This is a genomic window from Neptuniibacter pectenicola (assembly GCF_001597735.1).
Lineage (GTDB): Bacteria > Pseudomonadota > Gammaproteobacteria > Pseudomonadales > Balneatricaceae > Neptuniibacter > Neptuniibacter pectenicola.
In genome coordinates, this window is record NZ_LUTS01000006.1 from 173014 (window position 1) to 230684 (window position 57671).

Annotated in this window: 49 protein-coding genes (2 of these 49 only partly in view); 31 read left to right on the forward strand and 18 right to left on the reverse strand. The window is 46.8% G+C overall.

The features are described 5' to 3' along the window. Nucleotides 1-424, forward strand: the 3' portion of a protein-coding gene (locus A3773_RS09905; protein ID WP_067985544.1) for a DUF6515 family protein. 101 nt of this gene lie to the left of the window's left edge; 424 of the gene's 525 nt are visible here — the last part of the coding sequence; its start codon lies off the left edge, out of view; its stop codon occupies nt 422-424. Nucleotides 425-615: 191 nt separating this feature from the next. Beyond that, entirely contained in the window at nt 616-858 is a 243-nt protein-coding gene (locus tag A3773_RS09910) for an EF-hand domain-containing protein (RefSeq protein ID WP_067985546.1), read from the forward strand. A gap of 203 nt (nt 859-1061) precedes the next feature. Here A3773_RS09910 and A3773_RS09915 read toward each other — a convergent pair whose 3' ends face one another. After that, nucleotides 1062-1898 carry an alpha/beta hydrolase gene (locus tag A3773_RS09915; protein ID WP_067985548.1) on the reverse strand — a complete coding sequence of 279 codons (837 nt, stop codon included), beginning with the start codon at nt 1896-1898 and terminating at the stop codon, nt 1062-1064. 77 nt (nt 1899-1975) lie between these two features. Here A3773_RS09915 and A3773_RS09920 point away from each other — a divergent pair, with 77 nt between their 5' ends. The 4 genes from A3773_RS09920 to A3773_RS09935 all read left to right on the forward strand — a co-directional run bounded on the left by A3773_RS09920 (nt 1976) and on the right by A3773_RS09935 (nt 7253). Beyond that, complete coding sequence (locus A3773_RS09920; RefSeq protein WP_082800596.1) at nt 1976-2470, forward strand: gluconate 2-dehydrogenase subunit 3 family protein; 495 nt, start codon at nt 1976-1978, stop codon at nt 2468-2470. Then, nucleotides 2470-4134, forward strand: a complete 1665-nt coding sequence (locus A3773_RS09925) for a GMC family oxidoreductase (RefSeq protein WP_067985552.1) — start codon at nt 2470-2472, stop codon at nt 4132-4134. The genes A3773_RS09920 and A3773_RS09925 overlap by 1 nt, the downstream gene beginning before the upstream one ends. A 339-nt stretch (nt 4135-4473) precedes the next feature. Next, on the forward strand, nt 4474-6111 hold the full coding sequence (locus tag A3773_RS09930) for an autotransporter family protein (protein WP_067866857.1): 1638 nt from the start codon (nt 4474-4476) through the stop codon (nt 6109-6111). Nucleotides 6112-6203: 92 nt separating this feature from the next. Further along, complete coding sequence (locus A3773_RS09935; protein WP_067866859.1) at nt 6204-7253, forward strand: SEL1-like repeat protein; 1050 nt, start codon at nt 6204-6206, stop codon at nt 7251-7253. 198 nt (nt 7254-7451) lie between these two features. Here A3773_RS09935 and A3773_RS09940 read toward each other — a convergent pair whose 3' ends face one another. Further along, nucleotides 7452-7805 carry a DUF3127 domain-containing protein gene (locus A3773_RS09940; RefSeq protein ID WP_067985554.1) on the reverse strand — a complete coding sequence of 118 codons (354 nt, stop codon included), beginning with the start codon at nt 7803-7805 and terminating at the stop codon, nt 7452-7454. Nucleotides 7806-8220: 415 nt separating this feature from the next. Between A3773_RS09940 and A3773_RS09945 the strand changes: the two genes are divergently transcribed. Continuing rightward, a complete protein-coding gene (locus A3773_RS09945) occupies nt 8221-9207 on the forward strand; it encodes a YeiH family protein (protein WP_067985656.1) in 987 nt (328 codons plus the stop codon). Nucleotides 9208-9235: 28 nt separating this feature from the next. On the opposite strand, the gene A3773_RS09950 is transcribed toward A3773_RS09945, so the two are convergent. Then, nucleotides 9236-9715, reverse strand: coding sequence for an Lrp/AsnC family transcriptional regulator (locus tag A3773_RS09950; RefSeq protein WP_067985556.1), 480 nt, complete (start codon nt 9713-9715; stop codon nt 9236-9238). A gap of 269 nt (nt 9716-9984) precedes the next feature. Between A3773_RS09950 and aceE the strand changes: the two genes are divergently transcribed. Further along, nucleotides 9985-12657, forward strand: a complete 2673-nt coding sequence (gene aceE, locus A3773_RS09955) for a pyruvate dehydrogenase (acetyl-transferring), homodimeric type (protein ID WP_067985561.1) — start codon at nt 9985-9987, stop codon at nt 12655-12657. A gap of 65 nt (nt 12658-12722) precedes the next feature. Here aceE and A3773_RS09960 read toward each other — a convergent pair whose 3' ends face one another. Then, nucleotides 12723-16082 carry a transglutaminase family protein gene (locus tag A3773_RS09960; RefSeq protein WP_067985563.1) on the reverse strand — a complete coding sequence of 1120 codons (3360 nt, stop codon included), beginning with the start codon at nt 16080-16082 and terminating at the stop codon, nt 12723-12725. Nucleotides 16083-16462: 380 nt separating this feature from the next. Continuing rightward, on the reverse strand, nt 16463-17056 hold the full coding sequence (locus tag A3773_RS09965) for a helix-turn-helix domain-containing protein (protein ID WP_067985565.1): 594 nt from the start codon (nt 17054-17056) through the stop codon (nt 16463-16465). Nucleotides 17057-17334: 278 nt separating this feature from the next. Here A3773_RS09965 and glnT point away from each other — a divergent pair, with 278 nt between their 5' ends. The 17 genes from glnT to A3773_RS10050 all read left to right on the forward strand — a co-directional run bounded on the left by glnT (nt 17335) and on the right by A3773_RS10050 (nt 33920). Then, nucleotides 17335-18666, forward strand: a complete 1332-nt coding sequence (gene glnT / locus A3773_RS09970) for a type III glutamate--ammonia ligase (RefSeq protein WP_067985567.1) — start codon at nt 17335-17337, stop codon at nt 18664-18666. Between the two features lie 39 nt (nt 18667-18705). Beyond that, nucleotides 18706-19608, forward strand: coding sequence for a class II glutamine amidotransferase (locus A3773_RS09975; RefSeq protein WP_067985570.1), 903 nt, complete (start codon nt 18706-18708; stop codon nt 19606-19608). Between the two features lie 23 nt (nt 19609-19631). Continuing rightward, nucleotides 19632-20315: a GltB/FmdC/FwdC-like GXGXG domain-containing protein gene (locus tag A3773_RS09980; RefSeq protein ID WP_067985572.1), complete on the forward strand. Its 684-nt coding sequence runs from the start codon at nt 19632-19634 to the stop codon at nt 20313-20315. Between the two features lie 25 nt (nt 20316-20340). Further along, entirely contained in the window at nt 20341-21669 is a 1329-nt protein-coding gene (locus A3773_RS09985; RefSeq protein ID WP_067985574.1) for an FMN-binding glutamate synthase family protein, read from the forward strand. Between the two features lie 118 nt (nt 21670-21787). Beyond that, on the forward strand, nt 21788-22654 hold the full coding sequence (gene purU / locus A3773_RS09990; RefSeq protein WP_067985576.1) for a formyltetrahydrofolate deformylase: 867 nt from the start codon (nt 21788-21790) through the stop codon (nt 22652-22654). Nucleotides 22655-22666: 12 nt separating this feature from the next. Further along, nucleotides 22667-23533: a bifunctional methylenetetrahydrofolate dehydrogenase/methenyltetrahydrofolate cyclohydrolase FolD gene (gene folD / locus A3773_RS09995; protein WP_197462759.1), complete on the forward strand. Its 867-nt coding sequence runs from the start codon at nt 22667-22669 to the stop codon at nt 23531-23533. A gap of 107 nt (nt 23534-23640) precedes the next feature. Then, a complete protein-coding gene (locus tag A3773_RS10000) occupies nt 23641-24888 on the forward strand; it encodes an FAD-dependent oxidoreductase (RefSeq protein WP_067985578.1) in 1248 nt (415 codons plus the stop codon). Nucleotides 24889-24902: 14 nt separating this feature from the next. Next, entirely contained in the window at nt 24903-25205 is a 303-nt protein-coding gene (locus A3773_RS10005; protein ID WP_067985579.1) for a sarcosine oxidase subunit delta, read from the forward strand. Next, nucleotides 25202-28114 carry a 2Fe-2S iron-sulfur cluster-binding protein gene (locus tag A3773_RS10010; RefSeq protein WP_231902183.1) on the forward strand — a complete coding sequence of 971 codons (2913 nt, stop codon included), beginning with the start codon at nt 25202-25204 and terminating at the stop codon, nt 28112-28114. Before A3773_RS10005 ends, A3773_RS10010 begins: the two co-directional genes overlap by 4 nt. Before the next feature lie 2 nt (nt 28115-28116). Further along, entirely contained in the window at nt 28117-28788 is a 672-nt protein-coding gene (locus A3773_RS10015; RefSeq protein WP_067985581.1) for an aminomethyltransferase family protein, read from the forward strand. A 257-nt stretch (nt 28789-29045) separates the two neighbouring features. Next, nucleotides 29046-29573, forward strand: a complete 528-nt coding sequence (locus A3773_RS10020) for a dimethylamine monooxygenase subunit DmmA family protein (protein ID WP_067985583.1) — start codon at nt 29046-29048, stop codon at nt 29571-29573. Next, nucleotides 29573-30520: a PDR/VanB family oxidoreductase gene (locus A3773_RS10025; RefSeq protein WP_067985585.1), complete on the forward strand. Its 948-nt coding sequence runs from the start codon at nt 29573-29575 to the stop codon at nt 30518-30520. Before A3773_RS10020 ends, A3773_RS10025 begins: the two co-directional genes overlap by 1 nt. Before the next feature lie 12 nt (nt 30521-30532). After that, complete coding sequence (locus tag A3773_RS10030) at nt 30533-31552, forward strand: heme-dependent oxidative N-demethylase family protein (RefSeq protein ID WP_067985587.1); 1020 nt, start codon at nt 30533-30535, stop codon at nt 31550-31552. Between the two features lie 62 nt (nt 31553-31614). After that, nucleotides 31615-32004 carry a DMT family transporter gene (locus tag A3773_RS10035; protein ID WP_331709173.1) on the forward strand — a complete coding sequence of 130 codons (390 nt, stop codon included), beginning with the start codon at nt 31615-31617 and terminating at the stop codon, nt 32002-32004. A 32-nt stretch (nt 32005-32036) separates the two neighbouring features. Then, nucleotides 32037-32519, forward strand: coding sequence for a GNAT family N-acetyltransferase (locus A3773_RS10040; RefSeq protein ID WP_067985590.1), 483 nt, complete (start codon nt 32037-32039; stop codon nt 32517-32519). Between the two features lie 161 nt (nt 32520-32680). Continuing rightward, nucleotides 32681-33571 (forward strand): dienelactone hydrolase family protein, encoded by an 891-nt coding sequence (locus A3773_RS10045; protein WP_067985592.1) that lies wholly within the window; start codon nt 32681-32683, stop codon nt 33569-33571. Nucleotides 33572-33608: 37 nt separating this feature from the next. Next, a complete protein-coding gene (locus A3773_RS10050; RefSeq protein WP_067985594.1) occupies nt 33609-33920 on the forward strand; it encodes an EthD family reductase in 312 nt (103 codons plus the stop codon). A gap of 81 nt (nt 33921-34001) precedes the next feature. Here the strand turns inward: A3773_RS10050 and A3773_RS10055 are convergent, their stop codons facing one another. From A3773_RS10055 to A3773_RS10075, 5 genes are all read right to left on the reverse strand, one after another. Next, the gene (locus tag A3773_RS10055; RefSeq protein ID WP_067985596.1) at nt 34002-34349 is read right to left on the reverse strand and encodes a cupin domain-containing protein; all 348 of its coding nucleotides are present in this window, start codon (nt 34347-34349) and stop codon (nt 34002-34004) included. Nucleotides 34350-34451: 102 nt separating this feature from the next. Then, nucleotides 34452-35816, reverse strand: a complete 1365-nt coding sequence (locus A3773_RS10060) for a trimethylamine monooxygenase (RefSeq protein ID WP_067985598.1) — start codon at nt 35814-35816, stop codon at nt 34452-34454. Between the two features lie 164 nt (nt 35817-35980). Next, nucleotides 35981-36778, reverse strand: a complete 798-nt coding sequence (locus tag A3773_RS10065; RefSeq protein ID WP_067985600.1) for a PAS domain-containing protein — start codon at nt 36776-36778, stop codon at nt 35981-35983. A gap of 3 nt (nt 36779-36781) precedes the next feature. Continuing rightward, nucleotides 36782-37465: a response regulator gene (locus tag A3773_RS10070; RefSeq protein ID WP_067985601.1), complete on the reverse strand. Its 684-nt coding sequence runs from the start codon at nt 37463-37465 to the stop codon at nt 36782-36784. Then, nucleotides 37458-38651: a sensor histidine kinase gene (locus A3773_RS10075; protein ID WP_067985604.1), complete on the reverse strand. Its 1194-nt coding sequence runs from the start codon at nt 38649-38651 to the stop codon at nt 37458-37460. Before A3773_RS10075 ends, A3773_RS10070 begins: the two co-directional genes overlap by 8 nt. A gap of 317 nt (nt 38652-38968) precedes the next feature. Between A3773_RS10075 and A3773_RS10080 the strand changes: the two genes are divergently transcribed. The 6 genes from A3773_RS10080 to eutC all read left to right on the forward strand — a co-directional run bounded on the left by A3773_RS10080 (nt 38969) and on the right by eutC (nt 45938). After that, the gene (locus A3773_RS10080) at nt 38969-41338 is read left to right on the forward strand and encodes a DUF1989 domain-containing protein (protein WP_082800597.1); all 2370 of its coding nucleotides are present in this window, start codon (nt 38969-38971) and stop codon (nt 41336-41338) included. A gap of 46 nt (nt 41339-41384) precedes the next feature. Further along, nucleotides 41385-41744, forward strand: a complete 360-nt coding sequence (locus tag A3773_RS10085; RefSeq protein WP_067985606.1) for a cupin domain-containing protein — start codon at nt 41385-41387, stop codon at nt 41742-41744. A gap of 305 nt (nt 41745-42049) precedes the next feature. Continuing rightward, entirely contained in the window at nt 42050-43408 is a 1359-nt protein-coding gene (locus A3773_RS10090; RefSeq protein WP_067985608.1) for an ammonium transporter, read from the forward strand. An 11-nt stretch (nt 43409-43419) separates the two neighbouring features. Continuing rightward, entirely contained in the window at nt 43420-43587 is a 168-nt protein-coding gene (locus A3773_RS17960; RefSeq protein ID WP_197462761.1) for a hypothetical protein, read from the forward strand. 121 nt (nt 43588-43708) lie between these two features. Then, nucleotides 43709-45094 carry an ethanolamine ammonia-lyase subunit EutB gene (locus tag A3773_RS10095; RefSeq protein WP_067985610.1) on the forward strand — a complete coding sequence of 462 codons (1386 nt, stop codon included), beginning with the start codon at nt 43709-43711 and terminating at the stop codon, nt 45092-45094. Between the two features lies 1 nt (nt 45095). After that, nucleotides 45096-45938 (forward strand): ethanolamine ammonia-lyase subunit EutC, encoded by an 843-nt coding sequence (gene eutC, locus A3773_RS10100; RefSeq protein ID WP_197462762.1) that lies wholly within the window; start codon nt 45096-45098, stop codon nt 45936-45938. Between the two features lie 40 nt (nt 45939-45978). Here eutC and A3773_RS10105 read toward each other — a convergent pair whose 3' ends face one another. The 8 genes from A3773_RS10105 to A3773_RS10140 form a co-directional block, all read right to left on the reverse strand. After that, nucleotides 45979-48291 (reverse strand): FdhF/YdeP family oxidoreductase, encoded by a 2313-nt coding sequence (locus tag A3773_RS10105; RefSeq protein ID WP_067985612.1) that lies wholly within the window; start codon nt 48289-48291, stop codon nt 45979-45981. Then, on the reverse strand, nt 48284-49075 hold the full coding sequence (locus A3773_RS10110; RefSeq protein ID WP_067985614.1) for a formate dehydrogenase accessory sulfurtransferase FdhD: 792 nt from the start codon (nt 49073-49075) through the stop codon (nt 48284-48286). The genes A3773_RS10105 and A3773_RS10110 overlap by 8 nt, the downstream gene beginning before the upstream one ends. 235 nt (nt 49076-49310) lie before the next feature. Beyond that, on the reverse strand, nt 49311-50192 hold the full coding sequence (locus A3773_RS10115) for a transglutaminase family protein (RefSeq protein ID WP_067985616.1): 882 nt from the start codon (nt 50190-50192) through the stop codon (nt 49311-49313). Further along, nucleotides 50189-52747, reverse strand: a complete 2559-nt coding sequence (locus tag A3773_RS10120) for a circularly permuted type 2 ATP-grasp protein (protein WP_231902184.1) — start codon at nt 52745-52747, stop codon at nt 50189-50191. Before A3773_RS10120 ends, A3773_RS10115 begins: the two co-directional genes overlap by 4 nt. Nucleotides 52748-52807: 60 nt before the next feature. Further along, nucleotides 52808-53812, reverse strand: coding sequence for an alpha-E domain-containing protein (locus A3773_RS10125; RefSeq protein WP_075109534.1), 1005 nt, complete (start codon nt 53810-53812; stop codon nt 52808-52810). Between the two features lie 2 nt (nt 53813-53814). Further along, nucleotides 53815-55263, reverse strand: a complete 1449-nt coding sequence (locus A3773_RS10130) for a circularly permuted type 2 ATP-grasp protein (protein ID WP_197462763.1) — start codon at nt 55261-55263, stop codon at nt 53815-53817. A 203-nt stretch (nt 55264-55466) separates the two neighbouring features. Continuing rightward, the gene (locus A3773_RS10135) at nt 55467-57188 is read right to left on the reverse strand and encodes a bifunctional protein-serine/threonine kinase/phosphatase (protein WP_067985621.1); all 1722 of its coding nucleotides are present in this window, start codon (nt 57186-57188) and stop codon (nt 55467-55469) included. A gap of 93 nt (nt 57189-57281) precedes the next feature. Continuing rightward, nucleotides 57282-57671, reverse strand: partial view of a formate/nitrite transporter family protein gene (locus A3773_RS10140; protein WP_067985625.1) — the final stretch only. The gene runs 423 nt beyond the window's last position; the window shows 390 of its 813 coding nt (coding positions 424-813); the start codon falls outside the window, past its right edge; it ends in the stop codon at nt 57282-57284.

A 57671-nucleotide genomic window follows, 5' to 3' on the forward strand; every position in this document is an offset into this window, starting at 1 on the left:
TCCTGTTGATTTCCTGCCCGCTACAGCTGCTCATTTGGTGGTGGAGGGGGTTAAGTACTGGTTATCCGATGGAGTCTATTACCGTAAGGCGGGTGAGCATTATGTGGTGGTTGATAAAGCCCCAGGTTTACGTCACCTACCCAAGGGGGCCGTGCTTGTTAAGCGAGGGGGTAAGGACTATTTCCGGCATGGCGATATTGTTTACCGTTGGGTGCCTGAGGTGCGTGAATACCAAGTGGTTGAGTTAGCGGTTTCAGGGCCAGCAATCTATCAACGGGGGAGTGTTTTAGAGAGCCTTCCTGATGGAGCCTACGCCAAAAAGGTCAACGGTGTGCAGTATTTTACGCTGAATGGTCAGTTTTTTATGCCGTCTAAGGTGAATGGTAAGGCGGTGTATGTCGTGGTTGATATTGATGCACATTAAGGCGGTATGACGTGGTCAGGAGTTTAGGTCAGCACCTAGCACAATCGAATGATTAAACGTATGTGGGTAGCCGTTTTACGCAGATACGTAGTTTGAGATCGAGTTTAAACCTGAGTGATTTATATGGGGCGGTTGCGCTGCATAGCACTCTTTAATGTTTGATTATCTAAAAAAGATAGAGAGGGTTTGTTATGAAAAAATCGGCACTTTTGTTAGCGACGGTTATTATGTCAGCGAGTATCTTACCTGCGCATGCAAAGGGCGATCGTCCGGCACCACCGTCCTTTGAGGAACTTGATATTAATGGCGATGGTGAATTAAGCAAAGATGAACTCAAGGGGCCTCTTTTAGATGGTTTTGACAAGTTCGATACGGATGGTAATGGCACATTAAGTAAGTCTGAACTGCCTGAGCCGCCACGACCTAAACGCTAGATCGTTTAGCGACATTTAACATCTAGCCAATGCCCCACTATTCCTCAACATGAAGGGCCATCTTCAGTTAAACATTGGGGCGTTGGTTAGTGTACTTTACAACCCTCTCAGAGGGATGGTAAGACTCTAAGACAGTCGCAGAAAGGGCGATTTCACCTCCAGTTATCTCTAACACAAGCACACCATCGCTCTAATAACGAGTGTTAATGTACGGTCGTTTTTACCGCTTCTAGTCGTTCTACCCACTGCTTTTCCCAGCAGCAGCTATGTGTAGCGCCATCGATGATGTAGATAGAAACCTTATGTTTTAAATGGCGAAACTTGTCGTGAAATTTTTGTAATAAAATTGGCGGCGTATTTTTATCCTTGGCACCGACAAAGTGATGTTGCTCGATCTGTGAAAGCTGATTGATGTAATGGGCTGGATTCAGAGAGTCTGCTAGCGGTGAGACATGATGGTAATGGGACCACTCTGTATGGTCGAGGTTTGCTGAAAGGGTGATGACTTTGTTGATATCATTCCTTCTGAGTGCGATCAGTGTCGCCACCGTTCCACCTCCTGAAAACCCAATGAGGTTTATGTGTTTGGCTTCAGTGTCTTGGACCGCTTTATCTATGGCTTGATTCATGGCTTGAATAACCTCTTCAGCGTACCTTGCTGAGGTCCAGTAGCGGTTATTGCAATGAGGTTGTGTTGGGATATATTGACAGGGTCTCGCTAGGTAAAGGCTATCATTTTCATGTGCGGCAAGTGCTAGCTTCAGCGCAACTGGATTTTTAGGTGTCGGATCTGATGAGGGTTTTGTTCGGGATGACCAAGCGAAACCATCACCTTCTATATAGATGGTTAACAGGTCAGATTTTACTTTGTCGGCGGGTTGATAGCTCCGAAGCGTGAATTGTGATGTTGTTATATCTACTGCCACCCAGTGTTTAGTGGCGGCTAACGTTTCTGCTGTTGGATAGGTATTGTAGGAGCAGGCTGTTAACGTCAGTGTTAGGATAAGGGTTAACTTTATTAAGGCTGAAGTGTATTGCATTGGCTAACGCGTCCTTTTTAGGGTGGCTTCCCTACATGGATGTTCCCCTTCTTAAATTAATTTTACAAGAGTGAGCTATGTATAGGCGAAGGTTCTTAGGGCTTTTGTGTGAAGCGGCAGTGATCGCACCTTTAGTGTTTCAAATTAGAACGGCTTCAGCCTCATTAGATAAAGTGGGGGTGAATAGCGAAACATTGTCTGCTTTTCTTGATGTTCTTATACCTAAAGATGAGACACCCTCTGCGAGTGAGCTAAATATCCATAAAAAAATCATATCGCATGCCTATCGAATTGAGAACTACATTGTTTTATTGGAGCAAGGGCTAGCGTGGTTGGACCGGCAGTCTGTGACCTATTTTATGAAGCCTTATGCGGCGCTTAGTACAAGGGAGCAGGAACGTGTGACCTACCTAGCGTCAACACCAGATGCGCCGAGTATTGTTCAACTATTTTTTAGTCGAATTAAAAATGATGCACTATTTATTTACTACACTCAACCGGAAAGCTGGAAGGGCATGATCGAGTCGCCTCCTCAGCCCTATGGTTATCCTGATTTTCAAGAGATCGGCTAATGGGCTTTTTACACGAAGATTATGATGTCGTCATTGTAGGGGCCGGTGCTGGCGGTGGTGCGATGGCTTGGGCGTTGGCACAGGAAAAAATAAAGGTTTTAGTTTTAGATGCTGGGCCTGCTTATACGCCTGAAGTGGATTTTAAATTAACCACTCAGAACTGGGAAGATAGCTTTCCCGCTAAATATAAAAGCCCTGCTGTTCAGTTTGCCTCCCATCAACCATTAAAAAAACAGTATAAAGGGCTGAGATCGTGGAATCATCTTCGTGGGCTGTTAAATACCAGTAATGAACGCATATCCTTTGGTTATCATCGTGTTCAAGGGATAGGGGGGAGTTCGCTGCATTATAGTGCTGAAGCCCATCGAATGAATCCACATGCCATGAAAATGCATAGCCGGTTTGGTGTGGCAGCTGATTGGCCTTTGACCTATGAGGAGCTGGAACCCTTTTATGCGCAGGCTGAAGAGATGATGGGGGTTGCCGGGAATTCTGCTCACCCACCTCGATCGCGTTGGCGCAGTACGCCATTTCCGCAAAAAGCCCACCCGCTGTGTGCACATAGCCAGATTTTGAGTCGAGGTTTTAATCAATTAGGTCTTAATCTAGAACATAATTCATTAGCGATTTTGTCGACACCAACGGATGGGCGTCCTTCATGTAATTATTGTGGTTGTTGTTTGAAAGGTTGTTCACGGATGGACAAAGGCACTGTTGACCTTACCTATATTAAACACGCTGTAGCGACCGGGTTTTGTACGGTTGTGCCCAATGTATCGGTCAAAAGAATTGAAACGGGAGATAAGGATAAAGTCACGGGTGTTCAGTTGGTACACGAAGGGAAAGAGATGCACCTCCGGTGTGATTTATTAGTGGTTGCTGGCGGTGCAATTGAGACACCACGTTTGTTACTTGCGTCAAAGAGTGCTCAATCGCCCGATGGGTTATGTAATGAGTCTGGGCAAGTCGGAAAAAACTTTATGGAGACGCTTCTTTGGACGAGTAGCTGTTTTTATCCACAAGCGCTGGGTAGCTATAAAGGGACCGCGGTTGACGCTATCTGTTGGGATTTTAATGACCCTGATGCTATCCCCGGTGTGATTGGTGGATGTCGATTTAGCACATCGGTTGCTGAGTCTGACTTGCTTGGCCCGCGCGCGTATGCAACACGCGTAGTAGACGGTTGGGGGCTTGATCATAAAAAGAAAATGAGAGCCTTATTTGGCTCTGTTTTGTCGGTGTCGGGTATTTGTGAAAGCCTCCCCCATGAGAAATCTTTTGTAGGTTTGTCTATAGATAAAGATGAGTCGGGAATGCCGTTACCAGTTATTAGTAGTTACCTAGACGAGGAAGCCATTAATCGCATCGCGTTTATGTCAGACAAATGTAGAGAGGTCCTTAGTGCAGCGGGTGGAGGTGAGATTTTTGAGGAGTTTAGTTCCTACGACATATTCAGTTCGACTCACGTTTTTGGGACATGTCGAATGGGTAATGATAGAGGACGCTCGGTGGTTAACCGTTTTTGCCAGAGTCACCGCTGGGCTAATCTTTATCTTGTTGATGCAAGTGTGTTCCCTAGCTCCGGTGGGGGAGAATCGCCGAGCCTTACTATTCAAGCATTAGCCATACGAGCGGCGAAGCATATTATAAATAGATCAGGTTAGGTTAGGTAATCGTTTTTAAGGGAAGGAAAGGGGGAGTGGCGAAGGAGTAAGCGCTCCGTTATTGGTCAATAATAAGGTTTTTTCTGTTTAGTGAGCTTTGATTTTTAAAACAAAAAAATAGTATTAAGTCTGTATGTTTTTTTATGAAGGTTGTTATAAGCTTCCAGTACCTATGGTGTGTTCAGGTGTTATTAATCTTGAATTATTGTCTATTAATTGACCTTTTTTAAACATTGTATCTTTATTTTCTGTTTATTCTCCCGTTTGAATCTAAATCCTTGCTGTTGAATCAGCAGTGGCTATACTGATGAGTATCTTTAAGTTTTTAAAAGGAACGATATGTCTCTCATTAGACGTTTTTTGACACTGGTTGTGTTGTTGGTAAGTATGCAGGCTAATGCCGGCCATCTGTTTACACAGAATGTTATTAATACGCCTATTAATCTTACCACTGGTACCGGAATAACTATTACACAGAAAACCTATGAAGGTGGCGGTGTTGATGGAACGGTCACGGTTAATTTTGGTGGGGATTGGGATGCAGGTGATGTGATGACCATCACGATCGGTACTTATACTCAAACCTTCTCATATGACGACCCGCTAGCAGGAACGACTCAAGATGTGTCGAACCTCTATGTTAATGACCCAACCTTAGATGCACTTGATCTTGGTGGAACATTTCCAGCAGATCAGGAATGGTCTTTTGCCGCTGTGCAGGGTGATTTTACCTTAGAAGGTTACCGTATTTACCTCGTAGGCCAGACCTTTAATGGAACCGGTGCTGGTTTGATTGACCAATCACAGGTTGTAGTCGTTGGACCAACGGAGGTCTTTGAGCCGGTATCAACCGATAATACAACGGGTACGGGTGAGATGCTAGACCAGCTAAATGGTAATGTGACCGGTGAAATGGCTACAATCATTGCTGATATGGCAGCTTTGTCTGATAATGATAGGCAAGCAGCAGTAAAAAAAGTGTCACCTGAAACAGGTGCGGCCTTAAGTCAGGCTGCTACCCAAACAATAACGGGTGCGCTTGATACGGTGCAGGTTAGGTTAAATTCCCTTCGTTCTCAAAGTTTTTCAACGACCGCACTAAATTATGATGCCGAAACCGGTCTGTCAGCAGGTGATGAGCACTACCGTCAATCGATGTGGTTAAAAGCGTTTGGCGCGTCGGCCCATCAAGGTGGTAACGATGGTTATGCTGGTTACGGAAGTGATATCCATGGTATTGCTGCGGGTGGTGATACCTTATTGGAAAATGATTGGGTTTTAGGGGGGGCATTTACCTATGCCAATACAGATGTGGAACTTGGCGATTACCGCGACGGTGATGGCTCAGATATAGAAACGTGGCAATTTACGGCTTATGCCTCACGTGATTTTGGTAAGTGGTACCTAGAGTCAATGTTAGCGTATGCCTATCAGGATTATGAAACACAACGGGATACCGGCGTGTCAGGCATCGCGAGTGGTGACTTTTCCGGTGATATGTACGCCTTGCGTGTGACGGCTGGTATGCCCCTTGAGTACACGTCTGGTATCACTATTACCCCTTATGCGGGTCTTGAATACTCTTACATGACCCTAGATGGTTATACCGAAACAGGGGCGGGTGTGATGTCCTTAAATGTTGAAGAGCAGGATGTAGATCGAGGCTGGGTATTATTAGGTGCTAGAATTAGCAAAGACCTAGTGTTAGACAGTGGGGCTGAAGTAACGCCTTCTGTCCAGTTTGGTTTACGTCACGCATTGAATAACAGTGGTATTAATACTGTGACATCCTTTATTGGCGGTGGTGGTAACTTTATCTCAGAGGGTCAAGATATTCATCGCAATGTTTATAGTATAGGCCTTGGACTCGATATTCAGCGCTCTGATAACTTTACGCTTTCGTTGTTACTTGATACTGCGTTTGCAGATGAGTATGAGAGTTATCAAGGTCAAGTTGTTGGTAATTGGCGGTTCTGATACCGCACACTTAAACCGTATTAAGCCCGGTTAAGTGCCGGGCTTTTTAATGGGAAATATTTTATTACTTGAATGTAGAATAGGTAATCGAGATGCGATGGGTAACACTTTTATTAACGCTGATCGTCAGTATCAACAGCGCTTTAGCGTCGCCGCTTGAAAATGGGCTCAAGAAAGCTTCTGAGGGTGACTTTAAAACGGCTGTTGAGTTATTAGAGCCGCTCGCTGAAACAGGTAATAGTGATGCTCAGTATAATTTAGGAGCGATTTATTATTCTGGAAAGTTGGGTGTTGCTAATCCCGCTAAAGCGATTAAATTGTTTAATACTGCTGCAGAGTCAGGTCATGTAGAGGCTGCTCATAATTTAGGTTATATCTTTTACATGGGGGCAGGTGCTAAACGAGACCTTACTTTGGCGTTTAAGTGGTTTTCGCAAGCTGCCAGTGCCGGACATATAGAATCCCAAGTGAGTTTAGCCACCCTGTATGTGAATGGGCAGGGCGTAACGAAAGATATTAGTAAAGCGGCCAATTGGTTCGAGCGAGCAGCTGAAAAAGATAATATGCAGGCGGCTTATAACTTGGGCATTATTTTTTCATCGGGTGAAGGTGTAGAAAAGGATTATCAAAAAGCGAAAAAGTGGCTCCTGCGTGTCGCTGAAAAGGGGCATGTTAATGCGCAGTTCTATTTAGGGAATTTATACCTGAATGGACGGGGTGAAAAAGCGAACCCCGTTGTGGCAAAGCAGTGGTATAAAAAAGCAGCGAACGCTGGACATGCTGAAGCACAATACGCGTTAGCTATGCTGGACTTTATTGGTATTGATGGACAGCCGGACTATGAGGCGGCGTTAGCTATGTTCCACAAATCGGCAAACGGTTGGGATAGGAATGCACAGTATTATTTAGGCCATCAGTATTATTATGGACTAGGGGTGAAAAAAGATGCGATGGAAGCGTATAAATGGTTTGATTTGTCAGCAGCCAATGGACATGTAGGTGCACATTATATGCGTTCGATTGTGGCACATCACTTAACAGAAAAGCAGGTTGGTACTGCGCATAAGAATGCATTGCAGTGGTTTGATGCTAACCATGATAACCCGCACAAACATTATGATTTGAAGCCTCACAGCCATTAAGTTAATTCCGTTGTATGTGATTACCTGTTTGTAACCACTAAAAAGCTTATAGAAACCAGCGTAACTGCTGGTTTTTTTGTTTATACCCCATCCCATTCATAGGGCGTCCCCCCCATAACCAAGCAGACGTGGGGGATATAGGTGTTAATAGAGAACTCGGTTTATTTAGGATGTTGATCGCTTGTATTTTGGCTGGGGTTAGAACGGAATATCATCATCGAAGGAGGTCTCTGGTGCGTAGTTATCAAATGGCGGTTGTTCTTGATTCATATGGCTATCAATAGAGGAGCCTGTTTCAACTTTCCAGGCTTGGAGGTTGTTGAAGTAACGGCCGTTATATTCCCGGCCACGAATATCAAAGGTAACGGTGACATCCTGACCCACTTGAAGGTTATCGAGTAAGCTCACCTTGTCTTGAACAAATTCAAGATTAATCTCCTGCGGGTATTTACCATCTTCAACGATGACGACCATTTCGCGCTTAGTGAAACCGCTGTTAAATGTTTGAGGATCCTGAATTAATTTAACTTTACCTGATAACTCGTAAGCCATTATTTCCTACCTTTAAGAAGACTATCGCAGCGATGAATTAAACCAGAAAAGAGGAACGATTACCTCAGATTCGATCTGTTTTTCACTGAATTATATAGTCACTGTTAGGCATATAACGTCGGAATCTCTATTTAGTTTCTCTTGGACGCTGTATCTATTTGCTAATAACGAATTGTATTAATCATAGAATTTTTTGTTATAAATTTTCTCCATCATCTTCACTTAAACCAAACACTTGTTTAAGCTTAAACAGGTTCATGTGAACGATTCTTCATTGCTTATCTGTAGTGGTAGCTTACGGCTTCTGCAAAATACTTAGCGGATGGGTAAACCTTTACGCCGTGATTTTGAAAATATGTTGGAGAATGTGATGTCCCACATCGGAAAAAAAGCGCCTTTTTTTTATGGAGGTCGAATGGCCGGGTTTCGTCAAATCCTCCCCGGCTTTTTGCTTTGCATGGTTGTGGGGATGGCTGCGAGTTTTGTGTCGGAACATTATGGTGGGCCGACGATTTTGTATGCGCTGTTGATAGGTATGTCTTTGAACTACCTCTCCTTGGAAGGCCGCTGTGTATCGGGTATTCAGTTTTCTGCTAAGTCTGTATTACGCTTTGGGATTGCTCTTCTTGGCGCAAGGATTACCTTCGATCAGTTGTTAGGGTTGGGGGTTACACCGATTGCTATTGTCTTAGTGGGGGTGCCTGCAACACTTATGTTTGGGGTGCTGTGTGGGCGGTGGCTTAAATTGAGCCCGTCACAAAGTATTTTGTCCGGTGCATCGGTTGGTATCTGCGGGGCATCTGCGGCCTTAGCGGTTTCTGCGGTACTGCCCGAGGATAAAGATGCCGAGCGGAACCTTATTTTTACGGTTATCTGTGTTACTGCGTTGAGTACGGTGACAATGATCGCTTATCCATTACTGGTGACCGAGCTTGGGTTAACAACATCAGAAAGTGGTATTTTTCTTGGTGCCACTATCCATGATGTTGCGCAAGTAGTGGGGGCCGGTTATATGATGTCTGATGATGTTGGCGATGTGGCGACCTTTACTAAACTGCTTCGGGTCGCGCTATTGGTGCCGGTAGTCATTGTCTTATCGCTTTTGTTTGCTCGCCAAGGTGTTGAGCGAAAGCGGGGGCGCTTATCGCTACCACTGCCGGGTTTTTTACTCGCCTTTATGCTGATTGTTATTATTAATAGCATGGGAGCTATACCTACCGTCGTATTAGGCGGTATGACTGAATTGTCACGTTGGTGCTTAATTATTGCGATGGTGGGGTTAGGCATGAAAGCATCCTTTAAGGAGCTTTCATTAATGGGCTGGAAACCTATTGCCCTGATGGTGGCAGAAACGATATTTTTAGCTATTTTGGTCGCTATTTGGCTGTTTTCAGTACGCTGAACAGCCTGTATCTATAGCCTTATTAAGGCTATTTACTCAAGTGGCTTAGATCAAACGCTGTTTTGTTGATAGGCTGTCGCATAATAAAGTTTGTGATAATCGAGTTTACCCCCTCTATGGCGGTGAGCTTGTCTAGCAACAGTTGTTGGTAGTGATCTAGGTCGCGGGTGACGACTTTTAGCATGTAGTCCGATTGGCTGCCAGTAATGAGGTAGCACTCCATCACTTCGGGAATAAGAGCAACACCGCTCTCAAAAATTTTCAGCTGCTCCTTGGTTTGCCTTTCGAGTGATATCTGCACCAGTACGGTCATAGGTAAACCGATCTTCTTTTGATCTAAAACGACAATATGTTTGGCGATAAAACCGCTGTTTTCTAACTGTTTCACCCGCCTGCCACAGGGTGTTTGTGAAAGACCCACGGCATCTGCTAGCTCTGCGATACTGATTCGTGCATCTTGCTGGATTTTCTCCAATATTTTCCGATCGATCTTATCTAGCTTATGCATGGTGGCATCTCTGGTGTGTGCAAATCTGTTTGTTTCTGTTGGCGGGTGAGTGCGGTGTTTTGAGCACGTCGAGCCCTTTGTTGAAATTTAGCATAGTGTTTAGCATTATAATATTTTTAAATATTGAATTTAAATGCTAACTAATGCAAATAAATTAGATTTAATCTTCAGTTTTATGTCTATTATGTAGTTTATTTGGCCATTTTCGCTAAGCGGCCTGTGCTATCCTTTTTGCTATATAAAAATGTATTTAAGCGTAGGTAGCGGTTATGAATAATATCAACACTCTGCATGATTATGATGCGGAAGAGATCGCCTTAGAGAATACCGACTGGATAGAGGCTTTAGACTATATTCGGCAGGAACAAGGTGAGAATCGTAGCCGTGAGATGTTACGTTTATTGCAAGACCACCTCCTTAAACAGGGGATCAGTTTAGCAGAGGCCACATTAAATACGTCTTATCGCAACACCATTTCACCCCATCAGCAGCCCGGCTATCCCGGTGATATTGCTATGGAGCAGCGGATTGAAAATATTATCCGTTGGAATGCGATGGCGATGGTGCTTAATGCCAATGAAAATAACACAGGGGTAGGTGGTCATATCGCTACCTATCAATCGGCAGCGACTGCACTTGAGGTGGGTTTTAATCACTGGTTCCGTAAACGCACAGCGGAGTACGGCGGTGATATTTTGATGGTGCAAGCGCACGCGGCACCGGGTATTTATGCCCGAGGTTATCTTGAAAACCGCTTAACCGAGCAGCAGGTGAATAATTTTAGGCGTGAGCTAAAAGAGGGGGGCGGGCTGCCGTCTTATCCTCACCCTCGACGATTACCCGGTTTTTGGCAATTACCTACGGCGTCAATGGGGCTGTCGACCCCTTCGGCTATCTACCAAGCTCGGTTTATGAAGTACTTAGAAAACCGAGGGTTAAAGCCCGATAACGGCGGTAAAGTGTGGTGCTTTATTGGTGATGGCGAATCGGATGAGCCGGAGGTTTTAGGCACGATTAATATGGCCACGCGAGAGGATTTAGATAATCTGGTCATGGTGGTTAATTGTAATCTTCAGCGTTTAGATGGCCCGGTACGTGGTAACGGTAAAATCATTCAGGAGTTGGAACGTAGCTACCGTGGTGCGGGCTGGAATGTGATTAAAGTGATCTGGGGGAGTGAGTGGGATGAGCTTTTCTCCCGTGACCGTGATGGCTTGCTTCAAGCGCGAATGGATCGGGCAGTTGATGGTGATTACCAGTTTTACACGGTTTCCGATGGGCCGACGGTACGGGCACATTGGACCGATGGTGATGAGCGTTTAGCCGCATTGATGAAAACCTTAAATGATGACGAGATCCGCGTTATTCGTCGAGGAGGGCATGACCGTAAAAAACTCAACGCTGCATTTGAGCGGGCGAGTGAAAGTGTCGGTAAGCCTACAGTTATTTTGATAAAGACCGTTAAAGGTGAGGGGATGGGCGCGTCCGCCGAAGGGCAAAATACGGCGCACCAAAAGAAACAGTTGAGTGCAGATGAGCGTATCGCTATTGGTAAACGGTTTGCGATTCCACTCACTGATGAGCAGATGGCAAACGCGACCCTCTATAAGCCCGAAGAGAACAGCCCAGAAGCGCTGTATCTACATCAGCATCGACAAGCATTGGGCGGTTACTTACCTGCACGGGAGGTGACTTGCCCGCCGTTGATCGCGCCGCCGCTGAGTTTATTCAGCGCCGCATTAAAAGGGAGTGAACGACAGCAATCAACCACGATGGCATTTGTGCGTATGTTGGCGACACTGCTTAAAGATAAAGAGATTGGCCGTTATATTGTTCCGATTGTGCCTGATGAGGCGCGAACGTTTGGTATGGAGTCCTTGTTTAAGCAGTTTGGTATCTACTCCAGTGAGGGGCAAAAATATAAACCGGTAGATGCCAGTTCATTGCTGCCCTATAAAGAAGCAAAGGATGGTCAGTTATTACAAGAGGGTATCTGTGAAGCCGGTGCTATGGCCTCGTTCTTAGCGGCAGGCACCGCCTATGCTAATTTTGCTGTACCCATGATACCGTTTTATATCTTCTACTCTATCTTTGGCTTTCAGCGAGTCGGTGACATGATATGGAGCTGTGCTGATGCTATGGCAAAAGGTTTTCTTATTGGCGGTACAGCCGGTCGTACAACGTTAAATGGTGAAGGGTTGCAGCATCAAGATGGGCACTCCCATGTGGTTGCGGCGACGGTCCCTAATATGCGCAGTTATGATCCAGCGTTTGCGTATGAGTTAGCGGTTATTGTGCGTGATGGCATTGAGCGTATGTACCAAAATGGCGAAAACATCTTTTATTATTTGACCTTGTATAACCAGAACTATGCTATGCCGCCGATGCCTGAAGGCGTGGAAGAGGGGATCATCAATGGGATGTACCGTTATCAGTCCAGTGACTTAGCCGGACATAAGGTGCATCTGTTAGGTAGTGGTAGTTTGATGCAGGAGGTGTTGCAGGCTGCGGATATATTGCAGGGCTTTGATTGTAGTGTCGATATTTGGAGCGTGACCAGCTATAACGAGTTGTTGCGTCAGGCTCAGCAGACGGAGCGCCAGAACATGTTGACGCCAGAGACACCGAGTCAAAATTATATTGAGCAGCTGATGGGGAATGAAAACGGTGTCGTGGTTGCGTGCAGTGACTATATGAAATCACTCCCGATGGGCATTTCGAGTTGGTTTACCCAGCCATTTATTGCGTTAGGGACGGATGGTTTTGGCCTGAGTGAGACGCGGGATGATCTGCGTAACCACTTTGAAGTCGATGCCCGTTATATCGCTTGGGCTGCGCTGACGCGGTTGTATCGCGAGGGGGCGTTAGGTTTGGATACATTGCAACGCGCACGGTTGGAACTCAATATTCCAGAATCGAAAACAAACCCCGCTTCGTTGTGAGAATGATGCCCTAACCACAGCTCAACGGAGGTGTGATTAGGGCATACTAAGCGTTACTGCCGCTGTTAGGTCGGTGAGTAACGCCCTGGATCGACACACCTTAAATCAAGGGTATATGGGTATTCTTTCGTGAAGACCTCATCCCCTATAGGTGCAGGTTTTGGTTTAGAGTGATCTGGACCAAATTCACGTACCACTTGAGCACCGGTTGTGCCTGTAATGCTACCCGGCGTATGACCAAACTCATCGTATCGGTTTACACGACGTGATTCGGCCTCATGGCTGTTAATTGGATAGGTATCATAGCTTAACCCGCCTTTGTGGCTGACATGATAGACGCAACCACCCACACTGTGGCCGTTCCATGTATCAATTAAGTCAAAGGTTAGGGGGGCATGTACACCAATTGTTGGATGTAGCGCAGAAGGTGGCTGCCACGCTCTGTATCTTACACCAGCAACATATTCACCATTGCGTCCAGTATTGTGCAGTGGCACGCGATGACCGTTGCAGGTTAGGGCATAACGACTCTCATCTAGGCCGGTTAGTTTAACCTGTAAACGTTCCACCGATGAATCTACATAACGGGATGTGCCAAAGCTACTGATCTCTTCACCGAGTACATGCCAAGGTTCAATCGCCCAGCGTAGTTCCAGTGCGACGTTATCGATCTGTACACGGCCATAATGGGGGTAACGGAACTCTTCAAACGGTGCCAGCCAATCCAGTTGGAAAGGTAGACCATGGGCTTGTAGGTCGTTCACAACATCTTTTAGATCGGACCATGCAAAGTGTGGCAGCATGAACTTATCATGTAGTCCTGTGCCCCAACGGGCGAGTGGCTTGTGGTAAGGCTCATCCCAAAAACGAGCAATTAGGCTTCGAATCAAGAGTGCCTGAACTAAAGCCATTCGTGAATGAGGGGGCATTTCAAAACCGCGGAACTCAAGAATACCTTGACGACCGCTAGCAGTGCCCGGGGCATAAAGTTTATCGATACAGAACTCTGCGCGATGGGTGTTACCCGTCATATCGACAAGGAGGTTGCGTAGGATTCTATCCACTAACCAAGGTTGATCAATAATACCTTCAGGCATCTGATTAAACGCAATCTCCAGCTCATAAAGCATCTCATCTCGTGCTTCATCAACGCGGGGTGCTTGGCTTGTCGGTCCAATGAACATACCAGAGAAAACATAAGAGAGTCCCGGGTGGTGCTGCCAGTAGGTGACAATACTACGCAGTAGATCGGGTCTGCGAAGTAGAGGACTATCGGCTGGAGTGTTACCCCCAATCGTAATATGGTTACCGCCACCTGTACCTGTATGGCGTCCATCAAGCATGAACTTTTCAGTTCCTAGACGGCATTCATGGGCGGCTTGATAAAGGCGTGTTGTATTATCGACTAGCTCTTCCCAGCTGTAAGCGGGGTGAATGTTGACCTCAATAACACCCGGATCAGGCGTTACTAATAGTTTTTTCAAGCGTTGATCTTTAGGCGGTTCATAGCCTTCAAGAACAACCGGTATACCTAGCTCCTCTGCTGTTTTCTCAATACTCGAAATAAGCAGAATATAGTGCTCAAGATAGGAGACCGGAGGCATAAAGAGATACAGTTTTCCGTTGCGAGGCTCAATACACAGTGCGGTTCTAATGACTTCCGTTTGCGATGTTTTGCTCAAATGAGTTGGGCGAGGAGGTGCCACTTGCTCAATGATGTCCGCCTGACCATCTCGGGTAGGAAGTGGACGAACTAATTCGAACGGATCAGCTTCCGGTTGTACTTTCTGTTCAGTTTCAGCTTGGTCTGGCAGTGAATCAAGCGGTAATCTAAACCCTAGAGGTGAATCACCGGGTATTAAGACAATTTGATCACGGCGCATAGGCCATAGGCTAGAGCGCCAGCCTGAATTAAAGTAATCCCATTCCAGCGGTAAAATAAAGCCCGTTGCTTTGCTTAAGCCACGTTGCATCAGTTGAGCAATACGTTTGCGTTCTAAATCGCCGTCAAAATCTCCTTTGACAGGATCTATATTATTGGGCAAGTTTTGCTCTTTCCATAGATAGTAGATTGCATCTTCATAGGCGGGTTGCATGAACTGGTCTTGCAACTTTAAATTGCTACATAGTTGTTCAAAGAAGCGTTCTGCTGTGTCTAAGTCATGCCCATAATCTTTATCTACACGTGCGAGTAAGGAAGGGTCATGCCATAAAGGTTCACCATCTTCTCGCCAGAAGCAGCCTAATGCCCAGCGAGGGATCTCTTCGCCGGGATACCATTTACCTTGCCCATAATGTAATAGTCCACCAGGAGCGTACTCCTCACGTAGACGTAACAGCAGGCTTTTAGCTAAGCTGAGTTTGTCCTCACCTAGGGCCTCAGTATTCCACTGTGGCGATTCCATATCGTCAACTGAGACAAAGGTCGGCTCGCCGCCCATGGTTAAGCGGACATCTTGTTCAGTTAGCTGTTCGTCCACTGCGTGGCCGAGCTGCATAATATCTTGCCACTGCTCATCACTGTAAGGTTTTGTGACGCGAGGGTCTTCGACAATACGGGTGACTGAGTTTTCAAATTCAAACTCCACTTCGCATTTGCTTGTCGCGCCGGTAACGGGTGCGGCAGAGACGGGATCTGGCGTACAGGCGAGTGGAATATGGCCTTCGCCTGCAAATAGACCGGAGGTTGGGTCTAAACCGATCCAACCTGCTCCGGGTATGTAAACTTCACACCATGCATGTAGGTCAGTGAAATCTTCTTCGGCACCGGCGGGGCCATCAAGGGGTTTAACATCAGGTTTAAGCTGAACAAGATAACCCGATGTAAAACGTGCGGCCAAGCCGATTTTACGTAGCACTTGTACCATTAACCAAGCGGTATCACGGCAAGAACCTTTCTTTTTCGTTAAGGTTTCTTCGCAGGTTTGAACCCCCGGTTCCATTCGGATGCCGTAATCAATCTCTTTTTCTAGGCTTTGGTTAAGGGCAACAAGGAAGTCATTAATAGGGGTCGGTTCTAAACTTATGTTAGCGACCCACTCATCTAAGAGTGGACCTTCTTCTGTGCATTCACGGTAAGGCTTCAGCTCCTTTTTAAGTTGTTTGTCGTACTTAAAAGGAAAGTCGGTCGCGTACTCTTCAACAAAGAAATCAAAAGGGTTGATCACTGTCATGTCGGCAATGACTTCAACTTCAATGCTAAATTCATCAGCTTTTTCTGGAAAGACGATACGCGCTTGGTAGTTACCAAAAGGGTCTTGTTGCCAGTTAAGAAAGTGATTCTCTGGTTCAATCTTAAGTGTATAGCCGTGAATATGTGTGCGGGAGTGCGGTGCTGGCCGCAAACGTAGAACATGAGGGAACAGCTTTACTCTGCGATCAAACTTATATTTGGTCTTATGGTTTAAGGCTACCCGAATTGCCATTCCTTAATGCTCCTAAACTAAACGTACATTACTAAGTCATTAGCTTAACGGGCTTAAATGAAGAACACGTTGCCCTGCTTTTGACTTGCTGGGTTGTATTGACGATACCGTTTACAGTGGGTGACATACTCTCTTGGTTATTAAAACGTAGTTTTATTGCAAACTTGCGGTGCCTCGAGGCTTCGTCTTTAATCAGTGATAAAGCAAAAATTAAGCCAGTTAAGTGGCTGCTATTTATAAGTCGGCTCACTGACGCATAAAGTAGCGATACTTAGGACTCGATAAAATCTACCTTAAACGCAGCGCAGGCTGCTCTAAGCATAGAACGAAACAGCGGCATTTTCCGCTGTATCGCTCTTTTTATTCATGCAAGGGCGGGGTTAGTCGTCGGCGTAATTAATGATTGAAAGAAGTTGAATCGGAACTTCCACCAGCTTTTCTGGGCCGTGAGGGATTTCAGCATCGAAGGTTAAGCTGTCTCCGGCCTCCATTTCATAGAGGTGGTTGCCGTGGCGATAGACTAATTTACCACTCACTAAGTAGATAAACTCTTCTCCAGGGTGGGAGAAGGTAGGGAATATCTCCGAAAGATCGTCCATTGTTATCATAAAAGGTTCAAAGGCGGTTTTTCCGCCCCTTTTATAGGTCAGCAGCTGGTAGGTGTGGCCTTTTTCCGTTCCGCGTCGGACCACTTCGAGGCCCGATCCCGCTTTAGTAAATTGCGCGCCGCCATCGGGTCTATCAAAGTCGTTAAACAGCTTAGAGATAGAAAGGCCGATGGCAGAGCAGAGTTTATTCAGGGTTTCTAAGCTGGTCGATACCTGTGCGTTTTCAATTTTACTGACCATGCCTTGGCTAATACCGGAAATGCGTGCGACATCGACTAATTTAAGGCCTTCATCTAAGCGCGCTTTCTTAACTTTCATACCTATATATTGGTCCAGATCGAATTGGGTGCCTCTAGGATCTGTCATAAATATTGCTCCATTCTGGTGCCTTGTGCTGCATAAGTGCGCGTTTTTGTTCGTGTTCGATTTTATTCATTTTAGTTGCTTAATATTCCCACAAAGAATTTTTTTTTACTAGATCCTTATAAATCAACAAGTTATCCCTTTGAGAAATAAATATTCTTATTGGGAAAGTCATTGGCACGCATCATGCTTTCCTGTCGGGTAAATAAATTTACTAAAAAGAATATTTTATTAGTAGATGCATCTATTTAAATGTTAGAGATTAAGCGGAGTGCTCAGTAATGTCTTTAGATATTGATAAGTTTATTAGTGAAAACAAGATCAACTATATTCTCGCCCAATTTGTTGATATTCACGGTGTAGCCAAAACAAAATCAGTGCCAGCACACTGTTTAATGGACGTTGTTAATAAAGGTGCTGGTTTCGCTGGTTTTGCTGTGTGGGGTTTGGGCATGGAGCCCCATGGCCCAGACTTTATGGCCCGCGGTGATCTCGACACGCTTTCTATTGTGCCTTGGCAACCCGGTTATGCACGTATTGTGTGTGATGGTTATGTTAATGATGAGCCTTATATCTATGACAGCCGCGTTGTACTTAAACGACAGCTACAGTTGCTGACTGATAAAGGGTGGACATTAAATACGGGCCTTGAACCTGAGTTCTCATTGTTTAAACGGGATGAGAAGGGCGGCTTACAAACAGTTGATGACACTGACGTGCTTGATAAGCCTTGTTATGACTATAAAGGCCTGTCACGTTCACGTGAGTTCCTTGAAACGTTGGTTGAGTCGTTACAAAAGGTTGATTTTGATGTTTATCAGATCGATCACGAAGATGCGAATGGCCAGTTTGAGATTAACTATACCTACGGTGACGCACTGGAATCTGCTGACCGCTTCACATTTGTGCGTATGGCGGCGGGAGAGATTGCTAACGATCTTGGAATGATCTGCTCATTTATGCCTAAACCTGCATCCGATCGTACGGGTAACGGTATGCATTTCCATCTGTCGATTACCGACGATGCCGGTAAAAACCTGTTCAACGATGATAGTGATGTAAACGGTATGGGCTTATCTAAGATGGCTTACCATTTTACTGCCGGTCTGCTTCATCATGCTAAAGCATTGTGCGCAATTTCAGCGCCGACAGTGAACTCCTATAAACGTTTAGTTGTTGGCGGTTCCGCGTCCGGTGCTACCTGGGCGCCAGCCTATATTGCATACGGTGATAATAACCGTTCAGCCATGGTGCGTATCCCTTATGGCCGCCTTGAGTTCCGTCTTCCTGACTCCGGTTGTAACCCTTACTTAGTGCATGCTGCATTGATTGCGGCGGGTTTAGATGGCATTGAACGGGAACTTGATCCAGGTGAACCGAAAAATATCAACTTATATGCATTAACGGCCGAAGAGCGCGCGGCGGAAGGTATTGAAATACTGCCTCAAAACTTGAACGAAGCCTTAGATGCTTTAGAGGCGGATACCGTATTGACCGAGCGTTTAGGTAAAGAGGTTGTCGGTGAGTTTTTGAAAATCAAGCGGGCTGAATGGATTGACTATAGTCGCCATGTGTCTGACTGGGAAACTGAGCGTTACGCTGAATTCTTCTAATAATTTTATGTGATTGGACAAGATTACGAGGGTTTATATATGTGTGGAATTGTCGGCCTTTATTTGAAAAACAAGGCATTAGAAAGCCAATTAGGCGCGCTGTTTACGCCAATGCTGATCGCGATGACGGATCGCGGTCCCGATAGCGCTGGTTTTGCAATTTATGGTGATGAAGTGGCTGATGGTTCGACCAAGCTTACGTTAAGACATCCCGATGAAAACTACGACTGGGATTGTTTAGCAAGCGCGATTAAGGATGACCTAGGCGTTACGGTTGAATGGTTTAAAAATAGCAAAGTTGCCGTGTTTAAAGTGGGTGCTGAAGTCGATGTGGTTCAGCCTTACCTTGCAGAAAACGCCGCAGATATTCTTATTTTAAGTGCGGGCCAATCTATCGAGATTCTTAAAGAGGTGGGGCTGCCAAAAAATATTGCTGAGACATTTAACTTAGCCAGCATGAAAGGTAGCCACATTATTGGGCACACCCGTATGGCGACTGAGTCAGCCGTTACGATGGAAGGCAGCCACCCGTTTTCGACGGGACAGGATTTGTGCTTAGTGCATAACGGTTCGCTTTCAAACCATAACCGGTTACGTGAAGAGCTAAAACGAGAAGGCGTTACCTTCCAAACTGAGAACGATTCAGAAGTGGCCGCGGGTTACTTGACTAACCGATTACGTAAAGGCGACACGCTCAATGAGGCGTTGACCAACGCCCTGAAAGACTTGGATGGATTTTTCACTTTTACCATCGGTACACGTGATGGTTTTGCCGTAGTACGTGACCCTATCGCTTGTAAGCCTGCGGTTATGGCTGAAACGGATGATTATGTTGCCATGGCGTCAGAGTATCAGGCGTTAACAACCTTGCCTGGTATTGAGAATGCCAAGGTGTGGGAACCTGAGCCTGAAACAATTTATGTTTGGGAACGTGATCAGTAAGTGTGGAATTAAGGAATATAACGATGAAAACAATTGATTTGCAAAAACACACAGTTCGAGACCTTAACCAAGCCTTACATGATCAGGTTGAGGAGTGCACCATTCGTGAGTGGGAAGTGCTTGAGCCTAAAGGTCAGCACAATATTGCGTGCGGACTAGACCAGAACTTATCAGTCGATATTAAAGGCCATGCTGGATACTTCTGCGCGGGTATGAATAAAAAAGCCCATGTCACTATTTTTGGTAACGCCGGCCAAGGTGTAGCAGAAAACATGATGTCCGGTACGGTGCGTGTTAAAGGTGATGCTTCGCAAGCAGCCGGTGCGACCGCTCATGGTGGGTTGTTAGTGATTGAAGGTAATGCCGGTGCCCGTTGCGGTATCTCAATGAAGGGTGTGGATATTGTCGTTAAGGGCAATGTTGGCCACATGAGCTGTTTCATGGGGCAAGCCGGTTCGTTAGTGGTGTGCGGTGATGCAGGTGATGCTTTAGGTGACTCACTTTATGAAACACATATCTACGTTAAAGGTAGCGTTAAATCGTTAGGTGCAGACTGCATTGAGAAAGAGATGCGTGCAGAGCATATAGACGAGTTAACGGATCTGCTTAATCGTGCCGGTGTAGAAGAAGACCCTAAAGCATTCAAACGCTACGGCTCCGCTCGCCAACTATATAACTTTAAAGTCGATAACGCGTCTGCGTACTAATAGCTGAATCATCGAGGACAGAATTATGAGTGAAGATATTAATGTAAAAGATGGCCTACGAGAGTCAGCTACCTTCGATCGTACAACAATGACTGAGATCCGTCGTGCGGCAGAAACCGGTATATATGACATTCGCGGCTTTGGTGCTAAACGTAAACTACCGCACTTTGATGACCTGCTATTTTTGGGTGCGAGTATGTCCCGTTACCCGCTGGAAGGTTACCGCGAAAAATGTAATACCTCGGTTACCTTAGGCACGCGTCATGCGAAAAAACCAATCGTACTTGATATTCCTGTGACCATCGCCGGTATGAGTTTTGGTGCGTTATCTGCGAATGCCAAAGAAGCGCTCGGTCGCGGTGCCTCCCTTATGGGCACCTCTACAACCACGGGTGATGGTGGTATGACACCAGAAGAACGTGGCCAGTCGAGCAAACTGGTATATCAGTATCTGCCATCCCGTTATGGCATGAACCCTGATGACCTACGTAAAGCGGATGCCATTGAAGTTGTTCTTGGTCAGGGTGCTAAACCAGGCGGCGGCGGTATGTTGTTAGGTCAAAAGATTACCGACCGTGTGGCTAAGATGCGTACCCTGCCGATGGGTGTGGATCAGCGTTCTGCCTGCCGTCATCCTGATTGGACCGGTCCTGATGACCTTGCAATTAAGATCCAAGAGTTACGTGAAATTACCGATTGGCAGGTGCCGATTTATATCAAAGTGGGCGCTACGCGTACTTACTATGATGTGAAGCTCGCGGTTAAAGCCGGTGCGGATGTGATTGTTGTGGATGGGATGCAAGGGGGCACCGCGGCGACGCAGGATGTCTTTATTGAACACGTGGGTATTCCAACCCTAGCGGCGATTCCACAAGCAGTACAAGCATTGCAAGAGATGGGGATGCACCGAAAAGTTCAGCTGATTGTATCGGGCGGCATTCGTAACGGTGCAGACGTGGCTAAATGTATGGCGCTGGGTGCAGATGCTGTCGCGATTGGTACAGCGGCCTTGGTTGCCTTGGGATGTAACCATCCTAAGTATGATGAAGAGTTTAAAAAGATCGGTTCCGCTGCAGGTTTTTATGACGACTACCATGAAGGTAAAGACCCTGCGGGTATTTCAACTCAAGATCCAGAGCTGATGAAGCGTTTAGATCCTGTTGAAGCGGGCCGTAAATTAGCGAACTACCTCAACGTATTAACCTTGGAAGCGCAAACCTTGGCACGTGCATGCGGTAAGAATGACTTACGCAATTTAGAGCCAGAAGACCTCGTGGCACTGACCGTTGAGTCCGCAGCCATGGCGCGAGTTCCGCTTGCAGGTACTAGCTGGATTCCTGGCCAGAAATATTAAATAAATCGATGTAACACAATGGAAAACGCGAGGTTAAAACTGACCTCGCGTGGGTAACTGCGTCTTAACGTAGCATTTAACAGACTTTAGGGAGGGGCCGCTAAGGGCCACTTTTAAAATGAAAAGTACCGATACTAACGAATTTATTCTCAAAACAAACTGTATCGCAGGAAGTGGAATTGTCGCTGCTGTGTCCTCTTTTCTCTCTGAAAGAGGCTGCTACATCAGCGAAATGAACCAGTTTGATGATCCTGAAAGTGGTCAGTTCTTTATGCGTATGCGATTTCATGTGGAATCGGGTGAATATGAATTAGAGAAATTGTCGGCTGAATTTGTTTCGATCTCTGAAAAATTCAGCATGGACTGGCGCATGGTGTCCGCTAATGCGCCTACCAAAACATTGATCATGGTGAGTAAGTTTGATCACTGTTTGGATGATTTGATGTACCGCTTGCATAAAGGTGAGATCAATATGGAGATCACCGCCATTGTTTCCAATCACAAAGATTTACGCCCTATGGCCGAGCGTGAAGGTATCCGTTTTATTCACTTGCCTGTGACTAAAGAGAACAAAGCGGAACAAGAGCAAGCACTGCTTGATGTGGTTGAAGAGACCGGCACAGAGTTAGTGGTGTTAGCCCGTTATATGCAGATCCTTTCGGATAACTTATGTCAGAAGCTGAGTGGTCGCGCAATTAATATCCACCACTCCTTCCTGCCCGGTTTTAAAGGGGCAAAACCTTATCATCAAGCCCACACTCGCGGCGTTAAGCTGATTGGTGCTACCGCCCATTATGTCACCTCGGATCTTGATGAAGGGCCTATTATTGAGCAGTCCGTTCAGCCGGTTGATCACACCTATAGTCCAGACGCGTTGGTTGCCGTAGGGCGAGATACTGAAACCGTAGCTCTTGCTCGTGCGGTTAAGCGCCATGTTGATCATCGGGTGTTCCTTGATGGCAATAAAACTGTTGTCTTTAAGTAGGGGGAGCTAAAGATGACCGTGTTAATTAATGGCAAGCTGATTTCGCAGCAAGTGATCGATGAAACAGCGAAAGAGGTATCAACCTTTGTTGAGGACTTTGGCTTAGCGCCGGGTCTTGCTGTTGTGCTTGTGGGTGAAGATCCAGCGAGCCAGGTCTATGTCCGCAATAAAGTAAAGCGTGCAGAAGAGGTGGGGATTCGATCGCTGGAATATAAATTACCCGCAACGAGCTCCCAAGAAGCGCTGGATGATCTGATTCAAACACTCAATGCGGATTCCACGGTACATGGCATTTTAGTGCAGTTGCCCCTGCCGGATCACTTGAATGAAGAAGCGGTGCTGTTAGCGATTGATCCGGCTAAAGATGTGGATGGCTTTCATCCGCTAAATGTCGGTGCTTTGGCGTGCGGAGACGCGTCACTGGTTCCCTGCACGCCGATGGGCTGCATGATCATGCTTGCCCATGTGCACCCAGACTTGAGCGGTAAACAGGCGGTTGTCATCGGTCGATCCAACATTGTTGGTAAGCCTATGGCCGCTTTGCTGTTGCAAGCTAACTGCACCGTTACGGTTGTTCATTCTCGGACAAAAAATATCGAATCGATCTGTTCTCAGGCGGATATTGTTGTGGCCGCTATTGGCCGCCCTGAGATGGTTAAAGCCAGCTGGATAAAGCCGGGCGCGACGGTGATTGATGTCGGTATTAATGCGATTGAGCGTGATGGTAAACGTAAGCTCGTGGGCGATGTGGACTTTGCCGATGTTGAGCCCGTTGCCAGCGCTATTACCCCGGTTCCCGGGGGCGTGGGTCCTATGACGATCGCTTGCTTGATGAAAAACACCTTACAAGCTGCAAAGAACCAGGTGTTAAAACCTTAGCCTTGTTCATAGCAGAAAATTTTTAAGTACAGCCGATGTCGAGCTAATAGATAGCGTATTGATTCGATTTTCTCACTGAGCGATATGACATTTAAGGAGGGGGAGGAATGCCTTTCTCACTATTAAAATATGGTCTAAATAAAGATTATCCGTTTGAGCAGCATGCGGACTTACCTAAGCCGACCGAGCTGAAGCCTCATTATGATGTTGTCATTATTGGCGGTGGGGGACATGGTGTAGCTACTGCATATTACCTTGCTAAGTATCACGGTATTACTAATGTTGCGATCTTAGAAAAAAGTTACTTAGGCGGGGGGAACACCGCCCGTAATACCGCGGTTATTCGCTCAAACTACCTCACCTCTGAAGGGGTCAAGTTTTACAGCGAATCGGTCAAACTCTTCAAAGAGTTATCGAATGAGTTTGATTTTAACATTATGTATTCACAGCGAGGTCAGCTAACGCTGGCCCATACGGATGCGGCTGTGCGTGGCTTTCGTCAACGGGCCGAAGTGAACAAACACTTTGGCGGCAAAACAGAACTGATTGATCCACAACAGATTCGAGAGCTGGTACCCACCCTGAATATGAACCCTGCGGATATGCCTGTCTTAGCGGGTTTATGGCATATGGATGGTGCAACGGCGCGTCATGATGCGGTTGCTTGGGGTTACGCAAAAGGTGCGACGCAACGGGGGGTAGAGCTTCACCAGTTGACAGAAGTGACCGATGTGATTGTTGAGCAAGGTAAAGTCACCGGCGTTAAAACGAATCGCGGTAACGTCAGTTGTGGCTGTGTTGTTCAAGCGGTGGCGGGTCATAGTTCACTGCTGGCAGCCAAAGCCGGCTTTAAGATGCCGATCACAACCTTCCCATTACAAGCGATGGTGACTCAACCAGTTAAACCCTTTTTAGATCCACTGGTTAGCTCACCCTCATTACACTGCTATGTACAGCAAACGGGACGTGGCGAATTGGTCTTTGGTGGTGGTTCCGACCCTTATCCTTTGTATAGCACCCGTTCAACCATGGATTTGAAAGAGAGCTTATTAGCTAATGCGGTCGAGCTTTTCCCCTTTATGGCCAACATGCGTTTGATGCGTCAATGGGCGGGTTTAACGGATATGACATCCGATTACAGCCCGATTATGGGACTGAGCCCCGTGGACAACTACTACCTTGATGCAGGCTGGGGGACGTGGGGATTCAAATCGACCCCGATTTGCGGCAAATCAATGGCTGAGCTGGTGGCGAGTGGCGGCAAGGTGCCTGAGCTTATTAAGCCCTTCTCTATGGATCGCTTTAATTCGTTCCGCCAAGTTAACGAAATGGGCGCAACTGCGGCCAGCCATTAAGTGAGGTAATAATTATGAAGATGATGAATTGCCCATTGAATGGGCTAAGAAATATAAGTGAGTTTGTCCATGGGGGCGAGGTAAAAGAGATGCCAGACCCTAATAGCTGTAGCGATGATGCCTGGGCAGAGTATGTTTTTTACACTGAAAATGGTATCTCCGTTGTTACCGAGTGGTGGCTCCATGCCCCGTCTGGTTATTGGTTTATTGCAGAAAGACATACCGGCAGTGATGAGATCCTAAAAACCTATGATCCATCAGTGTTATTCAATAAACGGGTTGAGTTTAGTGCACCGGTAACGGAGGGGATGGCATGACTTCCATGATCGATAACAGTATGCGCTTGAATGCGCCGATGGGCTTGCTGCTTAACCGCGACAATGCGGTCGAGTTTCTTTTTGAAGGTCAGCGTTACCAAGGCTATGCGGGAGATTGTATTGCCAGCGCGCTCTTAGCCAATGACCGTTGGTTGATGTCACGTTCGTTTAAATACCATCGCCCCCGTGGCCCTTTAACGATGGCGGGTCAGGATGCCAATACATTGGTTCAGTTGGGTGGTGATCCTAATGCGTTAGCGGATAGAACACCTATTGCGCCTAACATGCAGATCGAGGGACAAAACTACAACGGCACATTAGATAAAGACCGTGATGCCATGTTAGGTCACTTTGGTCGCTTTATGCCTGTTGGTTTCTATTACCGCTCATTTTTTAAACCTATGGGTGTGTGGGATAAGTGGGAAGGGGTGATTCGCGAGAAGGCCGGCTTAGGTCGCCTTGATCTTAATTTTGAACCTGAATATTACGACAAAAAATACCTCTTTACCGATGTGATGGTGGTTGGCTCAGGCCCTGCGGGGTTGAGTGCTGCTCTGAAAGCCGCCGACGGGGGGGCTCAGGTTTTATTGGTAGAAGAGATGCCGCTGGTGGGAGGCGCATTAGCCTACAACCGGTTTGATATTGAAGGGATTGAAGCTGACCGCCTACGCGCCGAATTGATCGCTAAGGTCGAGGCCCATGACAAGATTACAGTGATGGTCGATACCGTGTGTAATGCATGGTTTACCGATAATTATCTACCCCTGATACAAGGCAAACGATTATTTAAGGTGCGAGCTAAAGAGTGCATTATCGCGTCCGGTGCATATGAGCAACATGTTGTTTTTCGTAACAATGACCTGCCTGGCGTTGTGATGTGTAGCGCCGCAACCCGCATGATGAAACTCTATGCCATTAAACCGGGACAAAGCGCTGTAGTGCTAACCGGTAATGATGATGGTTATTTAACGGCATTAGAACTGAACGATCATGGGGTTAATGTGAAAGCGGTGGTTGATATGCGCGAAGGCGCAGCGCCGATGGATCTGATCGATGCATTGTCCAAGCGGGGTATTACACTGCATCAAGGTTACACTGTGTATGAAGCACTCGCTGAAAAGGGCAATAAGCGGGTGAAAGCGGTCGATGTTCGTAAAATTACGGCAAAAGGCGAGGTTGGTAACGCCAGCCGCGTGATCGATTGTGATCTTCTCTGTATGTCAGCAGGGTATATGCCGGCGTATCAATTGTTATGCCAAGCGGGTGCCCAGCTTAGTTATGCGGATGACTTAGCTGAATTTACCCTGTCCAAACTGCCTGAGCATCTACATATTGCAGGTTCCGTGAACGGCATACATCAGCTAGATTCAGTGATGGCGGATGGCCAACGGGCCGCTCAACTTGCGTTGAATAACTTAAATCTGAGTGATGAGCTACCGGGCAAAGTGAGTTGTAGCGTTAAGCCAAACTTTGATTGGCCTATCTTTAGCCACCCCAAAGGCAAAGACTTTGTCGATTTTGACGAAGATCTACAGGCGAAAGATATAGTCAACGCGACGCGTTTAGGCTATCGCGATGTTCAATTGGTTAAACGCTTCTCAACGGTGGGTATGGGGCCTTCACAAGGACGGCACTCTGCGTTACCGACAGCTCGTTTAGTTGCGAACTCAACCGATAGAACCGTTACTGAAACCGGTGTGACAACGGCCAGACCTCCGTTTGCGCCGGAGAAGCTTGCACATATTGCCGGTCGTATTTTTGATCCTTACCGTCGCACACCGATGCACCATCGACACCTTGAATTAGGGGCCAAAATGATCCCAGCGGGTAACTGGAGACGTCCGGCTTTTTACGGTGATCCAAATGAGCGAGATGCCTGCATCCATACCGAATCGGTACATGTGCGGAATAAGGTGGGGCTTATTGATGTAAGTACCTTAGGGGGGATTGAGCTAAAAGGGCCTGATGCCGCTGAGTTTATGAACCGTATCTATACCTTCGCTTTTTTGAAACAACCGGTTGGTAAAACGCGCTATGCGGTTTACACCAATGAGCATGGGGTGGTGATTGATGATGGTGTTGCCTGCCGAATAGCGGAGGACCACTTTTACGTGACCGCGACAACCAGTGGGGTTGACCGTGTTTACCGCGATATGACCAAGTGGAACGCCCAATGGCGTTTAGATGTGGACATTCTGAATGTAACGTCAGCCTATTGTGCCGTGAATTTAGCGGGGCCGGATGCTCGTAAAGTGCTAGAGACGTTGGTGACAGATACCGATCTTTCGCCGGAAGGCTTTCCCTTTTTGGCATACGGTGAAGCTGATGTGGCAGGTATTCCAGCACGCTTGCTCCGTGTGGGCTTTGTGGGTGAGTTGGGGTATGAGATTCATGTGCCATCACGCTACGGCGAAGCCCTATGGGATCTATTGATGGACGCAGGCAAGGCGTTTGATATCAAACCTTTTGGTGTTGAAACCCAGCGTTTACTGCGATTGGAAAAAGGACACGTGATTGTCAGCCAAGATACCGATGGTATGAGTCACCCAGGTGAGTTATCCATGACGTGGGCGGTGAATAGAAAGAAACCCTTCTTTGTGGGTTGTCGCTCAGTGGATATTGTCATGGCGCAGCCTCAAACGCGTAAGTTGGTAGGCTTTGTTTTACCGGCAGAGAGTAAAAAACCTGAAGAGGGTCACCTTGTCCTAGAGGGTGATGCGATCACCGGTAATGTGACCTCTTGCGAGTACTCGCCTGCCTTGAAGCAGATTGTTGGCTTGGCGTTTGCTGGGATTAATTCGAGCCAGCCCGGTGATCATATTTATATACGTGTTGATGGTCAGCTTGTTGAAGCTGAGGTGGTTAACCTACCGTTTTATGATCCAGATAACTTGAGACAGGAGATGTAGTGATGAGTGATGTAATGAAAAGCACTATTACACCTGAGACATACCTTGTTCGCAGCCCCTTATATCGATTACACAAGGCCGCAGGTGCGCATTTTGATGAGTGTTCATCCGCTGCGCAAGTTACGTCGTATGGCGATAGATCGGCGGTTTCAACCGCTTTGATTGACCTGTCGGTAAACCATCGTTTTGGTGTGCGAGGGCCTAATGCACTTGCTGCACTGGCCGCGGCAGGGCTTTCTGTACCGGATAAACCTAATCAATGCGTAAACTCAAGCAATGGTGAGACGGTTTTACGTTTAAGTAATACGGAGTGTTGGGTGCTTGGGGCGATGGAAAGTGGAGCCTGCTCCGCGGATTCCAGTGCCTTCGCCGATTGTTATCCCGTTTATTGTCAGGATAGCCATGCGTGCTTATTGCTGAGCGGCGAACACCTCCCCGACATTATGGCCAAGCTCTGTGGTGTCGACCTATCTGAGCATGCGTTTCCAAAAGGTGCGATCGCCCAAACCTCGGTAGCGAGAATTAACGCGATTATTAGTCACCTACCAGACCGGGAAGGTACGCATTTTGTGATTTTATGCGACAGCGCAGCCGCCGAGTATTTGTGGGGCTGTTTACTGGATGCAATGGGTGAGTTTGGTGGTCAAGCTGCGGGCTTAGATTATCTCTTTTAGGCGCGTAAATCGGTGTGTGTGGCGCCGGATATGGGCATTACCCCCAAATCGATTATTAGGTTACTAACCGAACGTCGATTTACCCCCCAACCGGCATTATGTCTTCAGCATAGTGCCGGTTTTTTTATCTATATATCGGGTTGAAGGGGGAGGCTACCCCTTTTGAGGTACCCAATGAAGAGCATTGTTTTGACTGGGTGAATGGTAAATATTAAGGGTTATTAAAACCTTAATTTGATCGTTATGTGGAGGTCATTATGGAACTCGAAAGCCTGTCGGTTGTTGTAAGCAAACCTATGTATACAGCTGAGATTAGTGACGGTCCTTGTGCTTATAGCCTGTTTATTTGTGAACAATTAAACACGGCGTTTTCTGACCTATATGAGGCGAGTTTGGCGGATAAAAAAGACCTTATCCATAGTGCTGACTTAGCCCGTATCGAGGGGGATTTAGCCGCCCTATTAGCGAATGCACCTGCCGCAACACGGGTATACCTTTTAGGTACAGAAAAGTATATCTGGCTCGTGGGCCAACAGTTAAAAGCGTTAGGTGTGACAGAGGAGCAAATGGAGATGCTGCCGCCACTCAGTGCTGAGCGCAGTGTGTTTTGTTGTCACTGCTATCAGGTGACCGATCAGGTATTTACGGCACCCGCACGCTGCGTAGGGTGCGGTAAATTGTTAGCGGTAACAGACCATTTTGCTAAGGCTCATGGGGCTTATTTTGGTTATCAAGTGAATGCAGAAGATGCGACCGATATTCCAGCCAGTGTGGAGTTGAGCTAATGAGTAATCAAATAAAAGTAGAAGTAGCCAGTATTTGCCAAGTTGCCCCAACAATCCGTGAGTTTACGTTAGAAGCAATAGATGACGCGCTCTATCCTTTTTCGCCGGGCGCCCATGTGGTGGTTGAGATGCCCAACAAAAAGAAGGTTTATAAAAATGCCTACTCCCTGTTGAGTGATCCGACCGATACCCAGCGCTACCGTATAGCGGTTCGTTTGCAGGATGCGTCGAGGGGCGGTTCGATCTACATGCATGAGCAGGTTAAGGTTGGTGATCAATTATTGATTAGTCCACCATCAAATCTATTTTCGCCGCTATGGCACGCTAAAAAACATGTGATGTTAGCGGGGGGCGTAGGGGTGACCCCTTTTATGTCCTATATCCCCGAAATGATTCGTCGTGATGCTGATTTTGAGCTTCATTATATGTATCGCAGTTTGCAGACGGGGGCTTATAAACATGAGCTTTCTGAGCAATTAGGCGATAAGTATTTTGACTACGACTCTGACCGTCAGACCCGTTGTGATGTGACCGCGCTACTTAGCCAACAGCCGTTAGGTACCCATATCTATATTTGTGGTCCTGACTCATTAATTCAGGCGGTGGAAGAGGCAGCGCAGACATTAGGTTTACCTGCCAGTGTTATCCATTCAGAAGAGTTTGCTGCCCCTAAACCTGGGATGCCGTTTGTCGCCGAAATAAAATCAACGGGACAGCAGGTTGACGTGAGTGCTGAAGATAGCCTGTTGGAGGCTTTAGAGGCATCCGATATTTCTATTCCTAATCTCTGTCGTGGCGGCGTGTGTGGGCAGTGTGTTTGTACCGTGGTTGAGGGTGAGATCGATCACCGTGACCAATACCTCTCAGATGAAGAAAAAGCTGCAGGTAACACCATTATGCCTTGTGTCTCTCGTGCTGCGGGTGAACGTCTGGTCTTAGATATTTAAGGAGAAGCAATAATGCGAGTTGCACCGAAAGAAGTTGAAACGTTCCGCGATGATTTTACCTATTCCAATAGTCCAGAGGCGATTAAACGTTTCCCATTTCCGTTTCCTGAAGATGAGTATCGTTATTCGGTTAACATGGAGCCCCATACCCCTAAAGGGGGCGAAGGCTCGGCCTATGAGCATTTTTTAGATATTGATGAGCATTACCTATCCGAAATGGCTGAGCGTAAGTTGGTGCTCGATGAGATGCCCCATCGTTGTCTGGCTATGGAGCATATGGAGCTTGCTTGCTGGGATATGCTTGAGCGCTTAATGACCTCTTTAGCACAGGACTATTCCGATTACTTTAAACTCACCATTGAGGGTGATCAGTGGACATGGGAGAACAAATTACTCAACATTCACGATACCTTCACCTTTGGCGACAGTAGTACTTTACCTCAGTCTCCGCTGGAATATATTGGTTGTCAGGTTCAGGGAGATTTTGCACTTTTAGATCAGCGCGATGGGGACCTCTTTCTTGATGCTGGTATGATCACCTGTCCCGCTGATTGGTCGCTCGCGTTTGATGCGGGTATGAGCTTTAAAGAGTGGCACGGTCCTGTCCCTATGGCCCACAATGAAGGCATTTTTGAACGTGCATTGAAATACCTAACGGCGATGCAAGTGGGCAGTCCTATTCGCCGTTTAAACTGGACCTTAACGGTGAATGCACGCATGGATACATCACCGGAAACCTATCATGAATGGGGCCATGAACGCACCTCTGTGACACCTGAGAACGTCGGTGAAAAAGTTTATCTGCGTGTTGAAATGCAAGTGATGGATCGCATGCCACGGAGTAATGCGCTGATGTTTATTATTCGGACTTATTTGATCAGTTTGGAAGATCTAGCTACCAACCCCGAGTGGGCAAGACGGATGCATCGGACGATGAAAACACTGCCCGCACCGTTAATCGAGTATAAGGGGTTAAGTCGTTATCACTCGATGGTTGTTGATTATCTCGCTCAATTTGACCCTGCAAATTAAGTAGGTTCTTCATGATGGCCCTCTTTCGAGGGCCTTTTTTATAAAAAAATAATGAAGCCAATATGGCGATTACTGATGGGTTGAAAGGCCGATCTATTTCTATCTGTTTGAACGCATATGTTAAAAGGGTGAATGTAATGGGATGGGTTTATTTAGCGATAGCTGGGTTGATAGAGTGTGGTTGGGCCATTGGGTTAAAGTACAGTGATGGGTTTACAAAGTTTTGGCCTTCGTTAATCAGTGCCGCGCTTATTGTGGTGAGTTTAGGACTCCTATCCGTGGCAATGCGTACGATTCCTGTCGGTACCGCATACGCCGCATGGTCAGGTATTGGTGCGGTTTCGTTAGCCACTTATGGTATTTTGTTTCTTGGGGAATCAGGCAGTATTACTCGTGTCTTATGTATATTGCTGATTGTTGTCGGGATTGCAGGGCTGAAATTTTTTGAGTGATAAAAAAATTAATGAATACAGAGGGGCCAGTTGTGGATGTTAACGTAGTAAATATTGATTATAACCATCCTCAACAGGCTCAGGATATGATTGATCTGTTGGCTTGCTATGCCTTAGATCTTATGGGGGGCGCTAGCCCTTTAATGGAAGAGACTAAGGCTAATTTGGCACAGGAATTAGCTAAACTCCCCCATGCCTTCACGTTAATTTGTTATGTGGATAACCAACCTGCAGGCCTGATGAACTGCTTTGAGGCGTTTTCAACGTTTAAGTGTAAACCGATCATTAATATCCATGATGTGATTGTATTACCTGAATTTAGAGGCTTAGGTCTAAGCCAGACCATGTTAAGCACTGTAGAACAGATCGCCCAAGATAAAGGCTGCTGCAAGTTGACTCTTGAAGTGCTTGAGGCGAATCAACCGGCACAACAGGCATATACCAAGTTTGGTTTTTCGGGTTACGAGCTTGATCCCCGTGCAGGCAAAGCGCTTTTTTGGGAAAAGCTGCTTTAACCCCGTCCAACGCATAGCTGTGATTGATGCCATAACAACACGGGGCTATGACCATGCTGAGACTTCCGTAACTTTACGCCCGTAATTTTATGCTAATGTTAAGCACATCGATGGGGTAGATCCCTTTAATGTTGCCTTGGTTGACGGGTGTAGGAGGTTTTATGTCTAATCATCTTCAACGTGAAATTCCGCAGGAAGCCTTTGATTGGTATGACGAATATGCCCACGGGGGTATGGATCGGCGTACTTTTTTGAAAAAGCTAGGGAGTTTGGCTGCTGTGGGCTACCCCATGACCGTACTGACCTCTGCTTTATTGCCTAATTATGCCTTAGCTGAACAGGTCTCTTTTAACGATCCTGAGATACTCGCAACCTATGAAACGTTTGCGTCGCCCCTTGGACATGATGAAGGGCAGGGCTATTTAGTCGTACCTAAAAATATGTCGGGCCCACGTCCTGTCGTGCTGGTGGTTCATGAGAACCGTGGTCTTAACCCTTATATCAAAGATGTTGCGCGGCGTTTAGCGAAAGCAGGTTTTATCGCCTTTGCCCCGGATGCGCTTTTTCCGTTAGGTGGCTACCCTGGGAACGATGATGAGGGTAGGGCGATGCAGAAAAACCTTGAGCGATCGAAAATAGAGCAGGATTTTTTAGCGGCGGCTAAGTTCCTTAAAGGGCATCCTCAGAGCAATGGTAAGTTGGGTGCGGTGGGGTTCTGTTTTGGCGGCTACATGGTGAACTATTTGGCAGCGGTTGAATCTAATCTGCTTTCTGCGGGTGTGCCTTTTTATGGAACCCCCGCGGCGGCTGAGCTGCGAGATAATATTAAAGCGCCCCTATTGGTGCATTTAGGTGAGTTAGATGAACGGGTTAATAAGACATGGCCCGACTATGAGAAAGATCTTAAACGTTTAAAGGTTCCCTATACCGTGCACGTTTATAAAGGTGCAAATCATGGCTTCCATAATGACTCTACAGTTCGGTATGATAAAGCGAATGCTGAAGTCGCCTGGCAACGTACGCTAGATTTTTTTAAGGAAACGCTAAGTTAACTTAGCGCATACGATAATCGCAAAAGGTAAAATAACAATGATAAAAGTAAGTGTGATGTACCCGAACGGTTCAGATGCAAAGTTTGATATGGATTATTACAACTCAACTCATGCACAGCTTGTGCTTGATCGTTTGGGTGATACGTTAAAGGGTTTTAGTGTTGATGCGGGTATTGCCGGTGGTGCACCCGGTGAAGCCGCAGGCTTTATCGCAATGGGTCATCTGGTTTATGAGTCTGTTGAAGCGTTTGAAGCGTCATTTGGCCCCCATGCAGAAGAGCTGTTAGCTGATTTAGCAAACTTCACTAATATTGAGCCTCAGATCCAGATTAGTGAAATTAAGCGTTAATCACTTAGGGTGATAACGCTTTTTATATAAGCCTGATGTGAAACGTACTGTTCCATCAGGCTTTTTTTTAAGGAAAACGGCTTAAAGCTTAATGGTAAAGTGCTTAAACACCTTCTCTTCTATCTCCCAAGTACCGGTAAAGCCCGCTTCGATCACAAACGAGTCACCGGGTAGGAGTGTGACACTGTCTCCCCCCTCTGGTGTGATCTTAACCTTACCCTCGATAAGGTGGATATACTCCCAGCTTTTGTATTCTGCTCTGTAGCTACCCTCTGTGGCTTCCCAACACCCTGCGATCATACTGCCGTCCTCAGAGGTGTATTCGATCCACGTTTTCATGCTGGGCGTACCTGAGATCTTTTCCCAGCCTTCTAAATCGGTATCAATCGCTGCAACAGATTTATCGATAATCTTTTTTATGTAGCTCATAGTGTGACTCTCATAAGGTTTAAGCGTTAGACGTTAAGCGTTTTCTTTTCGATAGAAAGGAACAACCAGTTTCGTAGGTTGCTCCTCTGCTGTTTTCAATCCTTATCCTGCTTTTTGAACTTCGCTCGTATCGGATAGATAGGCTTCTAGGGAATCATCCAGTGCATCAATCCAAGGGGTATGGTGCGGGGGAGACATAGTGCCGGTCATTAAGGAGCGGTAAGAGTGGTCACGGAAGGTCATGATGTTTTCTTTTTTATGATGCTTCCACTCAAGGAAGGTCTGTCTAACGCCTTCAATATCGAAGGTGGGGTAATCGGTCGCTTCGATCAGTTCGAGAATGTAATCCCCTTGGAAGGTGAACATCTCTTCGGCTGTTTCTTGGCGAAGTTCCCGTTCGCGCCACTCCATCGAATTTGCCGTCATCTCCTCTTTTGATGGCAGAGGAATCCGACCCATGATGATGTCGCGAACATACCAGGCTTGGGCGTCAAACATGTTGAAGGTGTACCACTGATCTTGCATACCTAGATAGAACATCTGGGGATTGTCTTCCCAAACCACACCTTTGTAGAGATCTAAAGGCCAGAGGCGGTTATCGGTTTTAAGGCGTAGCTCTTCAGGTAGGAAAGGGAAGTGGTGTAGATAGCCGGTGCATAGGATGATTGCGTCAATCTTATTCGAGCTGCCATCCGCAAAGTAGGCGGTGTCGGTATCAACACGAAGAAGGTTGGGCTTCTCTTCCCAATTATCAGGCCATTTAAAGCCCATAGGGTTGGTTCTATAACAGCTAATGAGTTTTTTGGCGCCGTATTTATAGCACTGGGAGCCTACATCTTCGGCAGAGTAACTACTGCCAATCAGCAGTACTGTTTTATCTTTAAATTCCAGCGCGTCACGGAAATCATGGGCGTGGAGTATGCGTCCACCAAATTTCTGGAAGCCTTCAAATTCAGGCACCCGAGGTGTAGAGAAGTGGCCGGAGGCACAGATAAGGTAATCAAACTCTTCGGTATAGACCTCATCGGTATTGTGGTCGTGAACGGTGATTGAGAACGTTGCCGTCTCATCGTTGAACACAACGTCGCGTACCGGTGTGTTAAAGCGGATGTAGTCACGTACACCCGCCTTCTCGACTCGCCCTTTAATGTAATCCCACAGCACTTCACGCGGGGGGTAGGAGGCGATCGCTTTACCAAAGTGTTCTTCAAAGCTGTAATCAGCAAATTCTAGACACTCTTTAGGTCCGTTAGACCATAAATAGCGATACATGCTGCCATGTACGGGCTCGCCGTTTTCGTCTAACCCTGTTCGCCACGTATAGTTCCAAAGGCCCCCCCAATCACTTTGTTTCTCAAAACAGACAATGTCGGGAATATCTGCACCTTTAGCTTGGGCTGATTGAAAGGCTCTAAGTTGTGCCAACCCACTGGGGCCTGCACCGATAATGGCAATGCGTTTAGTCATGAGTTTCTCCATGAAACGTTAGAATCAATGTGGAGGCTGTTAAAGGACAGCGTTAGACGTAAACTAATCCGCTTTTGCTCGTAGGAACATTCCCTTGTATGGGTATTCAAAAAGGGGTAATACGGTTAAAGGCCCGTGGTTACAGGGAGGTGAGCGGCTTGTGCTTATTCGAATTTAAAAACAAACCCTTCTACACCGAGTACCATTCCGCTTTCGGAGTATAACCCTCGCCCTTTCTCTTTGACGGTAAAGCTCTCGCCATTAGCGAGGATTAATCTATATTGAAGTTCAAATGTTTGCTGGGTCTGAAGGCAAAACTGCACTTGATTCCACACATAGCCTGCATCATCTGGGTGAATGAGTTCACCGTATGATATTTGTGGTTTGTTGATGAGTTCTTCGGGTCTAAGTCCTGTCAGTTCTTCGCAGCCGCTACTGACATACTCCATGGTCCAGCTCGTGTTATTGCGCGACCGGTATAGCATGGCAGGCAAGCGGTTGACTAAACTTTGTAGGCTTCGATGGCTGGCGTCGCGGATCTGTTCATTACGGATTTGTGGGGTTATATCGCAGAGGGTGGCGCTTAAGGGGTAATGCTCATCTGCTTTGAGTTGTTGCAGGCGCATTTCGCACCAATGGATATCCCCGTCAGCACTAATAATGCGAAACCATACTAATTGGCTGTCATGGCTATTGAACACTTTACGGATAATATCGTGCCAAATTTTCACATCTTCAGGGTGTAGAAAATCAGTGAACAGCAGATTGAGGGAGCTGGATACCGTCACGCCCGTGATACTTTCCCAGCACTGGTTCACGAGTGCTATGCGATGCTGTTGGTCAATCAACATGACCACATCACCTAGGCTGTTAAAGAGTGCTTCATGGATATTACTCTCCCCAAGGGGACGATGATCGTTTCCTTTCGTAAAAACAGACGCTGGCCATTTGAGTAAGTGCATGGATTAATCCTTATCCAAGTCGAAATGTGCGCTTGCATCATGGGTATGGGCCCATGCTGCTAGCTCTAAGCGGGAGTGCAGGTTGAGTTTACGCAGTAGGTTTTTGACATAGACTTTTACGGTGCCATCACTGATGCCTAACTCCCGTGCGATCAATTTGTTGTTAAGGCCTTGGGCGATATAGGAGAGGGTTTCTAGTTCTCGTTCTGTCATTTCTGAAAAGACCGAGGCGGTTTGGCTAATTTCTGCCTCATGGCTTTCACGTAGCTGGTGAGCTAGTGAGGTAATCGCGCCGTCATTAAGCGCCGTTTGCCCCTGAGTGACATTGGTTAAATGTTTAATAATCTCATCGGGCGGCGTGTCTTTTTGCAAGTAACCATTGGCGCCACTTTTTAAGGCAGAAAAGAGCTGCGCTTGATCACTACAGGCCGTTAAGATGATGATTTTTAGGTGCTCATCGGTTTCGCGTATGCCCTGTAAGATCTCTAACCCACTGGTTTCGGGCATCTGTAAGTCGAGTAGCAATATATCAGGGTAAAGGTCGCCTAGTTGTTTCAGTAGATCGGTCGCGCCATCAAATTCGGCAATAACATGAAACTGCTCACTGTCATTAAGGAGTTCGACGACCCCTCGCCTAAATAGGGGGTGGTCATCCACGACGATAACAGAATGTAGATGCTCACTCATGGTGATCACCTATAGGTAAGCGGAGTATGACTTGTGTGCCTTTGTTTGGGTGGGGCTGGATGATCAGTGTTGCGTCAATTCTTTCAGCTCTTTCATGCATGATTTTTAAACCAAAACTGTCGTTGCGTGCTTTTTTAGCGTCTAAGCCTATGCCGTTATCTTCTACATAGATCTCTATGTGTGAGGGTAAGGCTTCTTTAATCACAATACGTGCGTGGCTGGCATGGGAGTGGCGAACAATATTATTAAGGCACTCCCTGACAATATAGAGTAACTGCATAGACTGCTGTGGGTTGGTGATGTTTTTCTTGAGGCGGTTGTCGTATTCAAAAACGATGGCGGATTGCTGTTCAAACTCTGATACAGAGTCGAGGATCGCTTGAGTTAAGTTATCGCCCTTCATCGACAGGCGAGAGGAGGTGATTAATTCACGGGTTTGGCGATAGGCATAATGGGTATACGCCGCTAAATCCTCCGTGACCGGTTTTAACTCATGGTAGGCATTGCTTTGGCAAAGGCTGTCGAGTTTGGCGCTTTTAATGCGTAAATACCCCAAGACCTGAGCCAGTGAATCGTGCAGTTCCGCGGCATGAATGGCCCGTTCTGAGGCAATGGCTTTGCTGATTTTTTTCTCTTGCTGGGCCCAGGCGGTAAAGCCTTTTTTTAAGAGTGTCTCCACCGCTGTACATTTCCAACGCACTTGGTTCGCGCAGGGGACTTTATGTGGGAAGGTGATCAGTAGCCAGATATTCATCTCGTTGCTTTCCGTTAATTTATACCCGTATAAGGGATCAGGAAAGGGGTGCTCAACCAGTGCGTCTAAGTAACATGCATCATTGATTAGATCGTTATGGCCATTGGTGAAGTAGCGGTGCAGTGAATGCAGCATCTCGGGGCTGGGCGTACTGTCTGATGGATGATGGACAAAGGTTTCGCTGGTGCTGGGTGAGCTAAAAAGCACGTTTACATGGCATTGCTCTGGGCCGTTAAACTGCTGGTTGAGCTGTGCTTCAACTACGTTGAGTAAGGGTGGGAGTGTTTTGTTGATCTCATCGCTGGTGGCGATTGCAAAAGCGACATTGTTCAGCGCCTCATGGGCTTCAATTATATGAGTGGGCTGCGGACTGGCTGTTTCACTAAATGTATTAAAAAACTGCTCTAGCCATGTTTTGATTTTTATCGCCATTTTCCTCCCCTTTTCCCTTAGCGGTTACCGCTAGCGTGCCTTCTTTAAATGCATTAAAAGTGCTGCACCTTGGTTTATCACTCTTAGATATAAAGCAGTATTTATGCCACCTGTAGCCTTTCGCCCCGCAATTACCCCCAATGGAGTATGCCTTCAAGAGGATTGTTTGGATTCTCTTGATGGTAAATATTTATAACCAGCAGGAATTATAAAAAAGAGCGCATTTAATCTAGGTGTAGGTGCACTAGCGTTGATCTTATTGAGGGGCAGCGCACCAATTTTGAACGTTTTAAGATGATTTTAGTAAGGGTGTGGAGATGTTAGTAAATCAGAAAAATGATCTACCGGATGCTTGCTATCTTAATATGCAGAGTCGTAGCGGTGTAGGTTCATTTCGTGTTGAACCTCAGCAAGCTATTCGATTGCGATTAACGCGGGGTGATCATGTTCATCTTTTTAGCCAAGACGGTGAGCAGCAGGCGGAATTAATAGTGCTTGATAGTCGAGGGCACACTGCAAATCACCTTTTAGTGAGTCAGTCTCAAGGTGAGCTGAGTGGATCATTAGCCAAGGCAACCCAAGCCCAGATCTCTGAAAGTCGATCGGCAGGACAGGCGTTAGCCGCGCAATTAAACGGGTGGGGAGTTAGCGATCAGCATTTATCCCAAGCGATTCAAGTGAACCCGAGTCGACTGGCGAGTGATGTTGAAACCGCACCCGCCACTGAGGTTTTTGAGGTAGTAGATGATCTAAGCCTTGTGGTTATAGCGGCCGGTTTATCGATGCAGATAGAGGGGCATCAGCCTGTCACTGAGTTGTCTGTTCAGGTTAAGTATCTGGATGCCTCACAGGTGCACTTACCCGAACCGTTAGCGACGCCGAAAACCGAGTTGCGTATTCCCCGTGCGAGCGCACAGGTTTATGAGGTTAAGGCGGGTGAGTGGATTCAAATTATTGATGTTTCAGGTAAGCAGTGTTCGGATTTTTTAGCGTTTGATCGGGACGCTTTAGCCCAGGGGGAGGAGTTAGGTCTTGATGGGGTGGCAACGCGCACCGTGTCTGGCCTGAGCAATCCGCAACCGGGTATCTATTCCCGCTTTTTGGGTGCAGATATGCAGCCGATGGTGGAGGTGGTTCAAGATACCGTGGGCCGCCATGATAGTTTTTTGATGGCATGTAACCCTAAATATTATGAAGACAGTGGTTACTTTGGTCACATTAATTGCAGCGATAACTTTAATCGCGCACTTGAACCTTATGCGATTAAACCGCGTGTGGCTTGGCCTGCGATTAATTTCTTTTTTAACACCTCCGTTGAGCCTTGTGGAACCGTTTTTATGGATGAGCCTTGGTCGCGTGCGGGCGATTATGTCTTACTGCGTGCCACCCGCGATTTGATCTGTGCATCCTCCGCATGCCCTGACGATATTGATCCTGCAAATGGTTGGCACCCGACTGATATCCATGTACGGATTTACGCTGCAGAGCATCATTTCCCTCGTTCTATTGCTTACCGGACCTCGCCTCAGGAGTTACCACGTATGACTAAAACAACAGGTTTTCACCGTCGGGTTACGGCACTGACAAAACAGATGGTCGAGTACCGCGGGTATTGGGTCGCGTCAGCTTATGAGGGCTGGGGCGCACAAGCGGAGTATTTGGCGTGCCGTGAGCGGGTGGCTGTTATTGATTTAACGCCCCTTAGAAAGTTTGAGGTGACGGGGCCTGATGCTGAAGCATTTTTGCAGTTTGCCTTAACACGTAATGTTCGCCGTTTAGCGATAGGGGAGATTGCATATTCTGCTATCTGCCATGAAACCGGCGGCATGATTGATGATGGCACGATCTTCCGTATGGGGGAGCAAGCGTTTCGTTGGGTCTGTGGTGATCCCTACACTGGTTTGTGGTTAAAGAATCAAGCCGAAGAGCATGGCTATCAAGTGAGCGTGCGTAACTCCACGGATCAGCTACACAATATTGCGGTTCAGGGGCCGAAAAGCCGTGAACTGCTGAGTCAAATTGTGTGGGCGCCCGAGTGCCAGCCGAGTATGGATACCCTTGCGTGGTTCCATTTTATGATCGGTCGTTTAGGTGGACCGGAAGGTATCCCTATTATGGTGTCTCGTACAGGTTATACCGGCGAATTAGGATTTGAAGTCTGGTGTCACCCGGATGATGCCGAAGCGGTGTGGGATCAAGTCTGGGAGACTGGACAGCCTTATAACATTGCTCCCTTAGGGTTTGATGCGCTGGATATGTTGCGCATTGAAGCGGGCTTAATCTTTGCGGATCACGAGTTTTGTCCAGAAACAAACCCCTATGAAGCCGGTATTGGTTTTACGGTGCCGATGAAATCGAAAACGGATGATTTTATTGGCCGTGAGGCGATGGCCCGTCAAACGCCAGAAAGTCGCCAACGCTTAGTTGGGCTTGTCCTTAAAGGGAGGGAGCCCGTGGCACATGGGGACCGTATCTATCATGGACGCTTCCCTGTAGGTGTCGTCACGAGCGCTTCCAACTCGCCCTTATTAGGTAAGCAGATCGCGCTTTGTCGAGTCGCACCTGACTTTGCTGCTCCAGAAACCTTATTAGAGGTCGGCAAATTAGATGGGCTGCAAAAGCGCCTGCCTGGTGAGGTGGTGGCGCTTCCTTTTTATGACCCTGAACGAACGCGTGTTCGTTCCTAAATTCACATTATTTGAAAACGCATTTTAACCAATTGAGGTATTTAACATGTCTACAGCGATGACTTACTACCAGCAAGCAATTAAAACTGAACTACCGAGCATGGAAGTACCGGGCAGTAATGGTTTTATCGGCGATATAGCGGTGTCCAATGATAAGGATAAAACCATTGTCGGCGGTTTTTTCCGGATGGAAAAATCGGATGAGCCTTTAGTGTATGAGTACACCTATCATGAGATGAAGATCATTGTAGAGGGTGAAATGATCATCACCGATCAAGAGGGGACAACGGTGCATGCCAAAGTGGGCGACGTGTTTTATTTCCCTAAAGGCAGTGTCATTACCTTCCAATCACCGAACTACGGCATCGGCTTCTTCTGCGGCCAGCGTAAAGAGGGTGAAGCGTAGTTTCTGTTGTTTGTTTTTGAATCATCTTGAAGCGCAGTGAGTTAAAAATGATCAATCCTAGTGCTTCAGTTTTATGCTCATAATTTATCCTATCTCCTAACTTGTTGAAATTTAATAAATTATCGGGATAGGCATAAATTATGCATTTCCTAGTAGGAAATAAAGTTTACTGTAAGGTAATTTATAACCGTTGCTCATGAAGGGATTTATGTGGATAGCAGCGGTTGTTAGATCACATTAGCGGTAGGGGGACATACTGTGAACGTGACTACGCACAGACTTTTATAAACTAAATAGGGGGTCTTATGGACCAGGTCGAAACTGCTCAGAAAATTGCAGAACTGCAAAATCTGATTGAGATGTCCGGCACGATCAATATGGAAGTGTTCTATTGGTGGTGTACCGGTTTGATGGTTATTATCCATGCAGGCTTTTTAGCCTATGAAATGGGTGCTTCTCGGTTAAAAAATGCCCTGGCTTCAGGTGTTAAAAACATATTGGCATTCGCCTTTATTATTCCGACGTTTTTCTTCTTTGGCTGGTGGATCTACTTGGCCATGTACAATGGCTTTACGCCAGATTTTGAAGCCGGCGCTGCGGGTCTTCCATGGTCGAGTAATATGGGACCTAACTTGGCAGACAATGCGAGCGGTATTTTCTGGGGTGCTTTTGTCTTGTTTGCAGCTACAACGGCTTCAATCTTCTCTGGCGCAGTGATCGAACGTATTCGTATGAGTTCGTTTATTATCCTAGCCATTATATTGGGGTCCGTTGTTTGGATCTTAGCTGCATCTTGGGGCTGGCATCCACAGGGTTGGTTGACTGTTGATTGGGGCTTCCATGATTTCGGTGCAGCCGGTGCAGTTCATATGGTCGCAGGCTTCTTTGCGCTCGGTGTCACCATTAACTTGGGTGCACGTATTGGACGCTTTGCGCCCGATGGCACGCCGTTACCGATTACCGGTCACAGCGTTCCTATGAGTATCATTGGTTTGATGCTGATTATTGTTGGTTTCTTCGGCTTCCTCGGTGGTTGTATTATTTACACCACGGGTGGTCAGTGGACAACGATCTTTGGTACGCCAACAACCTTATCGTCTATCAGTTTCAATACGTTGATGGCTTTCTCTGGCGGTATTATCGGTTCGTACGTGATTACACGTCAGCCATTCTGGATGATGTCTGGCGCACTTGCCGGTATCTTTTCAGCAGCGCCTGGCTTGGATCTGTACTACCCACCACTCGCGTTCTTGATGGGTATTACCGGCGGTATTGTTGCGCCGCTTGCTGATAAATTCCTAACGAATAAATTTAAGATTGATGATGCTGTGGGCGCGTTTGCGGTACATGGTGTTGGTGGTCTTATTGGTATCGTTGGTTTAGGTATCTTCAGTGGTTTCCCTAATGTTATTGAAGGTGCTCCTGCAATTAGCTTTATGGGACAGCTTAAAAGTGCATTAGTCATGGCGTCTTTAGGCTTTATTCCAGGCTTCGGCTTGTCATATGTGATGTCAAAAATGGGGGCGTTACGTGTGCCACCAAAAGCAGAAGAAGCGGGTCTGGATTTAGTCGAAGTGCCATTAGCGGCTTACCCTGAATCAGTTCCAGCAACGTCACAAGATCCTTCAACTACGACCACTAACGGTTCAACTGTTAGTGTATAAGGAGAGAGAATATGAATGTAAGTCCAATTACAACGTGGGAAGGGGCTGAAGCTGTATTTACATTTGCAGATAACCCAACCGCTATAATGATTATACTTTCGTTATCTATGGCCGTCACACTGGGAACAATTATTGCGTCGGTTAAACATGAGAATAACACCTATATTGATTATAAATGATGTGGCATGACCGGTTAGGGCTGTTCATGCAGCCTTAACCACATACATCCTAGCAAGATGGTTAAATAAACTAACGCCCGTTTTGTGGGCGTTAATTTATGAGGACAGGAGGATAAAGTAGATGAGTTATTCTATTTCTGCTGGGGGTTGCCATTGGGTGTTTCCTGATTTGAAAACGGTTATGGCTAAAGCTAGCCCCGACCGATCGGGCGATCGACTTGCAGGCGTCGCCGCTAAAACATCACAAGAGAGAGTTGCTGCCCAGTGTGTGCTGGCAGATACACCGTTAAAAGCGTTTTTGACAGAGACCTTGATCCCTTATGAGGAGGACGAGGTGACCCGTTTGATCATTGATAAGCATGATCTAGATGCCTTTCAAATGATCTCTTCCTTTACGGTCGGTGATTTCCGTAATTGGTTATTATCCGAGTCGGTGGACACCGCCCAGTTACAACAAGTGTCGTTAGGGCTAACACCTGAAATGGTTGCCGCAGTCTCTAAAATTATGCGTATTCAAGACCTTATTCTGGTCGCTAAAAAATGTTCTAACCCGACCGCATTTCGTAACCGTATTGGTTTGCCCCATCGTTTATCTACTCGCCTTCAACCAAACCACCCAACCGATGATCCTTCAGGGGTGGCGGCCAGTGTTTTAGATGGTTTGTTGTACGGAAACGGCGATGCGGTGATTGGGATCAACCCCGCCACCGATAATATCGGAGCCGTAACCACGCTGATGAAAATGTTAGATGACATTATTCAGCGATATGAGATTCCCACCCAGTCGTGTGTATTAACTCACGTTACAACCCATCTCGAAGCGATCAATCGTGGTGCGCCGGTTGATCTGGTCTTTCAGTCGATTGCGGGCACCGAAAAAGCCAATAAAAGCTTTGGTATTGATCTGGCTGTCCTTAAAGAGGCCCATGAGGCGGCGACTGGTCTAAACCGAGGGACTTGCGGCAATAATGTTATGTATTTTGAAACAGGCCAAGGGAGTGCGCTATCGGCGGATGCTCACTTTGGTGTTGATCAGCAAACCTGTGAAACGCGCGCTTATGCCGTGGCACGAGAGTTTTCACCACTGCTGGTTAATACGGTCGTTGGGTTTATTGGGCCGGAATATTTATATAACGGTAAGCAGATTATTCGGGCCGGTTTAGAGGATCACTTCTGCGGCAAACTGCTCGGTTTACCTATGGGTTGTGATATCTGTTATACCAATCATGCTGAAGCGGATCAGGATGATATGGATATGTTATTAACCCAGTTGGGAACAGCAGGGGTTAATTTTATTATGGGTATTCCCGGTTCAGATGACATTATGCTCAACTACCAAACAACGTCGTTTCACGATGCACTGTATATTCGAAAACTTTTAGGCCTAAGACCTAGCCCAGAATTTGAACAATGGTTAATGGCTATGGGGATCACAACAGAGCAAGGGCAATTGATTGATCACTTGCCAGCAGCATTCTCTCACCTACATGCACGTATTGGTGGATAACATGGCTAAACCTAATCAAACGCGTAATGACGCCTCGACTGAAGTGGCTGATAACCACTTGACCGAAAATGACTGGGCAGGCCTTAAACGCTACACCGATGCACGTATTGCCTTAGGGCGTGCGGGCACCAGTTTGCCGACACAAGCGATGCTATCCTTTCAGATGGACCATGCAAATGCTAGAGATGCGGTACACCTTCCATTAGAGGTTGATCGACTGTCCGCTGCATTAAAAGAGAAGGGCGGTTCGCCTACCTTACTCAGTAGCCGAGTGAGTGACCGTGCGGAATATCTCCAGCGGCCTGATTTAGGTCGTCGTTTGAGTGCGACATCAGTGGCGACACTGCGGTCAATGGCTCAGCGCTCCGATCCGCCAGTACAGGCTTGTATTACGATCGTCGATGGCCTTTCATCGTTTGCGGTTCAATCCCATGCCGCCAATCTATTTGAACAGATCTGTTTACGCTTAGCGGAGGAGGGGATCAGCCAACCAGCGCTTTGCATTGTAGAGCAAGGCCGTGTTGCCATAGGGGATGAGATTGGGGAGATTCTGGGTGCGCAGTTGATGATTTTATTGGTGGGTGAGCGGCCGGGGCTCAGTTCTCCTGATAGCTTAGGGGTCTATTTTACCTATGGGCCTAAGTTGGGGTTATCCGATGCGGATCGTAACTGTATCTCTAATATCCGACCGGCAGGTATGTCGTACCACGCGGCGGCGGATAAGCTGATCTGGTTAATTAAGCAGTCGATGCAACTGAGTTATTCGGGTGTTGAATTAAAAGATCAGTCCGAGCCTATCGAGTTAGTTGAGGGGGCTGAATCGGGTAATTTCCTGTTGGATTAACTACCCGATTTAGCCTTGATTGACGGTGATTAAATCGGCGTCATAGAATCCGGTTGGATTGATGGGCTGATAGCTCTACTGCAATAGATTTAGAGGTGGGCGTGCGACTGTTGACGCCGTAACTATCTAACGGCACCAGTGGATTAGTTTCAGGGTAGTAGGCTGCAATGTTTCCTGCTGGAATACTGTAACCGATCAGTTTAAACCCTTTCACCTCCCTCGTACGGCCATCATCCCACAGGCTTTTAATGTCCACTAACTGCCCCTCTTTAAAGCCAAGGCGCTGTATATCTGCGGGGTTGATAAAGAGAATATCGCGTTCTCCTTTTATGCCGCGGTAACGGTCGTTCATACCGTAAATGGTGGTGTTGTATTGGTCATGGGATCGAAGGGTTTGCAGTACTAGTGTTTTGTTATGCAGCAGTTTGCTCGACCTGTCAGGTAAAATGCTGTCTGGTAGTGGGTGACGATGGACGATCACCTTTCCACCTTGGGTTGCCCAGTCTCTTTTACGTGCGCTATTGCCTAAGTAAAAACCGCCGGGCTGTTCAATTTTACTATTGAACTCAGAAAACCCAGGGATCGTCTGCGCAATGAGCGCGCGTATAGCGCTGTAGTCTTCAATCACGCTTAACCAGTCAATCGGCTTAGTGCCGAGTACCGCATGGGCGATACCCGCAATGATGGCAGGCTCTGAACGCATCTCTGCTGAGCTAGGCTCAAGTACGCCAGCCGAGGCGTGCACCATGCTGAAGGAGTCTTCAACTGTTATTTTTTGTGGCCCCTTCGCTTGTCGGTCTATATCGGTTCGGCCTAGGCAAGGCAATATCAGCGCCTCTTTGCCGGTAATAAGGTGAGAACGATTGAGTTTAGTGCTTATGTGTACCGTTAAATCACACTGGCTTAGGGCGTGCTCTGTCACGTCAGTATCAGGGGAGGCCGCTGCAAAATTACCGCCTAGCCCAATAAATACTTTACATGCACCCGAGCGCATTGCGTCAATCGCTTCAACAGCGGAGTGACCATGCTGTCGTGGCATCGGGATGTTAAAGTGAGCCTCTAACGCATCCAGTAGGGTATCGGATGGGCGCTCATCAATCCCCATCGTGCGGTCACCTTGAACATTACTATGACCACGGACGGGGCAGAGGCCCGCACCGGGACGACCGATATTGCCCCTTAATGCCATCCAGTTGATAAGCTCATGTAATATCGCCACGGAATGGTGGTGTTGTGTTAACCCCATAGCCCATGTACTAATGACCTTGTCTGCGTCCATGTAAATACGGGCCGCGCTGTTGATTTCATCGCGTGTTAGGCCGGATTGATCAATAATTTTATCCCATGATGTTTCTCTAACGCCGTCTAAATAGGCGGCCATCCCTTGAGTGTGTTCTGCGATAAATGCTTGATCTATGAGTGTGTCGTCATGGCTGGAATCGTATGTTTCCAATAAGGCTTTTACCATGCCGCGAATCGCGGCCATGTCGCCCCCGAGTTTGGGTGACAAGTAGATGGAGTGCATGGTTGTAGCGTTATTGGTCAGCATCTCAATTGGGTTTTGAGGGTGCTGAAACTTCTCCAATCCGCGCTCTTTTAAGGGGTTGAAAATAACGATTTTTGCCCCGCGTTTAATGGCGCTACGCAGTGTATCTAGCATGCGTGGATGGTTGGTGCCGGGGTTTTGTCCAAACACGAAGATAGCATCCGTTTCTTCGAAATCCTCTAGGGTCACGGTGCCCTTACCAACACCTATACTGCTTGTGAGTGCAAACCCGCTGGCTTCATGGCACATATTTGAGCAGTCAGGAAAGTTATTGGTACCAAAACTGCGCCCAAAAAGTTGATAAAGAAAGGCGGCTTCGTTACTGGCACGTCCTGAGGTATATAGCTCAAGCTGGTCGGGGTGGTCTAACTGTTTTAAGTGGCTGCCGATGAGGCCAAATGCATCATCCCAGCTAATGGGCTGATACTTATCCGTTTCAGGGTTATAGCGCATGGGGTGGGTTAAACGGCCTTGGTACTCAAGGTAGTAGTTGCTTTGCTCTCTTAACCAGCTGAGGCTGTATTGCTGAAAGAAGTCTGCGCCGATCTGTTTGGAGGTGGCTTCCCAGTTGACCGCTTTTGCGCCGTTCTCACAGAACTTTATTTTGTTGGGGTTTTTCTCTTCGCCCCATGCACAACCGGGACAATCAAATCCATTATCTTGGTTAGTATTCAGTAGCGATTTTATATTTTTAACCGTATTTTTGCTGTTTAACCAATGCCGCGTTGTGCTTTCGAGTGCGCCCCATCCTCCGGCCGGTGCTTTATAAGCCGGGGGGAGGTCAGTATTGTTCTTTTTCTCACTCATCAATGAAATCCTTTAGTTCATCGTGTGGGCTGTAGGGAAAGGTTTTTAGTTCACCCTGACGGGTTATTTGAATCAAGTTGAGGTGATAGTGGTGTGCCATCTGTGTTGCTAATAGGCTTGGACTCGACATGTGAATGAGGGTGGAGAGTCCAGCCTTTACCGCTTTTTGAATCAGTTCTACGCTGCATCGACTACTCATAACAACACTGTATCCGGTCAGGGGTATGGCATGTTTTAGTGCAAAGCCTAAGGTTTTATCGAGCGCATTATGTCGGCCAATATCCTCATGGCATGTCATTATTTCGCCGTCGGGCGATAGAAGGAGCGCTGCATGTACCCCCTTGAGTGTTTGTTGGCTGAGTAGTTTGTTGGGTAGGTTATGCAGTTGTTGATGGGGTACTGGGCAAGGGGTGAGGCTGCGTAAGTGTGGAATGGCTGTATCCAGTGCGGTGGTGCCGCAGAGTCCACATCCTGTTAGGCCTTGCCGAAAGCTATGGTGTTTCTTATAACGGGTGAACTGCCTTGGGCTAATCTCTACCTCTACTTTATAGGAGGGAAGTTGAAAATGATGTTCCCCTTGAGGTATCTCTACAGCGTGTGGGGTGATCGTGATCTCTCTTAAGTCAGAACAGTGATCAATAATCCCTTCGCTGAAGGTAAAACCGATGGTGAAATATTCTAGGTCGATAGGGGTTAGCATCATGACGGCATGGGAGATGCCGTTGACGGAGATGGCAATAGGGATCTCTTGGGCAAGCGCTGTTGCCGTCGAGAATTGACTCATGTCGAGTGACGCTATTGGGCTGTTCTGACAAAAATCCATAGGCTAACAAGTTAAGTTGATCTATGGACACAGTATACACAGGAATAGTGGCAGCACGAACTGTTTTAATTTACTTGTGGTTAATATTATTTCCTTAAAGGAATTATATTTTATCAGTCATCTGTCGCTTAGTGGGTGATGGAGCCGCTGTTTTTAGCTCAAGGTAGGTGAGGTTTCACGTTGAGTAACAGCGGTCTTAACCTAAGCGTCTGACATCAACCGATACTCTCAACTCATGGCTGTTACCGCCATCAAATATGACGCCGCGCAAGGGTGTAACATCGGAGTAATCGCGTCCCCAAGCGGTTGTGATATGTTGCTCTTTAGGAATGTCGTCGTTGGTGGGGTCGAATTCAAACCACCCCTCTCCCGGAGAGTAGACGGCAAACCAAGCGTGAGAGGCATCAGCCCCAACGAGCTTTTCCTGCCCAGGAGGAGGAAGGGTTTCAAGGTAGCCACTGACATAGCGTGCGGGATAACCTAAGGCGCGTAAACATCCGATCGCTATATGGGCAAAGTCTTGGCAGACACCACTTTTTCGTTCTAAGACTTCACCTAAGGGTGTGGCGACTGTGGTGGAGCTTGGGTCGTACTTAAATTCGGTAAATATTTTAGTGGTCAGTGCCCGTGCTGCGGATAAGAGGGGGACATCGTCTTGGAAAAGTGCTTCGGCATAGGCTTTTAACTGGGCGTTAGGGCGGATCATGGGCGACGCTAAGATATACTCTTTTGCTTGGATCGTGTCAGGATCTTGGTTGTAGAGCAGCATCTCGCGGGCTGCTTTGCAGCTAATGCCCAGTTCGAGCGCATAAGCGGCACGCTCATTTTGGCTATTAATCTCAGTGGTGACATCGATCACCAGCTTTGTATGGGGCTTTTGCAACGAGAAGTAAACATAGTGATTGCCAAAGTAATCACTATGTTGTGCCACGTAATTGGGTTTAGGCGTAATGACAACATTACTTGGCGCACACTGTTGCTCCAGCGTATCCCGTGGTAAAAGATGCGCTTGGTTATAGCAGAGGGATACAGGGCTTAAGTATTTGTATTCTGTTATATGTCTTATTTTGTAGATCATATGAAAGTTATCCCCTGTGTCTCTGCCAGCTGCTGAGGCCCAGCGCTATGGTCGAAATACTGTTCACTTAAAAGAATGGAAAACGCTTCAACCTGCTTGATGATTTCTGCGAGCAACCGATCTAATTCTACGCGCTTGTTATTTAGGCTATCGATGTTAGCTAAGTTATCTAAATCAGCCAGTTGAATAGCATTGAGTGCTTGAATAATTGTTTTTTGCGCAGGGTTTAAGCCGGGACTGTGTGGTGAAATTGCTTGGGGCAACTCCTCAAAGTGTGTTTGTAGGCGCTTAATTTGGAAAAACACTGAACGCGGATTGGTTTCATCTTGCATTAAGAGCTCTAACCCGTGAGCGATATCGTTATAGGTTCTATAACGACGTCTAAAGGTGATTAGGGCTTCAACACTGAGCAGAACGGCTTCGAGCATCTGAGGCTGGTCAGTGTTGGGCAGCTCCGGTGTTAATAGGGATTGAATGAGCCGAGATGTTTGCAGCGAACGTTCGACACGGCGACCGATCTCTTGAAACTTCCAGCCGATCCCACGAAGCATGCTCTCATGGCTTAGGCCAGATAATGCGAGCAGGGTGGTGACTAAGGGGTCGAGTGCTTCCTCTGGGGCGGTGGGCATTCCTCCCACATAGGCTCGTTCTAAGTCGTAGAGATTATCTCGTAAGTCATTGACGATACGATGGGTATCCGCCGACAGCATCTCTTTGACCTCTTCTGAACAGGTTAAGACGGCGAGTAAACATGACTTAATACTATCAGGGCGTTTAGTATCAAGGATAAGGCTGATCAACTCTTGATCTTGGTTTAATAAGGCTTGGCTTCCCATAAACCCAGGTAAACAGTTTGTTTGTTTAGACAATGCCTGTAGTAGCAGATTTTTACTGTTTATTGGGAGTGGATCAATACTGTTGAGTTGCATAAAAACAGTACGTATTAAGCGGATCGTTGATTCAGCGCGTTCGGCGTATCGACCTAACCAGAAGAGGTTTTCAACCACGCGGCTTGGCAGGTTGGATTCCTGAGCAATCGTGCGGTCATCGACCAGTGAGATCTGTTTTTCAGGCTCTGAAGCCAATATCCAAGTATCTTTGCTTTGGGAGCCTACTTGGTTAGATACAAAACTGTCCTGTCCAGAGAGTCCTACACGGGTGAGTCCACCGGCCATGACCGCGTAAGTGCTTTCACTCGCTACCGTGAAGGTGCGGAAAATGGATGGCCGTGTTTTTAACTGCTGCTCTTGCCACGCAGGAATATATGACGGTGAAATATAGCTTTGTGCAACAAAGCTGTAAGGGGCTTTCGCAATACGATCAAACATGTTCTGTTTGTCTATATCCGAGAGCGTATGGCCATGTATGCTCGGGCTTTTGGTTTGACGCATAGCGGGCTTAATGATCAGCGTGTCAATATTATCTCGGATATATTGCATATCTTGCGGATCACCACACCACCATGTATCAACCGAGGGTATTTTTAGTTCATGCCCAAAAAAGTGCTGGCTGATGGCAGGCATAAATTTTAAGAGTGCGGGTGTTTCTAATATGCCTGACCCTAGGGGGTTGCTCACGACAACATTACCCGCTCTTACCACCTCGACAAGGCCAGGAATACCTAAGTAAGAGTCAGATTTAAGCTCCACCGGATCACAATAGCTGTCGTCTACACGGCGTAGTATCACATCAACCTTACGCAGACCGTTAAGTGATTTTAACCAGACGTGCCCATCCCTAACCGTTAAGTCACTTCCCTGAACCAGTGGGTAGCCTAGGTAATTGGATAGATAGGTGTGCTCAAAATAGGTTTCGCTGTAGGCGCCGGGGGTGAGAATAACGATCTGTGGATCATCCCCTTGTGTTGGCGATAATGTACTGAGTGTCGCCCTAAGCGATTGGAAAAAAAGTGCTAAGCGGTGGACATGGCTATCGCGGAAAAGGCTTGGCATGACACGGGAAAGCACGGTTCTGTTTTCTAACGCATAGCCTGCACCGCTAGGCGCCTGTGTCCGGTCACCAATAATGATCATATTGCCATCAGGCCCACGAACCATATCAGCGGCATGTAGCGTTAGGCAGTGCTCCCCTGGCATCGTAATGCCTTTGCATTGGCGTAGAAAACCGGGGTGGCTGTAGATAATCTCAGGCGGTATAACGCCTTGCCTTATTAGCTCTTGCGGTCCATAAATATCTTTTAAGACTAAATTGAGCAGTTCTGCGCGCTCAATTAAGCCTTGTTCCACCTGACTCCACTCACCACTTGAGATAAGCATAGGAATGGGGTCAAGTTCCCATCGGTTTTTGCCCAGCGGATCGCTAATTAGATTATAGGTCGCGCCGTCATCACGAAGAATCCGGGAGGCCTTTTGATAGCGATCCTGTAAGCCAGACGTGCCAAGGGCGTCAAGGCTATTGAGTAGATATTCCCAGTGCGTACGAGGCAGACCTGATGTGTCATAAGCTTCGTTATAATGCCCAATAGGCGGTAAGGACCAAGATATAGCCTGCTCTTGCTTGCCCTGGGTTTGCGTTTGAGTCTGCTTGCTTTGCACTGGTTTACTCTTTAATTAACAAATTCGGGCTCATTATAGCCGCTCTCAAACGATAAAGGGCTATGCCTGACAAGCAAACTGATATTCTTTTTCCATGTTGTTTTTTAGCGTAGGGGCTTCCTCCTGTGGATCCCCCATATTAAAGGCGAACCAATTGGTCATTAATACCCCATGTAGATCTGAGATGCTGATCTGCAGTTCATTCAGATAATCACGAAATTTCTCATCCAGTGGATGACCATTCGCAAGGGAGTAGTGGTGCGCTTTTAAGGCCTTTACCGCCTGTAAAACAAGTTTGGAGCGGGGCAATTTTTTCGCCGCTGTTTCCATCTCGTTGATACAGTAGCTTAAGGTTCTTGGGAAGAACTCATCCTCTAAGAGGAAGCGAGCCACTTTTTTTGATTCAATCGCGGTACGTACACTTCTTCTGTAATTCATGTAGCCGCTGAGGGAGCGTAGTACATTACCCCAGACCACTTGGCTTAAGTTAATGCGGGTGCCTTGGTTGGGTTGGAGCATAATAGATACGCCCGCATCAAGAATACGGGTTGTCATATCGGCGCGCTCAAGGTTACGGCCTAGGGTCATAAACTGCCATGAGGCATCGCGGCTCATCGCGCCTTCGAAGAGGCCATTAATCTCTTGGCAGCGTTGGATGATACTGTTTAGAAATTTATGACGGTCTGTACGGTTTATCCCTTGGCGGATATTGTTGCGTGCATATAAATCGAGTTCATTGATCAGCTCCCATGTGTCTTGTGGTAGTACATCACGGGTTGTGCGGATATTCTCTTTGGCTTGTTTAAGGGATGACAACATAGAGCTTGGGTTTGTGTCATCGGCCAATAAAAATTTAACCACGTTGTGCTCATCTTGCACTTTATAGCGTTCGGAGAAGGTATCCGTACAACTGTTTATTTTGATGAGATTAAACCAACTGATATTGGTGTCTCGGGGCAGGTCGAATAACAGGTTATCATAGACACCCACGAGTCTTGCTGTGTTCTCCACACGCTCTAAGTAGCGTGCACTCCAATAAATTCTTTCAGCAACACGAGATAACATAATTATTTATCCTCTGTATCAACGATCCAAGTATCTTTACTGCCACCACCTTGCGATGAGTTAACAACCAATGAGCCTTTTTTCATGGCGACACGGGTAAGGCCACCCGTTGTTACATAGGTATTTTTCCCTTGGAGAATAAAAGGGCGAAGGTCTAAGTGCCGTGGCTCCATCGTATTGGAGCTAATTAAGGTGGGGGCGGTTGATAAGCTCAATGTGGGCTGGGCAATGTAGTTACGAGGGTTCTCTTGAATAAGGGCCGCAAAGGTTGCTTGCTCTTTTTTCGTGGAGTGGGGCCCAATCAGCATGCCGTAGCCACCGGATTCATTCGCCGGCTTAATCACCAGTTTGTCGAGGTTATCGAGTACATAGGCTCTCTGTTCAGGGTCTTCACAGAGGAAGGTTTCCACATTAGGTAAAATGGGTTTTTCATTAAGGTAATACTCGATGATCTGAGGGACATAGGCATAAACGACCTTGTCATCGGCAACCCCTGCACCCGGTGCATTCGCGAGGGCTACATTACCTGCTTGCCACGCACGCATCATGCCCGGCACACCTAACACGGAGTCCTTATCGAATACGTCGGGGTCGATGAAAAGGTCATCAATACGGCGATAGATAACATCAACTCGTTCGGGGCCTGAAATGGTTTTCATATAGACACAGTCGTCATCATCGACAAATAGGTCGCTGCCCTCAACGAGTTCAACCCCCATCTGTTGCGCAAGAAAAGCATGTTCAAAATAGGCGGAGTTAAAAATACCCGGTGTGAGCACAACAATTTCGGGCTCCTCTATCTCGCGAGGGGAGAGAGAGATCAACATATCAAACAGTTGCTCAGGGTAATCATCTAGCGGCAAGATGTTTTCTTTTTCAAACATCTCGGGCAACACGCGTTTGGTGATGGCCCTGTTTTCGAGCATATAGGAAACACCGGAAGGGACCCTTAGGTTATCTTCCAGTACATAGAATTGACCATCTGCGTCTCTTACCAGGTCGGTTCCGCATATATGTGCCCATACCCCGTGGGCGGGGTTAACGCCGACACATTCGGGCCTGAAGTTTTTAGACTCCTTGATGATATGCTCGGGAATGATGCCGTCTTTAATGATCTTTTGTTCGTGGTACAGATCATCAATAAACATGTTTAAGGCTTTTAACCGTTGGGTTAAACCTTCAGCGGTTGTTTTCCATAAGGGAGCTGAAATCGTGCGCGGAATGATGTCAAAAGGCCAAGCACGATCGATATTCCCCTCTTCGGTGTAAACGGTAAATGAAATACCCATCTCTTGGATCGTCACTTCAGCCATTTGGCGACGTCTATCAAGGTCTTTTTCATCCATTTGGGCGATATGTTCTACAAGCTTAGTTGCAGAATCTCTAGCGCTCCCTGTGGGGCTGATGAGCTCATCATAATGCTGTTCAGATTGATAATTATCCCAAATCATACCTATACCCAGATTATTGATCTTAATGTTGAGCGCTATTGAACGTTTAAATACGCACTATTTTATTTTCCTTGCACTTTTATGGTGCATAAAAGATTTGCATACCTTCTATAAGCGTTTAATTCGCGTTAGGTCTAGGTATCAGCAAGTTTCAGGCCAGTATTTGAACACTATCCTGTTACTGCTTGTGCGTATGAACATCCTTATCTGCTGAGTAAGTAGATAATGATGCACGTGAGCAGTGCTGATATACCTTGCCAAACCAGTACTGGATTTCGCTCTATTAAAGGGGGCCTGCTTTTGTTTAAAAAAGCTGTATTAGGCTGCCTAAGGTCAAATATAAATTCGGATAGCGTTTCATACCGTTTGTATGGATTGGGTAGCAGCGCTTTTTTAAGCGTTTCATCAATCCACGCAGGTATCTCCCTATCTTCATCTAAGATTGAATTATAGTTCAGTTTTTTCTGTGCGGCGGGTGTGCGTGATTTAGAGACTTGTGTGCCGTATGGAAAGCGTCCAGATAGCATATGATAAGTGAGTACGCCTAATGAATAGAGGTCTGATCGAGAGGTGCCTGTGTCGCCTAAAAAATACTCGGGTGCGGTATACAGTGCGGTGCCCAATATGTCGGATTGATCTCCCTGCGGCGATGCTTCGACAATACCGGCAACTCTGGCGGAGCCAAAATCAATAATTTTAACGGTACCCGATGGGTCAATCATAATGTTGTCGGGTTTAATATCTTGATGCAGAATATCCATGCGATGGAGCGCGCGTAAGCCTTTTGCGACTTGCTCTATGATAACGCGGACCGCTTCAAGGCTCGGTTTGGGGTTGTCGAGCATCCACTGCTTTAATGTTTGGCCTTCAATATATTCTGTCGTGGTATAAAGGTAGTTACGCTTTCTTGTTTGTATGCCCGCTTTTAGCACATGAGCACTGTTCACCCGTCGAGCAACCCACTCCTCCATTAAAAAGCGTTCGAGGTAATCGGGATCCCCGCGTAGATCAATAGAAGGGATTTTTAGAATAACGCTTTCATGGCTTTCGTCATCGGTGGCTAAATAAACATGGCTGCGGCTGGTTGCATGTATTTCGCGCAGAATCGTGTAGCCATCGAAACGGGCTCTGGCCTCTAAAATAGGGGGAAGAGGTAGTTCTTCAACTTGAAGCGGTATCTCGTGCTCATCCAGTTCTGGGATTGAATCAATGCGAATAATTTGAATTGTTAGGTTATCGCCACTGCCTGATGCATAAGCATGGTTGACGATACGTTTGGCGGCCTCATTAAGGTCGTTGGCTGAATCTTGGAGTGTTTGGCTGATAAACGTGGCGTCAACATACTCATACACGCCATCGGTCGCTAAGATGTAAATATCGCCTGTTGCTATAGGTAAGGATAAAAAATCGATCTCCAGTTGCGCCTCAATACCTAAGGCGCGACTGAGGTAACTTTGATTTTGTGAGACCCATAACCGATGGTCTTTTGTTAGTTGTTCCAGCGCATTTTCACGGAATTTGTAAATTCTTGAATCACCGATATGGAATAAATAGGCGCTGTTACTTTTGATAATCATTGCGCTAAAGGTGCACACATACCCTTTGTCTTTATCGTAACGGTAGTCACTGTTTTGGGTTTGGGAGTGTAGCCATGCATTGGTAGCGGATAACACCCTATTTGCAGCGGTTTGCACCGACCAAGCATCGGAGGTGCAGTAGTAGTCATCGAGAAAGCTTTTAATCGCGGTTTCGCTGGCGATATGGCTGACCTGGCTGCTACTGATACCGTCCGCAACGGCGCAGGCGATACCTTTAAGGGTTAATTGGGCATTGTTAGGAATGACACAGCCGTGGAAATCTTGGTTGCTCGGCTTGCGGCCCTTATCGGAATATTGCCCAATCGATACAGTAAGTTTGGCTGTCATTATTAGTACCAAAAAGCCCTTCACCTAGGTGAGAGGGCTTTTGTTATGTTATGCAGAGGTGTGCAAAACGGTCAGTCGTTTACACAGGGTCGTTTAAGCGATAGCGCGTTTTTTACCTGTTCTGATATGTGTGGTGTAAAGGGTTAGACCGGTAAAGGCTAAACCACCGACTAAGTTGCCCAGTGCTGTTGGGATTTCGTTCCAGATAAAGTAATCCATGACTGAGAAATCGCCGCCCATAATGATACCGGATGGGAAAAGGAACATGTTGACAACAGAATGCTCAAAGCCCATGAAAAAGAACACCATAATAGGCATCCACATTGCGATGACCTTGCCGCTTACGGATGTGGAAATCATAGCGCCGACAACCCCCATGGATACCATCCAGTTACATAGCATGCCGCGGATAAAAATAGTGAACCAGCCTGCAACGCCGTATTCAGCATACCCTAATGTACGGGCTTCACCTACGCTGGCAAT

Coding starts and splice junctions, on each gene's coding strand:
- A3773_RS09910 (WP_067985546.1), top strand. CDS start 616: ATGAAAAAATCGGCACTTTTGTTAGCGACGGTTATTATGTCAGCGAGT.
- A3773_RS09915 (WP_067985548.1), bottom strand. CDS start 1,898: ATGCAATACACTTCAGCCTTAATAAAGTTAACCCTTATCCTAACACTG.
- A3773_RS09920 (WP_082800596.1), top strand. CDS start 1,976: ATGTATAGGCGAAGGTTCTTAGGGCTTTTGTGTGAAGCGGCAGTGATC.
- A3773_RS09925 (WP_067985552.1), top strand. CDS start 2,470: ATGGGCTTTTTACACGAAGATTATGATGTCGTCATTGTAGGGGCCGGT.
- A3773_RS09930 (WP_067866857.1), top strand. CDS start 4,474: ATGTCTCTCATTAGACGTTTTTTGACACTGGTTGTGTTGTTGGTAAGT.
- A3773_RS09935 (WP_067866859.1), top strand. CDS start 6,204: ATGCGATGGGTAACACTTTTATTAACGCTGATCGTCAGTATCAACAGC.
- A3773_RS09940 (WP_067985554.1), bottom strand. CDS start 7,805: ATGGCTTACGAGTTATCAGGTAAAGTTAAATTAATTCAGGATCCTCAA.
- A3773_RS09945 (WP_067985656.1), top strand. CDS start 8,221: ATGGCCGGGTTTCGTCAAATCCTCCCCGGCTTTTTGCTTTGCATGGTT.
- A3773_RS09950 (WP_067985556.1), bottom strand. CDS start 9,715: ATGCATAAGCTAGATAAGATCGATCGGAAAATATTGGAGAAAATCCAG.
- aceE (WP_067985561.1), top strand. CDS start 9,985: ATGAATAATATCAACACTCTGCATGATTATGATGCGGAAGAGATCGCC.
- A3773_RS09960 (WP_067985563.1), bottom strand. CDS start 16,082: ATGGCAATTCGGGTAGCCTTAAACCATAAGACCAAATATAAGTTTGAT.
- A3773_RS09965 (WP_067985565.1), bottom strand. CDS start 17,056: ATGACAGATCCTAGAGGCACCCAATTCGATCTGGACCAATATATAGGT.
- glnT (WP_067985567.1), top strand. CDS start 17,335: ATGTCTTTAGATATTGATAAGTTTATTAGTGAAAACAAGATCAACTAT.
- A3773_RS09975 (WP_067985570.1), top strand. CDS start 18,706: ATGTGTGGAATTGTCGGCCTTTATTTGAAAAACAAGGCATTAGAAAGC.
- A3773_RS09980 (WP_067985572.1), top strand. CDS start 19,632: ATGAAAACAATTGATTTGCAAAAACACACAGTTCGAGACCTTAACCAA.
- A3773_RS09985 (WP_067985574.1), top strand. CDS start 20,341: ATGAGTGAAGATATTAATGTAAAAGATGGCCTACGAGAGTCAGCTACC.
- purU (WP_067985576.1), top strand. CDS start 21,788: ATGAAAAGTACCGATACTAACGAATTTATTCTCAAAACAAACTGTATC.
- folD (WP_197462759.1), top strand. CDS start 22,667: ATGACCGTGTTAATTAATGGCAAGCTGATTTCGCAGCAAGTGATCGAT.
- A3773_RS10000 (WP_067985578.1), top strand. CDS start 23,641: ATGCCTTTCTCACTATTAAAATATGGTCTAAATAAAGATTATCCGTTT.
- A3773_RS10005 (WP_067985579.1), top strand. CDS start 24,903: ATGAAGATGATGAATTGCCCATTGAATGGGCTAAGAAATATAAGTGAG.
- A3773_RS10010 (WP_231902183.1), top strand. CDS start 25,202: ATGACTTCCATGATCGATAACAGTATGCGCTTGAATGCGCCGATGGGC.
- A3773_RS10015 (WP_067985581.1), top strand. CDS start 28,117: ATGAGTGATGTAATGAAAAGCACTATTACACCTGAGACATACCTTGTT.
- A3773_RS10020 (WP_067985583.1), top strand. CDS start 29,046: ATGGAACTCGAAAGCCTGTCGGTTGTTGTAAGCAAACCTATGTATACA.
- A3773_RS10025 (WP_067985585.1), top strand. CDS start 29,573: ATGAGTAATCAAATAAAAGTAGAAGTAGCCAGTATTTGCCAAGTTGCC.
- A3773_RS10030 (WP_067985587.1), top strand. CDS start 30,533: ATGCGAGTTGCACCGAAAGAAGTTGAAACGTTCCGCGATGATTTTACC.
- A3773_RS10035 (WP_331709173.1), top strand. CDS start 31,615: ATGGCGATTACTGATGGGTTGAAAGGCCGATCTATTTCTATCTGTTTG.
- A3773_RS10045 (WP_067985592.1), top strand. CDS start 32,681: ATGTCTAATCATCTTCAACGTGAAATTCCGCAGGAAGCCTTTGATTGG.
- A3773_RS10050 (WP_067985594.1), top strand. CDS start 33,609: ATGATAAAAGTAAGTGTGATGTACCCGAACGGTTCAGATGCAAAGTTT.
- A3773_RS10055 (WP_067985596.1), bottom strand. CDS start 34,349: ATGAGCTACATAAAAAAGATTATCGATAAATCTGTTGCAGCGATTGAT.
- A3773_RS10060 (WP_067985598.1), bottom strand. CDS start 35,816: ATGACTAAACGCATTGCCATTATCGGTGCAGGCCCCAGTGGGTTGGCA.
- A3773_RS10065 (WP_067985600.1), bottom strand. CDS start 36,778: ATGCACTTACTCAAATGGCCAGCGTCTGTTTTTACGAAAGGAAACGAT.
- A3773_RS10070 (WP_067985601.1), bottom strand. CDS start 37,465: ATGAGTGAGCATCTACATTCTGTTATCGTCGTGGATGACCACCCCCTA.
- A3773_RS10075 (WP_067985604.1), bottom strand. CDS start 38,651: ATGGCGATAAAAATCAAAACATGGCTAGAGCAGTTTTTTAATACATTT.
- A3773_RS10080 (WP_082800597.1), top strand. CDS start 38,969: ATGTTAGTAAATCAGAAAAATGATCTACCGGATGCTTGCTATCTTAAT.
- A3773_RS10085 (WP_067985606.1), top strand. CDS start 41,385: ATGTCTACAGCGATGACTTACTACCAGCAAGCAATTAAAACTGAACTA.
- A3773_RS10090 (WP_067985608.1), top strand. CDS start 42,050: ATGGACCAGGTCGAAACTGCTCAGAAAATTGCAGAACTGCAAAATCTG.
- A3773_RS17960 (WP_197462761.1), top strand. CDS start 43,420: ATGAATGTAAGTCCAATTACAACGTGGGAAGGGGCTGAAGCTGTATTT.
- A3773_RS10095 (WP_067985610.1), top strand. CDS start 43,709: ATGAGTTATTCTATTTCTGCTGGGGGTTGCCATTGGGTGTTTCCTGAT.
- eutC (WP_197462762.1), top strand. CDS start 45,096: ATGGCTAAACCTAATCAAACGCGTAATGACGCCTCGACTGAAGTGGCT.
- A3773_RS10105 (WP_067985612.1), bottom strand. CDS start 48,291: ATGAGTGAGAAAAAGAACAATACTGACCTCCCCCCGGCTTATAAAGCA.
- A3773_RS10110 (WP_067985614.1), bottom strand. CDS start 49,075: ATGAGTCAATTCTCGACGGCAACAGCGCTTGCCCAAGAGATCCCTATT.
- A3773_RS10115 (WP_067985616.1), bottom strand. CDS start 50,192: ATGATCTACAAAATAAGACATATAACAGAATACAAATACTTAAGCCCT.
- A3773_RS10125 (WP_075109534.1), bottom strand. CDS start 53,812: ATGTTATCTCGTGTTGCTGAAAGAATTTATTGGAGTGCACGCTACTTA.
- A3773_RS10130 (WP_197462763.1), bottom strand. CDS start 55,263: ATGATTTGGGATAATTATCAATCTGAACAGCATTATGATGAGCTCATC.
- A3773_RS10135 (WP_067985621.1), bottom strand. CDS start 57,188: ATGACAGCCAAACTTACTGTATCGATTGGGCAATATTCCGATAAGGGC.